Origin of the sequence: Rubinisphaera italica (genome assembly GCF_007859715.1) — a bacterium.
GTDB classification, from domain to species: Bacteria; Planctomycetota; Planctomycetia; order Planctomycetales; family Planctomycetaceae; genus Rubinisphaera; species Rubinisphaera italica.
Genome location: NZ_SJPG01000001.1, coordinates 1,741,085 through 1,798,755, shown reverse-complemented (window position 1 = coordinate 1,798,755; position 57,671 = coordinate 1,741,085). Strand labels below are relative to the sequence as shown.

At 49.1% G+C, this 57,671-nt stretch carries 47 protein-coding genes (2 of these 47 running past the window's edge); 22 read left to right on the top strand and 25 right to left on the bottom strand.

The features are described from left to right. The 4 genes from Pan54_RS06635 to Pan54_RS06620 form a co-directional block, all read left to right on the top strand. Window positions 1-610 carry the 3' portion of a hypothetical protein gene (locus Pan54_RS06635; protein ID WP_146502757.1) on the top strand. 740 nt of this gene lie to the left of the window's left edge, so the window shows 610 of its 1,350 coding nt (coding positions 741-1,350); its start codon lies beyond the left edge, outside the window; it ends in the stop codon at window positions 608-610. 116 nt (window positions 611-726) lie between these two features. Continuing rightward, window positions 727-918, top strand: coding sequence for a hypothetical protein (locus Pan54_RS06630; protein ID WP_146502756.1), 192 nt, complete (start codon window positions 727-729; stop codon window positions 916-918). 107 nt (window positions 919-1,025) lie between these two features. Further along, window positions 1,026-3,023, top strand: coding sequence for a sulfatase (locus tag Pan54_RS06625; RefSeq protein WP_146502755.1), 1,998 nt, complete (start codon window positions 1,026-1,028; stop codon window positions 3,021-3,023). 284 nt (window positions 3,024-3,307) lie between these two features. Continuing rightward, a complete protein-coding gene (locus Pan54_RS06620) occupies window positions 3,308-4,279 on the top strand; it encodes a sugar phosphate isomerase/epimerase family protein (protein ID WP_146502754.1) in 972 nt (323 codons plus the stop codon). A 413-nt stretch (window positions 4,280-4,692) separates the two neighbouring features. On the opposite strand, the gene Pan54_RS06615 is transcribed toward Pan54_RS06620, so the two are convergent. From Pan54_RS06615 to Pan54_RS06570, 10 genes are all read right to left on the bottom strand, one after another. Further along, on the bottom strand, window positions 4,693-5,208 hold the full coding sequence (locus Pan54_RS06615) for a hypothetical protein (protein ID WP_146502753.1): 516 nt from the start codon (window positions 5,206-5,208) through the stop codon (window positions 4,693-4,695). A gap of 13 nt (window positions 5,209-5,221) precedes the next feature. Continuing rightward, complete coding sequence (locus tag Pan54_RS06610) at window positions 5,222-5,710, bottom strand: cupin domain-containing protein (RefSeq protein WP_146502752.1); 489 nt, start codon at window positions 5,708-5,710, stop codon at window positions 5,222-5,224. 36 nt (window positions 5,711-5,746) lie between these two features. After that, entirely contained in the window at window positions 5,747-6,058 is a 312-nt protein-coding gene (locus Pan54_RS06605; protein ID WP_146502751.1) for a cupin domain-containing protein, read from the bottom strand. Further along, window positions 6,055-6,870 (bottom strand): glycerophosphodiester phosphodiesterase, encoded by an 816-nt coding sequence (locus Pan54_RS06600; RefSeq protein WP_146502750.1) that lies wholly within the window; start codon window positions 6,868-6,870, stop codon window positions 6,055-6,057. The genes Pan54_RS06605 and Pan54_RS06600 overlap by 4 nt, the downstream gene beginning before the upstream one ends. A 420-nt stretch (window positions 6,871-7,290) precedes the next feature. After that, on the bottom strand, window positions 7,291-7,845 hold the full coding sequence (locus Pan54_RS06595; RefSeq protein WP_146502749.1) for a DUF1559 family PulG-like putative transporter: 555 nt from the start codon (window positions 7,843-7,845) through the stop codon (window positions 7,291-7,293). A gap of 89 nt (window positions 7,846-7,934) precedes the next feature. Beyond that, on the bottom strand, window positions 7,935-8,207 hold the full coding sequence (locus tag Pan54_RS06590; protein ID WP_146502748.1) for a hypothetical protein: 273 nt from the start codon (window positions 8,205-8,207) through the stop codon (window positions 7,935-7,937). Between the two features lie 475 nt (window positions 8,208-8,682). After that, complete coding sequence (locus Pan54_RS06585) at window positions 8,683-9,117, bottom strand: arsenate reductase ArsC (protein ID WP_146502747.1); 435 nt, start codon at window positions 9,115-9,117, stop codon at window positions 8,683-8,685. A gap of 3 nt (window positions 9,118-9,120) precedes the next feature. Next, window positions 9,121-10,917, bottom strand: a complete 1,797-nt coding sequence (gene arsA, locus Pan54_RS06580) for an arsenical pump-driving ATPase (protein WP_146502746.1) — start codon at window positions 10,915-10,917, stop codon at window positions 9,121-9,123. A 9-nt stretch (window positions 10,918-10,926) separates the two neighbouring features. Beyond that, window positions 10,927-11,301: an arsenite efflux transporter metallochaperone ArsD gene (gene arsD / locus Pan54_RS06575; protein WP_146502745.1), complete on the bottom strand. Its 375-nt coding sequence runs from the start codon at window positions 11,299-11,301 to the stop codon at window positions 10,927-10,929. Window positions 11,302-11,373: 72 nt separating this feature from the next. Continuing rightward, the gene (locus tag Pan54_RS06570) at window positions 11,374-11,703 is read right to left on the bottom strand and encodes an ArsR/SmtB family transcription factor (RefSeq protein WP_146502744.1); all 330 of its coding nucleotides are present in this window, start codon (window positions 11,701-11,703) and stop codon (window positions 11,374-11,376) included. Window positions 11,704-12,032: 329 nt separating this feature from the next. On the opposite strand from Pan54_RS06570, the gene Pan54_RS06565 reads away from it, so the two are divergent. The 6 genes from Pan54_RS06565 to Pan54_RS06540 all read left to right on the top strand — a co-directional run bounded on the left by Pan54_RS06565 (window position 12,033) and on the right by Pan54_RS06540 (window position 19,459). After that, entirely contained in the window at window positions 12,033-12,374 is a 342-nt protein-coding gene (locus Pan54_RS06565; protein ID WP_146502743.1) for a hypothetical protein, read from the top strand. Window positions 12,375-12,602: 228 nt separating this feature from the next. Further along, window positions 12,603-13,148 (top strand): sigma-70 family RNA polymerase sigma factor, encoded by a 546-nt coding sequence (locus Pan54_RS06560; protein ID WP_146502742.1) that lies wholly within the window; start codon window positions 12,603-12,605, stop codon window positions 13,146-13,148. Then, window positions 13,145-14,497, top strand: coding sequence for a FecR family protein (locus Pan54_RS06555; RefSeq protein WP_146502741.1), 1,353 nt, complete (start codon window positions 13,145-13,147; stop codon window positions 14,495-14,497). The genes Pan54_RS06560 and Pan54_RS06555 overlap by 4 nt, the downstream gene beginning before the upstream one ends. Beyond that, entirely contained in the window at window positions 14,494-17,577 is a 3,084-nt protein-coding gene (locus Pan54_RS06550; RefSeq protein ID WP_146502740.1) for a WD40 repeat domain-containing protein, read from the top strand. Before Pan54_RS06555 ends, Pan54_RS06550 begins: the two co-directional genes overlap by 4 nt. Further along, window positions 17,570-18,589: a DUF1559 domain-containing protein gene (locus Pan54_RS06545; RefSeq protein WP_165441619.1), complete on the top strand. Its 1,020-nt coding sequence runs from the start codon at window positions 17,570-17,572 to the stop codon at window positions 18,587-18,589. The genes Pan54_RS06550 and Pan54_RS06545 overlap by 8 nt, the downstream gene beginning before the upstream one ends. 36 nt (window positions 18,590-18,625) lie before the next feature. Then, on the top strand, window positions 18,626-19,459 hold the full coding sequence (locus Pan54_RS06540) for a DUF1583 domain-containing protein (protein ID WP_146502738.1): 834 nt from the start codon (window positions 18,626-18,628) through the stop codon (window positions 19,457-19,459). A gap of 233 nt (window positions 19,460-19,692) precedes the next feature. Here Pan54_RS06540 and Pan54_RS06535 read toward each other — a convergent pair whose 3' ends face one another. The 10 genes from Pan54_RS06535 to Pan54_RS06490 all read right to left on the bottom strand — a co-directional run bounded on the left by Pan54_RS06535 (window position 19,693) and on the right by Pan54_RS06490 (window position 33,888). Further along, window positions 19,693-19,995, bottom strand: a complete 303-nt coding sequence (locus Pan54_RS06535) for a c-type cytochrome domain-containing protein (protein ID WP_165441618.1) — start codon at window positions 19,993-19,995, stop codon at window positions 19,693-19,695. A 273-nt stretch (window positions 19,996-20,268) separates the two neighbouring features. Next, on the bottom strand, window positions 20,269-20,907 hold the full coding sequence (locus Pan54_RS06530; RefSeq protein WP_146502736.1) for a hypothetical protein: 639 nt from the start codon (window positions 20,905-20,907) through the stop codon (window positions 20,269-20,271). Between the two features lie 34 nt (window positions 20,908-20,941). Further along, on the bottom strand, window positions 20,942-22,273 hold the full coding sequence (locus Pan54_RS06525) for a Gfo/Idh/MocA family protein (RefSeq protein ID WP_146502735.1): 1,332 nt from the start codon (window positions 22,271-22,273) through the stop codon (window positions 20,942-20,944). 258 nt (window positions 22,274-22,531) lie between these two features. After that, window positions 22,532-22,786: an integrase core domain-containing protein gene (locus tag Pan54_RS06520; protein WP_146502734.1), complete on the bottom strand. Its 255-nt coding sequence runs from the start codon at window positions 22,784-22,786 to the stop codon at window positions 22,532-22,534. Beyond that, window positions 22,779-25,403 (bottom strand): carboxypeptidase-like regulatory domain-containing protein, encoded by a 2,625-nt coding sequence (locus Pan54_RS06515; protein ID WP_146502733.1) that lies wholly within the window; start codon window positions 25,401-25,403, stop codon window positions 22,779-22,781. The genes Pan54_RS06520 and Pan54_RS06515 overlap by 8 nt, the downstream gene beginning before the upstream one ends. A 497-nt stretch (window positions 25,404-25,900) precedes the next feature. Beyond that, on the bottom strand, window positions 25,901-28,615 hold the full coding sequence (locus Pan54_RS06510) for an FAD-dependent oxidoreductase (protein WP_146502732.1): 2,715 nt from the start codon (window positions 28,613-28,615) through the stop codon (window positions 25,901-25,903). Window positions 28,616-28,621: 6 nt separating this feature from the next. Beyond that, entirely contained in the window at window positions 28,622-28,840 is a 219-nt protein-coding gene (locus tag Pan54_RS06505) for a hypothetical protein (protein ID WP_146502731.1), read from the bottom strand. Further along, on the bottom strand, window positions 28,837-29,136 hold the full coding sequence (locus Pan54_RS06500) for an integrase core domain-containing protein (protein ID WP_146502730.1): 300 nt from the start codon (window positions 29,134-29,136) through the stop codon (window positions 28,837-28,839). Before Pan54_RS06500 ends, Pan54_RS06505 begins: the two co-directional genes overlap by 4 nt. A 277-nt stretch (window positions 29,137-29,413) precedes the next feature. Beyond that, window positions 29,414-30,868, bottom strand: a complete 1,455-nt coding sequence (locus tag Pan54_RS06495) for a DUF1501 domain-containing protein (RefSeq protein ID WP_146502729.1) — start codon at window positions 30,866-30,868, stop codon at window positions 29,414-29,416. A gap of 32 nt (window positions 30,869-30,900) precedes the next feature. After that, window positions 30,901-33,888 (bottom strand): PSD1 and planctomycete cytochrome C domain-containing protein, encoded by a 2,988-nt coding sequence (locus Pan54_RS06490; protein ID WP_165441617.1) that lies wholly within the window; start codon window positions 33,886-33,888, stop codon window positions 30,901-30,903. Window positions 33,889-34,486: 598 nt separating this feature from the next. Between Pan54_RS06490 and Pan54_RS26730 the strand changes: the two genes are divergently transcribed. The 3 genes from Pan54_RS26730 (at window position 34,487) to Pan54_RS06475 (ending at window position 38,908) form a co-directional block, all read left to right on the top strand. Further along, window positions 34,487-34,627 carry a hypothetical protein gene (locus tag Pan54_RS26730; protein ID WP_146506335.1) on the top strand — a complete coding sequence of 47 codons (141 nt, stop codon included), beginning with the start codon at window positions 34,487-34,489 and terminating at the stop codon, window positions 34,625-34,627. A gap of 316 nt (window positions 34,628-34,943) precedes the next feature. Next, window positions 34,944-37,409, top strand: a complete 2,466-nt coding sequence (locus tag Pan54_RS06480) for a PSD1 and planctomycete cytochrome C domain-containing protein (RefSeq protein ID WP_165441616.1) — start codon at window positions 34,944-34,946, stop codon at window positions 37,407-37,409. 2 nt (window positions 37,410-37,411) lie between these two features. Beyond that, the gene (locus Pan54_RS06475) at window positions 37,412-38,908 is read left to right on the top strand and encodes a DUF1501 domain-containing protein (RefSeq protein WP_146502726.1); all 1,497 of its coding nucleotides are present in this window, start codon (window positions 37,412-37,414) and stop codon (window positions 38,906-38,908) included. A gap of 214 nt (window positions 38,909-39,122) precedes the next feature. Here Pan54_RS06475 and Pan54_RS06470 read toward each other — a convergent pair whose 3' ends face one another. The 3 genes from Pan54_RS06470 to Pan54_RS06460 form a co-directional block, all read right to left on the bottom strand. Further along, window positions 39,123-39,968 carry a glycerophosphodiester phosphodiesterase gene (locus Pan54_RS06470; protein WP_146502725.1) on the bottom strand — a complete coding sequence of 282 codons (846 nt, stop codon included), beginning with the start codon at window positions 39,966-39,968 and terminating at the stop codon, window positions 39,123-39,125. A 95-nt stretch (window positions 39,969-40,063) separates the two neighbouring features. Further along, complete coding sequence (locus Pan54_RS06465; RefSeq protein ID WP_146502724.1) at window positions 40,064-41,194, bottom strand: FN3 domain-containing metallophosphoesterase family protein; 1,131 nt, start codon at window positions 41,192-41,194, stop codon at window positions 40,064-40,066. 75 nt (window positions 41,195-41,269) lie between these two features. Continuing rightward, complete coding sequence (locus Pan54_RS06460) at window positions 41,270-42,115, bottom strand: c-type cytochrome (RefSeq protein WP_146502723.1); 846 nt, start codon at window positions 42,113-42,115, stop codon at window positions 41,270-41,272. A 223-nt stretch (window positions 42,116-42,338) separates the two neighbouring features. Between Pan54_RS06460 and Pan54_RS06455 the strand changes: the two genes are divergently transcribed. Both Pan54_RS06455 and Pan54_RS06450 read left to right on the top strand, forming a co-directional pair. Beyond that, window positions 42,339-42,836 carry a hypothetical protein gene (locus tag Pan54_RS06455; protein ID WP_146502722.1) on the top strand — a complete coding sequence of 166 codons (498 nt, stop codon included), beginning with the start codon at window positions 42,339-42,341 and terminating at the stop codon, window positions 42,834-42,836. Between the two features lie 163 nt (window positions 42,837-42,999). Continuing rightward, complete coding sequence (locus Pan54_RS06450; RefSeq protein WP_146502721.1) at window positions 43,000-43,353, top strand: hypothetical protein; 354 nt, start codon at window positions 43,000-43,002, stop codon at window positions 43,351-43,353. Window positions 43,354-43,616: 263 nt separating this feature from the next. Here the strand turns inward: Pan54_RS06450 and Pan54_RS06440 are convergent, their stop codons facing one another. Next, complete coding sequence (locus Pan54_RS06440) at window positions 43,617-45,533, bottom strand: TolC family protein (RefSeq protein WP_207310062.1); 1,917 nt, start codon at window positions 45,531-45,533, stop codon at window positions 43,617-43,619. A gap of 310 nt (window positions 45,534-45,843) precedes the next feature. Here Pan54_RS06440 and Pan54_RS06435 point away from each other — a divergent pair, with 310 nt between their 5' ends. The 3 genes from Pan54_RS06435 to Pan54_RS06425 all read left to right on the top strand — a co-directional run bounded on the left by Pan54_RS06435 (window position 45,844) and on the right by Pan54_RS06425 (window position 51,060). Beyond that, the gene (locus Pan54_RS06435) at window positions 45,844-47,178 is read left to right on the top strand and encodes an efflux RND transporter periplasmic adaptor subunit (protein WP_146502719.1); all 1,335 of its coding nucleotides are present in this window, start codon (window positions 45,844-45,846) and stop codon (window positions 47,176-47,178) included. A gap of 64 nt (window positions 47,179-47,242) precedes the next feature. Beyond that, window positions 47,243-50,389, top strand: coding sequence for an efflux RND transporter permease subunit (locus Pan54_RS06430; RefSeq protein ID WP_146502718.1), 3,147 nt, complete (start codon window positions 47,243-47,245; stop codon window positions 50,387-50,389). Window positions 50,390-50,880: 491 nt separating this feature from the next. Beyond that, a complete protein-coding gene (locus tag Pan54_RS06425; RefSeq protein WP_146502717.1) occupies window positions 50,881-51,060 on the top strand; it encodes a hypothetical protein in 180 nt (59 codons plus the stop codon). Window positions 51,061-51,303: 243 nt separating this feature from the next. Here the strand turns inward: Pan54_RS06425 and Pan54_RS06420 are convergent, their stop codons facing one another. Then, on the bottom strand, window positions 51,304-51,555 hold the full coding sequence (locus Pan54_RS06420) for a hypothetical protein (RefSeq protein WP_146502716.1): 252 nt from the start codon (window positions 51,553-51,555) through the stop codon (window positions 51,304-51,306). Between the two features lie 115 nt (window positions 51,556-51,670). Here Pan54_RS06420 and Pan54_RS06415 point away from each other — a divergent pair, with 115 nt between their 5' ends. From Pan54_RS06415 to Pan54_RS06400, 4 genes are all read left to right on the top strand, one after another. After that, window positions 51,671-53,497 (top strand): exo-alpha-sialidase, encoded by a 1,827-nt coding sequence (locus tag Pan54_RS06415; protein WP_146502715.1) that lies wholly within the window; start codon window positions 51,671-51,673, stop codon window positions 53,495-53,497. Window positions 53,498-53,574: 77 nt separating this feature from the next. After that, window positions 53,575-54,483 (top strand): metallophosphoesterase family protein, encoded by a 909-nt coding sequence (locus Pan54_RS06410; RefSeq protein WP_146502714.1) that lies wholly within the window; start codon window positions 53,575-53,577, stop codon window positions 54,481-54,483. 199 nt (window positions 54,484-54,682) lie between these two features. Further along, entirely contained in the window at window positions 54,683-56,275 is a 1,593-nt protein-coding gene (locus tag Pan54_RS06405) for an arylsulfatase (protein WP_146502713.1), read from the top strand. A 379-nt stretch (window positions 56,276-56,654) separates the two neighbouring features. Next, window positions 56,655-57,671, top strand: partial view of a sulfatase gene (locus Pan54_RS06400; RefSeq protein WP_146502712.1) — the 5' portion only. Its footprint extends 405 nt past the window's final position; the window shows 1,017 of its 1,422 coding nt (coding positions 1-1,017); it begins with the start codon at window positions 56,655-56,657; its stop codon lies beyond the right edge, outside the window.

Below are 57,671 nucleotides of genomic sequence, written 5' to 3'. Positions count from 1 at the left end.
GGCCGATCTTTCCATCTTCCGATTTGCTCGCAGCAATTCCTCCGGTTGGGCCCCTGCGGTTGGCATGTTTCTCGGTCACTACATGGCCTGGATTTCAGCAGCCTTATTGCTGGCTGCACTGATAAAAGTGCAACCGGATCTCGCAGTCGGAGCTGATGGGAAAGTCAGTGCAAATCCCGGCTTGTTGGCATTTCAGGCGCTGGGGTGGACTGGGATTATTTGTGTCGTGATCGCCGGCTGGACAACAGCAAACCCCACAATTTATCGAGCGGGCCTGGCCTTTCAGGGAGTGATCCCCAAGAGTTCCCGGACGATGATGACGTTGATCGCAGGCGCGGTCGCCACTTTGGCAGGAGCGTTCCCGAATCTCTCGGCTCAATTACTCGGTTTCGTGGGGACTTACGGAACGGTTCTAGGCCCAATGGGAGCTGTCATTTTTGTCGACTACTACTTTATGAAGAATTTTGGAATGACGGACGAATATTCCTACCACAGCGGGATTCGAATTCATGTTGCCGTGCTGATTGCCTGGTTGCTTCCTGTTTCGGTAGGCCTCTATTTGATTTTCTGGCAGGGATTGTTCGCAGCATATGCCGTCATTCCTGCTTAGATCGCATGCGGTGTGATCTATCTTCTGTTGAGTAAACTCACACAAAGAAAAATGGTATGACCGACAAGTAATATCAGAAATTCAACTGACAATAATCAAATCAAGAAAATCGTATCATGTTTCTCAAACTCATCTCATGGATTGCCCTGGCTGCAACGATCGTGCCGTGCCTGCTTTACTTTAGTGGGATGATCCGACATGAAACGGTAATAATTTCGGCATTAGTGGGAACCGTTGTCTGGTTTGTGATCACTCCATTATGGATGGGACGTGATTTACCAGTGGATGCAAAAGATATCGAGATCTGATCGCATACAAACGCAGGATTGTCATTTCATTCTGAGAAACTGCTCAGTTTTAATCCGTTCCTTTGTTTTGCTATCGCCCCAACCTTATTTAACGAAAACGAATCCCTATGAAATCAGAATATTTCTCCTATTATGAAAGCGAGTTCCTGAACCAATTTGCTGGTTCGAACAAGCATTTCACTTCATTGATTTGCATCGTTCTGTTAGTCTTGATGTCTTCATCTGCCTGGGCTGCATCCAAACCAAATGTTGTTTTCATTCTGGCGGATGATCTCGGCTGGAGTGACACCACGTTGTTTGGCACGACGAACTTCTACAAAACGCCAAACATTCAGCGACTGGCTGAACGCGGCATGACTTTTACTCGTGCTTATTCTTCAAGTCCACTCTGCTCTCCAACACGGGCCAGTATTCTGACAGGACTAAGTCCCGCAAGAACTGGCATCACTGCTCCCAATTGTCATTTGCCACAAATCGTTCTGCAGGCAACAACCAGCCCGACAGGACCTGTTAATCACAAAGCGACATTTCCTAACCCAGTCACGAGACTCGATAAGAAATACTACACACTGGCTGAAATGTTCAAGGACAATGGATACGCCACAGGGCACTTCGGCAAATGGCACCTGGGCTCGGAACCGTACTCGCCGCTGGAACATGGGTTCGATGTTGACGTGCCTCATCATCCCGGCCCTGGCCCGGCGGGCAGTTACGTCGCGCCGTGGAAGTTCAAAGACTTTGATCACGATCCGCTAATACCCGATGAACATCTCGAAGACCGCATGGCGAAGGAAGCCATTGCCTTCATGGAGCAGCATACCGACGAACCGTTCTTTCTAAACTACTGGATGTTCAGCGTCCATGCTCCGTTTGATGCCAAGCAGGATTTGATCGATCAGTACAAAAAGAATGTCGATCCTACCGATTCCCAACGCAGCCCCACTTATGCTGCAATGATCGAAAGCATGGATGATGCGGTGGGGACATTGCTTGATACGTTGGATCGCCTCAAGATTGCCGATCACACAATTATATTTTTTGCATCGGACAACGGCGGCAACATGTACAACGAAGTCGATGGCACTTCTGCGACCAGCAACGCCCCTCTTCGCGGCGGAAAAGCGACAATGTACGAAGGGGGCGTTCGTGGCCCGGCAATTATTGTTTATCCAAAACACATTCAAGCAGATTCCCGAAGTGAGGAAATCATTCAAAGTTGCGACTATTACCCGACCCTGCTGGAAATGCTCTCAATTGCTCCCCAGCAGGGACAGAACTTCGATGGTGTAAGTATTGTTCCCGCTCTGAAAGGAAAGCATCTCGATCGCGAAGCGATCTTCACGTATTTCCCTCACAGTCCACCAATTCCCGAATGGCTACCCGCTGCTGTCAGCGTACATTCAGAAGACTGGAAACTGATACGCATTTTCTTCGACGGCGAGAATGGAAACCATCGATACAAGCTTTACGATCTCAAGGAGGACATTGGCGAGCAGAATAACCTGGCTTTAGTGAAGCCGGAAAAGGTGAAAGAGCTTGACTTGGTGATTGACGAATTCCTGAAAGATACACAAGCCGTCCTGCCTTTGCCGAATCCCAGGTTTGATGCCTCTAAGTATCAACCGAAGCTTGAGGGGAAATCGTCTCTCAAAGGCGGAGCAAGGACTCCTGCAAAAAAGCCAGCCAAGTTTCTTGATAAACCTGTTGCGGGCTGGCAACCCGATGGTGATTGCAGTCTTGCACTAAGAGAGGGAAAGTTGATCGTCACGAGTTCAGGAACAGATCCCTATTTCAGTTATGCACTGCAAGTACCAGTTGAGAAATCTGACTTTGAAATCACGTTGACATTCTCTTCCGACTCTTCCAGAGAAGGCCAATTCTACTGGAGAGAAGCAGGAAAACCGGGTGGGTTTCATCGAGATCGCAGTATTCGTTTTGATGTCAACCACGATGGCCAACCTCATACCTATCATTTGAAATGGAGTACTCAAAGTCCGCTTACTGCCATTCGACTTGACCCCTCAAAATCCAATGGAAAAATAACAATCACAAGCATCAAAGTAACGAAATCCACTGGAGAAGCAATTTACGAATCAGATTTTTAATGAAACGTGACAGTCTCAATTTCATTGATCTTTAATTCTCTATATTAGACTTAATCCCGCTCTGTCGCCGAAGCAATCAATGCGAGCAGTGGATGGATAATCCTGGCCATTTCGGTATTGTCCTTAAATCTTCTTCTGCAGGGTACAACACATTCGTTGGACAGCGCGATTCCTGTCTTTTGAAATGGATCATTTCCAGTCAGATTCCTCCAGCATACTTATCTCCTCGATCGAGATGAAGTAGAATGATTTTCGATTCATTTCTCGCATCATGAGGCTATTCCATGAATTCTCGACGTCAATTTCTGACCCAGTCTGGTTTGCTATCACTAGTTCCGCTGACCAGTGCCGTGGGAGCCTCTTCGGCTCAGGCTGCAGAAACGGAAAAGAGCGACGGTGCCAGGGAAACGCATCCGATTGTGCTCTCGACCTATTCATTGTGGCGGTTTCAGAACCCGGATCTACGGGATATAGACAAGTGCATTGACATTGCCGATGAATACGGCTTCGATGGTGTCGAACTGCTGCTGTATCAGATCGAACAGAATGATTTGCTCAGTCATTCTAAGTTGATGAGCTACAAACGCCACGCACTCCGCCTCGGATTGCCTCTCGTCGGATTGTCGACGCACCAGGGATTTGTTACTCCCGACCGCGACCGCCGCAAGCAGAACATTGACCGCACGATTGCTCAACTTGAAATCGCCTACAAGCTGGGCATTCCCGTCATGCGAGTCAACACCGGCACCTGGGGAACGTCTGGTAGTTTTGATGAGCTGATGAAGAACCGGGGTATCGAGAAACCGCTTGGTGGCTATACCGACGAAGATGCCTTTCCCTGGGTGATTGAAGCTTTTGAAGCCTGCCTCCCCACCGCTGAGAAGTGCGGCATCGTGATGGCTCTGGAAAACCACTGGGGATTGGGACTGACTCCCGAAGGGATCCTCCGCATCGTAAACGCGATCGACTCCCCCTGGCTGCAAATCACAACCGACACCGGCAACTTTCTGGATGATCCGTACGACCGCCTCGAAAAAATCGCTCCGCAAACAGTCTTCGTTCAGGCCAAGACTTACTATGGTGGTGGCCAATGGTATTCGTTAGATCTCGATTACCCTCGGATCGCAAGTATCCTCCAAAAACACAACTACCGTGGATTCATCTCCCTTGAATTCGAAGGCAAAGAAGATTATCGCACCGCCATTCCGAAAAGTTTAGAGTTGTTGAGAGGAGCTTTTCGACGGGTGAGAGTGTGAGTGAAATGAGCAGGTGTCTCAGACATTTATGTCTAATTGACGAAGTCACAAGCTGTTTGTCGTAACGCACTCAGTGCTTCCCGCCGTGCAGTTTTACACGACAAAATTGCATATTCTGTCTCAGTCCTCGCCACGACCGAAGTTTAAATTTTTGGAGAGACTGAATACTCAATCGTCTGAAGTCATTAAGGAATCGGTCTTGGATTTCGATCCGAGATGGTCAGTTATCGTGCATGTTGATCGATACTGAGTAAGAGTATGCTGGTCCTCCTGTAAGTAAGAGTGAGTGTGATTACCCAGCAATTGGGGAATCATAATTTCCCCCCTCAAATGAACTCTTTCATTGATATCAAAGGAATTCTGTCTGCACCGTTTCTGGAACTTGTGGCAGATGTAGTACATTAGTATTGACATCAAGATTTGCTTTGGAGTTTTGTCAGCAGAGCCTGCAACGCATCCCCCATTCCTGGAATATCTTTTAATTTTTCTTCGAGTTGATCCGCAAGATCTGCATTTGTTTGTTCGGGAGCATCTTCGATTTGTTCAATCTTTCCCACAGCCACAAGATGGTTATAATTTTCGATTGCCTGCTGTGTCGCCTTGAGTCGTCGTTTAATGATGGCTCGCGATTCTTTATGGTCGGGACTTTCGACGAACCCTTCAAGAAAGTCTCGTTGCGAGCGGAGCCTTTGAATCACGGAGGCGTTGTGATGCCTGGGGTCGCGGTGATCAAATCGGACACCATGGTCAATTAATACGTTAACGATATTGAAATGGTGGCAGGCAATCGCAATAAAGATGGGGTGTTGTGGCTGTGGCGAATCGTTCAAGTCGAATCCCGCACTCGCCAGGTTCGCGATTTGCCTGGGACTAAGTTGCGGGTTCTGCACTGCGATTTGTAGTTTTTCAAATGCTTCTTTGGAATTCATACTGAACCTGTCCTCATTCATGGTGTGGCACTCTGATTTCGATCCCATAATTTGGAGCAATGGTCAGCAACTTCTCGATCTCGTCTTTTGTCGGGGGCAATGCAGAGTTTGAGCCTTCTGAAAGCGGTACGCCGAATTCGAAGAACATTTTTTCCAGCCCTGCTGGTGCGATAGAGATAAGCATTTTCGCTGGTTGGCTGCTTTCATTCTTAAATGAATGTGGCGTCCCCACAGGCATGTTGGCAAACATCCCAATTCTTGCCACAACACGTTCCTCACCAATCTGGAATGTGATCTCACCTTCCAGGATATAAAAGCTCTCTTCCTCTCGACTGTGGACATGCGGGGGTGGACCGCCCCCCGGTGGCACAATCGCTTCCCACATGGCATATTTACCGTTTGTATCTTCACTCGTCGCCATAAAACGGTAAACATCCCCAACGACGGCAATGGTACGACCTTCATTCGGTTTACGGATTGTAGGTGTGATATTCGTAGTCATTGGTTGTGCCTTTGTATGTAGAGAATTATCCGTGTGCTATTTCAGCAACGTCAATAGCATAACCAATTGTGACTGAGCTTTGATGCTGTGCGGTGTCTTGGCACTCATTTGAATCCACGTCCCCGGCTTCCCTTTGACTAGTTCCTCACCAACAGTCAGTTCGGCTTCACCGTTGATGATCTGAATGATCGCCGGTAGTGAAGCGACATGTTCATTGAGGCCATCGCCAGCGGCAAAAGCGAACATTATAACTTTTGCATTGCCGTCATCAGCCAGCACTATACTCTGCTTGCCGGATTCAGGCGGTTGTAGTTCGTCGGCGAGTTGTCGGATTTGATATTGAGTCATTGTTTGCCTTTTAATCCTTGTCTCAGCTCAAGAGGATAATCAGTGAGGATCGCATTCAATCCCACTTCAATGCAGTGCTGCCAGTTCTCTGGAAAATATCCAGCAACCTTTGCCCCAGCGATGAAGGATCGTTTCCCGGCACCACTAACGGCATCCAATTGCTCTTTGGGGGGTAGATAACGGAAGTAAACCCACGAAGCATTAGTGTCGGCAAGAGCTTTGGGAAATTCATCAGCATTATTGGCGACTGCAGCACAATCAGCATTTTTCGATGCCTGCTTGAGTCGCTCCCTGACAATTGGATCTGAGATTGTCCGACCGATAAACAATAGCCGGTTCAGTACATTGTGCTTCTGCGCCAGTTGAACCACTTCCTGCTCAACGCCCCCCGCTTTCAGATCGACAGCGATCAACACTTCATGCTGACGGTACTCGGCAACCAGTTTCAGGACTTCCTCGACAGTCGGTACTTTCTCATCGGCAAACTTCGGATCAAACCAACTGCCTGCATCCAATTCACAAATTTGTAACAGAGTAAGGTCAGACACTTTTCCGGTTCCGTTAGTGGTTCGGTCCACTGTACTGTCATGGATACACACCAAGTGGTCGTCTATGGTTCGTTCCACGTCAAACTCAAAGCCGAGTCGTAGTTCGAGGCACGCCCTGAAGTTCGCCAACGTGTTTTCTGGTGCGTGACGGAGTAGACCACGGTGAGCGACGATGAGCGGTCGAGTTTGTTCGGTAGCATCGGAGTGATTGCAGACAATGGCGATGTAGAAAGTCAGTAGAAGTAGTGAACGAGAAAAAGTCATGATTGTTTTGCTTTCTTTGTCAGTCGATCACACGCTTCCAACATTGCCTTGAGTTGCTCAGGATCGATAAGTCGGTGATCGTTGCCGACTTCAATCAGCATTTCAGATGTCAGGCTATTGTTAAATGGCTCAGACGCCGAGAATATTTTATATGAAGCGAAAGATGGTTGGCTATCAATAGCCAGCGAAAGTTATTGCTTTATCGATCAAGCCACCTTCCGCTCGAAGGACTTGATCAATCCACCAACGTATTTTCTGACTTCAATCTGATCGATCGAAATGGTCGTTACTTCACTAGGCTCCTCTCGAATGGGCGGCAGGGAGATCTTATGTTCCATACCCACTAACATTCCCCAAAAGTGGAATAAAAAAGCCACTCATACTGGATGAGTGGCTTTGAAGTGAGTCAGTCAGCAACTTTTAGAATTCACCGAGAACATTCCCATCACTTTTGTGACCCAGATTTCGCCAGGTTCCCAGATCGATATTTTCAGAAACGAAACGAACAGCTCCATCACACTGTAAGACCTGCACCCCTCCTTTATGCTCACTGCGAGAGCCTAAAACTGCCGTTCCACCTGTGCTGCTTTCGCATTCCGTGATATTGGTATTAGGACCTACTATGGTTGAATAAGACCAAGCGGGCATACGATCAGCAAAGAACCAGGAATAACCACGTCTTTTATTAAACCCAGCTGAACCTGGACAGACAGGAGGATTTCCTGATGCGTTTTCAGTTCGTACTTGCGAGCCTACTCTACACTCTGCAACCACCATCGTATTGGAGGTTCCATCAGTAATGTCACGCATTTTAGTTTTGCTATTCAGGAAGAGTACTGAATCACCATTGTTCTGGAATTGTGATCCTCCTGCTGCAAAGCTTCCACTTTTGGCTGTGCAGGTCACATAACTGGTCGGTGCGTATGTCGATTCGATCACGATCGCCTCAAGAGTTTGCAGATTCCGGAACAACATCACATAAAGATTCCGGTCTATTCGTGCCGTCTTCGATTTGACTGAAAAAAAGTTACTGGCCCGTAGCGAGAAAATGTGCCGATGGCAATTTAGCAGTCTTCGCCATCAGAATTCTGCCCCATTGACTGTCCTTCCAAGTACAGTTTTTTACCAAGCGGTACGCCATAGACGCCTCCAATGAAGAAACCAACAGCGCTAAAAATGAAAATTTCCAGCCACGCCATGCCCCCGGGTAAGTCAGGATTCGACAAGGCGTAAGGACCAGCCATTAGCCGGATAACCAGCCAGCCCAAAAGGCTACCGCTGACACAACCACCAAATGCACCAATGATGAATCCCAAAATAATGAAGATCCATTGCATAGTAAAAATCCAATTAATGGCGTGTTACAACAAATGTGTTCTTGTGCCAACCATACAATGACAATAGCAACTCAAGTTTCATTTGCCAGTTCAATGACTGAACGGTCATGACTGGTAGTTCAATCGTTTGGTGCCTTCAGGGAATCGGTCCCGACTTTCAGTTCCCTGCTCTTTCGAAACCCGCGAATCTCCATACGACTTCATATTTTTATTCTTGATCGCAACCAGATCCTCGCACCTCTGGCTACTCAGAACAGGATTTGTGTTCAGACGTTGCCTGAAATGGTCCGCTGCCTTGCATGTTGATCGATATGAAAGGGGCACCACCACAGGCTCGGGTCACTATATTTCCATGCCAGATAATGACTTATGGATTTACGCGATCATTGTGGTTCGTTCGGGGTGTAGAATGGAAGGTGAGGTCTGTGTCTATTTCGGCCAAACGATTTGACTGCGACCTGTTAACCTTCCGGGTTCAGACGGAGATCACATTGAGTAAATCGTTGGCAACGAATTCTCGAATTTCATCCCGGACACGCCGGTAATGATCCAGTGCTTCTTCTTCGCTTGCTGCCGTATTTGCCAGCTTTGGCGGATCATCAAAGCCGACGTGCACAACACGGGCTTTTCCCAGAAACCCAGGACAATGCTCATCGGCGTGTCCGCAAACCGTGATGACTACATCCAGCGGCACATCTTCCAACGTGCTTGCCAACTTGGAAGACTGCCCTGTGATGTCCAGTCCTGCTTCAGCCATCACTTTGATCGCGTTGGGATTCATGCCATGGGCTTCGATGCCGGCGGAGTAAGCGTCGATCTTGTCGCAATGCAAATACCTGGCCCAGCCTTCGGCCATCTGACTGCGGCAGGAGTTTCCAGTACAAAGAAAGAGAACTTTAGTTTTGGACATGATTCAATTCCTGGTCGATGCAATGGATTCAGCTCTCGGCACATCCGGTGCTGTCAACTTTCGTAATGGGGCGATGCCTACAGGAGGCACGGCAAGTATCGGGATCACAGCGAGACGTTGGGCCTGAACTTCTTTCACTTCCGTAATGAACGACCATTCGCCTGCCTGCCTTTGCTTTAGTACAGGGTCTGTCACCGCAAGCGGCATCAGGCTTTGGTTGATGACCCACGCAAACGGTTCGATGTCTGCCCGTCGCAGATCGGATTGCAATTGTGTGGCTTCATGGACCGGCGTCGCTTCGGGAAGCGTGACAATCAATACTCGTGTGAATTCGGGGTCTCGCAATCGAGGTAAGAGATTCTGGACCGACTCTGGCATTTGCTGCGATTGCCGTGTGACTTCACGGTGATAGGCCAACGCCGAATCGAGTAACAGAATCGTGTGCCCCGTCGGCGCAGTATCGAGAACGACGAATTTTTCAGTTCCCTCCGCGACTGCTCGCGCGAACGCCCGGAACACTGCAATTTCTTCCGTGCAGGGAGAACGCAGGTCTTCTTCGAGTAATGCCCGCCCCGCGTCATCGAGAGATGCCCCGGCGGTTTGCATCACTTCTGCGCTGTAATCCGCCGTTTCCTGAATCGGGTCAATTCGGCTCACGGTCAGATGAGGCATCGAGTCCGCCGCCAGCGTCGCCATCACGTGGGCGGCTGGATCGGTTGTTGAGAGATGCACTTCATGACCCCGGTCGGCCAATGCGACAGCAATGCTCGCGGCGACGGTTGTCTTGCCAACGCCCCCCTTGCCCATCGAAAGAATCACACCGTGACCAGGTGCTTCGAGTTCTGTTAGTAATGAATCGAGAGCGGGTAATGCCGTCGTTGCTGATACTGTACTTTCTGAAGTGGTCGTTGATATCGCATTGGTTGAGCCGATCAGCCTCAGTAACTCGATCCCCAGGACGTTGCCTGCCGTCAATGGGACATCGGTCCGTGGCAACTCGGCGAGTACGTCGGGAATCTCTCTTAAAGCTTTGGCCGAGCGTTCTTCCATAGCCAGTGCCATCGGATCATTGTGATCAGTGGCAATGAACAGGCCGTTGATGATCAGCTGCTGATTCGCAACCCCCATCTGGCGCAGTTCGCGACTGGTTCGAGCCGCTTCATTCAATGCCGACACGTCGGGACGAGCCACAAGAACAAGCGTTGTGCTGTCTCCATCGGACAGTGTCGCGACGGACTGCTGGTAAAGTTTTTGCTGAGCCTGCAGCCCGGCGAGTGGTCCAAGGCACGATGTCCCCGTCGTATTGGTCTCCATAAATCCAGACCACGCCGATGGCAGCGTGAGCAAACGCAATGTGTGGCCTGTCGGAGCGGTGTCGAAGATGACATGGTCATATTCCGCCGTTGCTGAAGCATCACCCAATAAGCGAGAGAACTCATCAAACGCTGCAATCTCAAGCGTGCAGGAACCAGAGAACTGTTCTTCCATGCTGGCTACCGCAGCGTCCGGCAGCACTCCACGATACGGTTCGACCATCCGCTCGCGATACGCACGAGCCGATTCCGCCGGGTCAATGTTCATTGCAAACAGTCTGGACACATCAGTGATCGGCGTCGGCTCACTTCTGATCTGAGTCGCCAGGACATCATGCAGGTTTGACGCCGGATCGGTGGAAACGAGCAGTACGCGGTTCCCCTGATCGGCGAGCTGCACAGCTGTGGCACAGGCCATCGTGGTTTTGCCAACGCCCCCCTTGCCGGTGAAGAATAAAACGCGAGTGGGATGATCGAGATGTTTCATGGCAATACCTCAGCAGCAATCGGAGCTGCCGCAGCAGTCTCCGTTGTTTTCAGAAACCACGGGCAGGATCGACTCACCCAACGATGCACCCGTCCACAATGCGAGATTTTCTCGCGAGGGATACTCATTGCGACTCATGACGCGGCCATCCACCAAGACCAGCGGCAGGCAGTCCACTCCAGCGGATTGGAGCATCTGCTTGACGATGGGATTGTTGGCGTACTCAGCTGGCTGCTGCCCAAGATTGAAGCGCTCGACCGAGTGACCTTTCGACTTCAACCATTCGAGGTCACTGGCGAACCGGGGCAGGACAGGATCAATCTGCGGTCCGCAGATACCTGTCGAGCAGCACATGGCTTTGTCGTAGATTTGAACTGTACTCATGGCACTTTTCCTTTCCTCGTCGCCCAAAGATCGTCCATCGTCGAAGGACGATTATCAGGTGTAAAAAAACAGCTACAGGGCTGCAATCAACTGCTTCAACTCGGAAAGCATCTCCCGATTGATGCAGTAACAAACCTTAGGTCCATCGATCTCTCCCTGAATGAGACCTGATTCCTTCAGAATCTTCAGGTGCTGGGACACCGTTGACTGGGCCAGCGGTAGTTCAGCGACAATTTCACCACACACGCACGCTTCCCGACTGATCAACAACCGCACAATTCGTACACGAGCTGGATGAGCGACCGCCCAGGCCAGCTTGGCCAAAACACCAGCGCTCGCATCGTCCGGCAATTTGACCGGCCGCGAATCACAATCTCGCTGACGTTTTTTGGCAGTGGACATTAAACCTCTTTATCACAAATGACCTTTATCGTCGTTTTACGATTAATATTATACCTTTCCGACGAACGCGTCAACTTTGTTTTTAAACCTGCTCCAACTTTCTGTCAGGCAGCCTCCAGGATTCCAGTTTGTACCTTAGTGAAGCGATGTCGCTAACTAATATATCAGAGGTAAATGGAGCTGGTTGGACTAAACCCTGTTCCAATTGGAAACCGGATTTCCTGTAACATCTTGAACAGGACTTCCGGGGTGGCGGGGGCGCTCCGCTTCAGCGGAAGCTCCCGGAAGTTCAACGATTCGGGGGCTTCACAAACCGGTAGCAGATGATCATGAACCAAACTCGACCGATGCCTGTAGTACTAATCCACAAACTCGCTAACGAAATGATCGAGGTGCTGAATCCCAAATACGATGAACTTGTTCAAGCACTCGTATTTGACCGTCTGTATAAAGCGTTCGCAGCGTTCTTCGAGCTGAATGAGAATCACTTTGTGGCAGAGTTAATCTCGCAGCATGCGAATCATCCAATAGTTGGCCTGCAAGCCGATTCGGTCACAACCGCTTCCCGAGTATGCAGATTCAAGAACACAATCACATACAGATCGCGGAATCCTCGTGCGATCATCAAATTGACTGAAAATAAGCCTCTACCCCATAGTGTTTCTCCGTGAGTGTCCAGGGCTGCCGTCCACGAGTCGGAAGTCCGATCAGGAACCGGCTGAATCCCCTACTCTATTAGGATATTCCGAACCGCTTTAGCGGCTAACAATTACCACGACACGGCTTTATGAATACAAAGTTAGCGAAAATGTTTTTATATTTTTTAAGAGAATCCAGATCGTTTTTCCGTGGGATGTTGTGGTTAGCTGTTATTTATTAAATAAAGTGACAGCATCAAAATGAATAACAACAAAAATCAAATCTCCGATAATGAATCTGAAGAGCATGTCCGGCTGATAGCTCAGGCTCAACTTCGGCTGCACGCTTATATTCTGGCACTTGTTGGTCGACCGAGCGATGCTGAAGACCTCTTGCAGGAAACCAACGTAATTTTGTGGAGAAAACGACATACCTTTCAACCCGGCACTAACTTCTACGCTTGGGCGTTTAAGATTGCACAGTTGCAGGTTCTGGCCAATCGTTCGAAACAACATCGAAGCAAGGTTCAGTTTGATGCAGATTTATTAAATCAAATCGCTGATATCGCGAATGAAGAATCAAAGCATTACGACCAGAGGGCAGACGCTTTACTTACCTGCCTGAAGAAATTACCTGAAGAACAACGACTGTTAATTACCAGACGCTATCAACCTGATGTGGCTGTTCACTCTCTCGCTGCAGAGATGGGGAAAACTGCGAATGCGGTGTCGGAATCTTTACGAAGAATCCGAGAAGCATTGCGATTGTGTATTGAGCGAACCCTTGCGAGCGAGGTCCGTTCATGAGCAGGCTCGAACAACCAGAGGAATGGTCGATTCTCATTAATGCAATGGTGGAAGAATCAATTTCAAATAAGCAGGCAGCACGGTTCACAGAACTCCTGCAGAGCGAACCTGAATTTCGCCGCCAATATGTTTTATTTTGTCAGATGCACACCCAGTTAAACTGGCATCTCTCTTTCAAGTCTGATTCGATTATTCAATCCAAAGAGAAAGTTGTCAGAGCCAATCCAGTACAACAAAGTCGGGCCAGCTGGACGATTGGTTTTGTTGCAATGTCGGTTCTTGCAATAACTCTGGTTTGGCTGGGATGGCAATCTCCTATTAATGAAGAACCAGCACAAATCGTCAGTGCTTCAGGACGGGTGAGTATCATTCGTGGCCAGCAGGATAAGATCTGGATTCTTCCAGACGACCTTGTTCGCAATCCTGTCATGTTGCAACCAGGAGATCGAATTCAGACAGAAAGAGTGAGTACTGCCAAATTGAGATTACCGGATCAGACGGAGCTTCAATTACGGTCACTCTCTGAACTTATTTTGCCTTCTTCCTCCGAATCTGAAATCAACATTTCGCGAGGAAGTTTGTACGCCAAAGTCACACCTCAGCAAACTGGATATCCTTGGATATTTCACACGTCAAATGCTCAAGTCCGAGTCATTGGAACGGAGCTGGAATTGCTCTCATTACCAGAACAAAGCCAGGTCGCTGTTTCCGAGGGGAAAGTCGAGGTCATCCGATACTTCGATAATTCCTCTACAGCTGTTTCTGCAGGAGAATTTCTTCCCGTGTCAAAAGCATCTCCAATGAAAATAGTAAAATATCCTGTGGCCAAGTCAGAGTGGTCAGTTGATTTCAAGAATGGCCTGCCTTCAGGTTGGACCGGACGCTCAGTTGAAGAGGAAAGTGCAGTCGCAGCTGTTTCGGATAGCCAGGATCGAACATCAGCATTTCAAATCAGTTCCCAGAAGTCAGAGTCAGGATTATTCACATGGCATGACGACTCCGTATTGCACCTGACATTCCTGTTAGAACCACCTGGCTGGTTCCATATTTCTCTCTATGTCAAAACCTATGACGAAGTGGACCCGCATTTCACTTACTGCTATGCCAATCCCATTCTCTGGGAGTCGTCTACTGGACAATGGCAGACGATTAGTATTCCGCTCTCGGAGTTTCAATTGCAGATGGAAAAAACGGCTCCCGAGTCACTCGGGCGAATTCCTACTCAGATTGTTTTCCGCGGAGAAAGTGAGTCCAAGATTTTCATGATCAATCACATTGGGGTTGAACGAAGCGGTCAATCGAAGGTCAACGAGTCCAATGAATTTCTTAATGGAAAGAACGCCAGATGACTGCATTAAAACATTTTCGCTCCCATCGATTTCTCCTGACATTGAGCCTGACCATATTGATGTTGCCGGGATGTGATCATGCAGTAAACGAAAATAAAGAGCCGCCCGTTTTATCAAAAGCTGCAGTCAATACACAGGATGTAAGCACGAATCCAACAGTGCCAGGTGAAGGACCAGCTAAGAAGTCAAAACCAGAAACAACTCAGGCAAATTCACCTGTAAGCAATCCAGAATACGTGCCAGTGCAAGTTGCTAAAGATTCGCTATCAGGCTCGATTGGCAGTGGGCACTATAATGGGCAACGTGATGCGGTTGCCTATAACGCTCCTATGATTCAACATCTTTGCGTTTCCGCTGATGGTCGATTTGTCGTCATCAGTCGAACAGTCAATGAAGAGGGACAATTATTGCAGGTTTGGGATATTCCTGGCGGTCGACTGCTGAATGAAAATTATGAAGCTTCAGGGGTGACCGCGCTGACGATCAGTCCCGACAGTCAGCTGCTGGCTTACGGCATCAACGATTCGTCAATTATTATTCGGTCTTTGCCTGAAGGGAAAAAGATTTATTTAAAGCAGCACCGCTTGCCTGCAGGCGGGCTCGATTTCTCGCCTGACAGCAAACAACTCGCTAGTTTAGGGCACGATAATCAACTTCTGCTCTGGGATATTGCTAGCCAGAATGTTCTTGCTCAGGCAACAAATGGCGAGGCATCATTCGCTTCGGAAGTAAAATTCTGCAGTCCTGATCGTCTTTGGGCAAGGGACAGTGAAAATCTCCTTCGCTGGTATCAATTCTCTAATAATACACTGGAGTTCGAAAGTGAATTGAAAATACCACCAAAATTACGAATTCTCGCAACCAGCAAAAACTCAGTTTTGGGGCAACAAAAGGACTTGAGTCTCCACCTGCTGTCAACAGCGACAGGAGAAAGTCTGGCGGTCGCTAAAACTGAGACATCCACTCCGGTTGATTTGCCGAATAAAGCCGATTTGATTATGTCAGGTGCATTCTCGGGGCAATCCACGGAATTTGTAACGGCGGCAAATGATGGAAGCCTGACCTTAAGATCGATGGATATTTCCAAAATGAGTCAGTTTAAAAAACTGGAGCATGGGTATGTCATCAAGCTCGGATCTGATTCCAATGGCCGTTATTGGATCGCAGGGACAACCGAAGGGGGATTGTTTGTGCTTGATCGTGAGCATCCTGACGAAAGAAGATGGCTTATAGAAATACCCTCTCAGCCCCCACTTGTCGCCCCCCGTTTCAGTCAGGATCGAAAGACAATTCTTAGAATGGAGGATGGGGATCATATTAGAAGTACGCAGCTGGCAACTGGACTGCCAGATCATCGATATAAAATCTCAAATTTCAAAGAATCAGCCGACGCGGCTAATGTCACAACGTTATTGGCTGGTTCTGAACAGAATGTGTATTGCGGGACCAGTTCCGGATCGATTGAAATGCTGGACGATAATTCGTCTATGCCACCTACCAGGTTCTCTGTTTCCGACTCGGCCATTACCGCGATGGCGGAGACGCCCGATCGTCAGACATTGCTGGTCGGGGACGAAAATGGACAAGCAATCTGGTTTGATCTGACTCACACCGATGAAAAGTTCACTCGTCGAGAGCAGACAGGTCGAATCTGGTCGATCGATTTCTCATCGAACTCTCTACGAGCGGTCACCGCAAGTGAGGATCAATCGGTCATTGTATGGGATGTCGCCAATCGTGAAAAACAGTTCATCCTGAATGAACACAAGCATGCAGTACAAATTGTAGAATTCAGTCCCTACGACCGCTGGCTTGTCAGCGGCGATCGGAGTGGGCACTTTATTCTTTGGGATATGAAAGTGGGAAAATCTGTCTGGAATGGGACTGTAAAAGAGAATATGGTGCAATTTAAAGGCATTCCCATGCATGCTCCAATAGAGACTTCAAATGAGTGTTTTCCCGATTTGGGCATCACATCAGTTGCATTCAGCCCCAACCAAAAAGTCCTGGCAGTAGGGACTGCAACTGGATATCTGCAAACATTCGATCTCACCAACTTCCGCGAATTGTCAGTCGTCTCCCTGGGTCAACCCGTCGCTGATCTGGAATTTGCGGAAGACGGAACTTCGCTCCTGGCAGCCACACTTACTGGTGATGTTGAGAGATATTGGCAAAGCCCGGATCCTCCATTTATGCTGCCCGGACACGAGGGACAGGTTCGTTTTGCGGCACTGGACTCAAGAGGGCTCAAAGCGGTGACCGGGGGACACGATCAACAGCTTTGCGTTTGGGATGTTGATCAGACAAAGTTAATTGCGTCTATTGAAAATGATGGAGAAGGCATTGCTGGTGGGGCATTATCGCCAACTGGGAACCGAGCCGTAACGGTCGGCTTTGGATCTGGAGTGGTATTCTGGGATCTGGATCAGATGCGAAGAATTGAAAAACGTTATGGACACAAGGCACGCACCTGGTGCCTCGCCTTCACTCGTGATGGAAACAGGGTCGCCTCGGGCTCTGACGATAAGACGGTCAAAATCTGGGACTTTGCGACGAGAAAAAACACGCTGACCATTCCTCACGAGAACTCCGTTCGCTTTGTTACTTTTTCGCCAGATGGTCAGCAAATACTGACGAGTACGTTTGATGAACGTGGCTGGAAATATCCGGCTGATCTTCAGCTGTGGGACAGTTCAACCGGAAAGTTGCTGAGGAAATTCAACGGGCATCGAGTGAATGTGACTGGTGCGTGCTTTAATGCCAGCGGAACGGAAATCATTTCCTGCGGAGCGGATGGTCAGACTTGCCGCTGGAATGTTTCCACAGGGAAGTGTTTGCAAGATTTAACGCGTCAAAATGGTGTCTACAATCCTAACCTGATCAATGATGGCCAACTCTTGATCAGTAAACGTTTTGGAAACGGTATCTTTATCGATGAAGCCATGTCACTGAATCGTTTGGCTGAATTCAGTGTACCGACTCAATCAGTAGACGATTTGAATGTCTCCCCTGATGGTCACCGAGTTATTGCCGCCACGAAAGAGGGGCGAGTTTATGTCTGGAGCATCGCAGGTGAATAAGAAACGTCACCGGGCTTTTACAATTATAGAACTGCTGGTCACATTGTCTGTGATTGGTTTGCTGATCGCATTGTTGCTGCCTGCGGTTCAAAAGGTTCGAGAAACAGCACGAAGGATGAGCTGTGCAAACAATCTCAAGCAAATTGGTATTGCGTTGAACAGCTATCATGAAGTGCACAATGTACTGCCCTTCGGTTGTGGATCCGACAACGATGGCATTGTTTCCTCGCTTGGGACATTGAATGACAGACGATATTCAGCTCACTCTCAGTTTCTCCCATATCTGGAACAGGCTAACGTTTATGACCTGATCGATTTTAACGTTGCCCCCTTTCACCCCTATATCAATTCGGGCATAACAGAACCCGACTGCATAGCGAGCGGTGGTCTCAGTGCAGTAAATGGGGCAGCAGCGATTACCGTCATCAGCACATTTATATGTCCTTCCGATATCGATCGTCTCGTGGGAGTGATGTGGGGACATAATAATTATCGCTCCTGCAACGGTGGAGGCTGGCACGGTAGAAATGGGAATGGTATGTTCGGCCAAAACAGTAGCGTTCGCTTCGGCATGGTTTCTGACGGACTTTCTAACACCGTGATGTTCAGCGAACGCTGCAAAGGGACGATGAATCATGATGTCTATGATTCATCGTCCGATATCTACAACATTGCTGGCATCTGGAGTGAAGAGACATTTCAAAAGTTTTGTCAAAGCCTCTCTCCTGAAACGAGTGCCGCCTATCCTCAGAATGTTGATGCCGGACAGAATTGGCTGGAGGGCAACTTTAACTGGACCCGTTATAACCATCTAGTGAATCCGAACAGTGTGAGTTGCAAAAATGGGTTCACCTGGGATGGAGTCGGCATGGCTGCCTCGAGTCGTCACTCCAGTGGAGTCAACGCCCTGCTTGGGGATGGAGGTGTCCGTTTCTTTAACGAAAATATCGATTCGTCGATTTGGCAGGGACTTGGAACAATTCACGGCGAGGAAGTCCTTGCGGATTTTTAATTTCATTGCTTGCAAGATCACAAAAGGCACAATCTCATGTTCACACGACTTCTTCTGGCAAGCGTTCTTGTCATGTCTTCATCGTCGCTGTGGGCCAACAGTTATTCCTGGGATTTCCATAACGGACATTTTGATAATCTTTCCCTGGTCCCGATTGGGCCCGGAGCCGTTAATCTTCTCAGTCCAACGGAAAAAGGATTAAAAATCACCGCACCAGCTGGTTACAACGTCAAAATGGTTGGATTTTCTCCTCGGTTTCTTATCCAGGGAGACTTCAAAATCTCTATCGATTATTCGATAACGAACTGGACTCAGCCCAAAAGTGGTTACGGAAGTGGCCCAACAATTTACGTATCGATGGGGACAACAGACGACCCAGCCGCCTCGATCAATCGGCGTTTGCGTCCCGATGGAAGAGATGTCTATGGTGTATTCGCTGCACGAGTTGACGACGGCAAACGCACTCCGACCGCTAAGCTTTTTGATGTTCCCAGTAAATCTGTAATGGATGGCAGGTTACAAATCCAGCGAATCAACGATGAAATCATTTATTCTGCAGCTGATGATTTACTGACCGAATTTCATGAACTGGCCACACTTCCCGTCAGTGATTCTGATGTGACGCTCGTTCGAATGGGGCTTGAACAGAGCGATGTACAGTCGGCAGCAACAATCCAACTGCACCGGATCGACATTGAAGCCGATGAATTGCCACATCTTCCTTCTGAACAGGCACGTACTTCCCGGCTCTATCGACCGAGATACCTCCCTCCAGCAGAGCCGACCTCCTATCGCTGGCTGTGGCAGTCTCTCATTGCATTGCTCGTTGGTTGTATCTCGGGAATCTGGGCCTGGAGACGATATACTTAGACCGATGATATTTAGACACAAGTTCAAGTCAACGATACGTCTGAACTTACCAGCTTACGGTTGGAAACTTCGTCATTGAGGATTTTGCTTATTGAAAGAAAAAGATAGTTGGCTCATCAATAGCTGGCGAAATTCATGGAATGGCCGGTCAAGCAGCCTTCCGATCAAACGACTTGATCAAGCCCTCAACGTATTTTCTGACCTCAATCAGATCGATGGAAATTGTCGCCATTTTACCAGGTTCCTCCCGAATCGGTGGCAGGTGCTCCCGTTCCATTTGAATTCTTTTTGTGTTGTAAAATTTCGTAAACTCGACTGCGAGATAATCGAAATGCCTTGAGGAGCAGACTTTTCTCAGCCTGATTCGGCACGACGGCAGGTCCGCTGTCACCACCTCGTAGCAAGCCTGCGCGATGTCCCACACACAATCCGCCCTGCACCTTTTCGCTCCGATCGCGTGACACTCGTAGCAGTTCTCGACCAGCACGGGACGTTTCTTCGTCTAGAGAATGTGAGTTGCAGTTACGAGAAGTCATGAGGTTCATCGGCCTTGGCCCGTGAGATCCGACACACCAGTGCCAACATGAAAAGTCCAAATCGTTTCATGTCGATTCCTTCGCTCGAGCATATTCAAAAATTACCTGCAGCGTTCAGCAGAAGCAAACACATCGTTTTTAGGACATTTGATGCCCATGCGACTGCAGAAACCATTTGAAAATGGTCTAACCAGCAAGGTGTGATTCCACAGCAATAGGGAAATTGCAAATCCCACTCAAAGCAACTGTTTCATCGACATCAAAAGGGGCAAGTTACTTCCGTAGATTGTGGTGAAACTTGCCGCGAATGTCTCGCATCGTTTGCCAGATATTGGCTTTAAAATCTTGCGGAGAAACACAGACGAACAGATAGCCGTGCCCAGTTGTTTTGTCTGTCCAAGCCTGGATTATTAGATTCAAAATTTGCGATTTCTGGGTCACAAACGGTTCAGTCCATTTGACCTTTGCCGAATATTCTGTGAGTCCTTGAGGGTAAATATTCTGTGAATCGGACGGTATGACTTTTGTCAGTTTGCAGGTAAACGGGCTGGTGTCGAATTCCTTTTTTCTGCTATTGAAGATGGTACGAGACAGCCCTTGATAATACATGAGTAATTCGCGTTCAATATTTTTTTGTGTTAATTCACTGCCGGGATCGATTTTAAATACGAAGAAGTAGGAGAAAAACGTGTTCGATTTTTCCTGAAACATACCCGGCGAAAACCGGGCTTCTTCGATCCCTTTGAACTGCATTTCTTTGGCAAATGAAGGGGGCAGCGGAATTTGCTCGCCCTTCCAACCAGCCGGAACGGTGATGTTCTTTGCCAACTCCAAATCATCAGCCAACACGGTATTCATACCAGACAGAATTGCAAGAATAACTGTAAAACGGCGAATATCCAAAGCCTGCATACAAGGTATTTTCTATCTTGAGGAATACGGAAGTCTAAATCGAGGCGATTTCGAAGCCGGTGCGGTAGTCCCGTGTCAAGTATTTGTTGGCATCCGAGTTGTTCGTGATTTTGAGAGCTATGCCATCGAATTCGAGGGTTTCGCCCGGAAAGTGCGCGGCAACATTCCCTAATTGCACGGCTTCGGTCAGATGTCCTCCGTATTCAAACCCATCGCTGGGCTGTTTTCCGGATAGGCAACCATCAACCCAGCCGTGATAATGGTCGAGGCTTTCCACCGGTTCTATTTTAACACCTTCTATGTTTACGAAGGGTTGGCTGTAATGAGGCAGAATCATATTGCCGTTTTGACCGACGAAAATCGAGCCTCCGCCAGGCAGAGACTGGCCGGGTAAAAGCTTGGCGATTCCGTTACTTGGCCTCCGTCCACCATCGTACCAGGTAATTGGCAGGCTGCGACTGGCCGTATACTGAGTGCCGGGAATGATGTATTTGATGGTTTCCTGGGCGGGCCAGACTTCATCATTCATGCCGGTGTGCTCTGAGCGTACACTCAGTGGATCGCCAGTAATATTGAGAGCCGAATACACTGGATCAAGTAAATGACAGCCGAAATCGCCGATGGCTCCGGAGCCGAAGTCCTGCCAGTCTCTCCACGTGAAGGGATGGTACACTCGGTTTCCGCCGTAAGGACGCATAGGGGCAACGCTGATCCAGAGGTTCCAATCGAGCGATTTCGGAATCGCTTCACCTTTCGCAGGCTTGTCGAGCAAACCGCTGCGCCCATGCCCGGTGGTGCCGACCCAGGAATGCACAGCCGTTACCTTCCCGATGATTCCATCTTGAATCGCTTTGACTGCGGTGCGATAAGCCGAGTGCGAATGGATTTGGTTGCCCATCCGCGTGATAACACCCGATTTTTTTGCTTGCAATCGCATTTGGCGGGCTTCCCAAACCGTACGTGTCAGCGGCTTCTGGCAGTATACGTGTTTACCACGTTGCATAGCATCAAGGCTAATGATGGCGTGAGTATGGTCGGGGGTTGAAACCGAGACGGCATCGATTTTATCACCCAGCTCATCCAACATTTTTTTGTAGTCCTGATAGACAGGAGCTTCAGGGGCCAATGGCTTAATTTTTGCGGTCCGCGACAAATCGACATCGCAAAAGGCGACACATTTCACTTTGTCGTGGCTGGCAATGAGCTTAATGTCGGAAAACCCTTTGCCGTCGGTGCCGATGCCCGCAAACTGCAATTGCGAGTTCAAATTTTGTCCGCGGACAATTGCCGGTGCCGCGAAAGCGGACGCGGCTGCGACGGATGTTTTCAAAAACGCTCGACGGCTGGCAACTGAATTGCATGTCATGATTGCGGGTTTCCTGCTAAGTATGTTAGTTGGAAGTGTTTTGGGTCAGAGCCAGTTTATGGTTTTATATTGAATTGACATCATAACATAAAGCGGTCCGTGACGTGTCAATTGAGTCAACGTGATGAAGTGTGAGCAAATTCGTAAGGTGGATTCATTTTGAAATGCACGGGTTGATGGAAAAGAGTGAAATTCATTGAATGCACAGCCAAGCTGCCTTCCGCTCAAACGACTTGATCAAGCTACCCACGTATCTCCTCATTTCAATCTGGTCGTGGAAATGATCGCCACTTTATTGGGCTCCTCTCGAATCGGCGGCAGGTGGTCCCGTTCCATGTGGATTCTTTTTGTGTTGTAATAATTCGTAAACTCGTTCGTCAGATAATCCAGATGCATCTTACCGAACACAATAAATTTGTTGAGGCATTCCAGTTTGATCGACTCGATAAATCGCTCACACCGATCATTCAGATTCGGGGATGCTTTCGGTATCCTCTTGCTGCCATTACTCATTTGTGTCTGGAAGTTCCGGAATTTCCAATATCAATGGCTCCGTAGAGATGAGTTTGGGAATCACATACGAATCGGTGAAGTGGTGGTCGGTCAGCCATTTTCGGTTAGAGGCTTTGTATAATCGAGGGGGATAGCCAGTTGGGTAAGTCCAGGTAAACAGACCTTCTCGATTTGTCCTCACACCACCGACGCCGACATCGTTCCACGAAATCGGATGTCCATATACGCTCCAGTCATTGGCTGGTGAGCCATCGGCGTATTGCAGACGACCACTTAGAGATTTCCTGGGGACGTAAACTTCCGGAGGCAATGTGACGAGTTGATCGGTCACCGGAACCTCGGCTTCGATTCCCAAATGGCCGCTGCGGCCATCAAACCATGAGGTACCCGCATAACCTTCTGGTCTACTGCTCACTCGGATATTGATCGGCCCCGGCAAGACATGGGCAGTCCACCAGCCGTTCTTGTCAGTGGTCGTCGGTTTGCTTTGACGCCAGCTTCCATCATTTATCGCAGATCCCCAGAGGACGCGTAATTTCATATCGGGGATCCCCTCTTTGGTGTCCGACTTAATGAACTGCTGACGCACAACGACAGCGGGCACCAATTGTGGATTGTCAATTATTATGCGATCTTCACCGGGTGTTAATGACGGGATATAGGGGATCTTCATTTTCATAAGTGAATCAGCCGTGAGTGAAGAGACCATCAAAACTCGACCCGCAGCAATGTTGTCAACAGAAAAACGACCATCCTCGACGATGTCTACCACTGCTCGGCCCGACATGGGTGGCTGAGCACCACGCGTTTCCGTGAGAATTTGCAATTGCAGGTTCTCCATTTTAGAACTCTCATACCCTATAATCTGACCGCTCAGGCTGGCGGTCGGGTGCAGCGTGAGTTTGAGCGGTTCCTCCCCTTTTACCCATTGCGATGCGAAAATAGATTTCAGATATTGAGTTCCAAACCCTTCGGCTGTTACTCCGACACCTCGAATTGCAGCCGAACTCCAACCTCGGAAGGTTACCTCGCCATCATTATTCGTCACCGCGGTTTGCCGATTTTGAACCTCCTCGGGGAGTTCTCGCGTGACACTCCGTGGAATCTGAATGGCTTCCAGGGTGACTTTGGCTCCGACAATGGGTTCATCCTCGGGATCGACAACTTGAACCTTCCCTTGCTCCTCGGAAATTCGAATCTTGAGATGATCTTGCAGATACGACCACGTGCAATTCATTGATAATGTTCCTGTCGCTCCGTCTTTGCGAACCGCCCAGAAACTACCATCAAACACGAAGTGAGACTTGAGGGCAAGAATCGAGAATACGCCTGCGTCATCAGTACGGGCTTCGAATGCCAGGGGAGGACCAGTTGCGAATGGTTTGCTCGACTTCCTGAATTTATCGAATTCCTGAGGAGTGACAAACATGCCGACCCAACATTCGGGCACTGGGTTTCCCTTAGCATCGACGACCGTTCCACTTAACGGAATCAATTCAGTCTCATTATCCGGTTTGAGGTTATCAGCGAGCGTTGTCGATTCATTCGATGTTTCATCAAGAGGCGTTAATATTTGCTTTTGTTCTTCCGAAATGGGGACTCCGTTGACGGAGATGCGGACCGCCGATTTTGGTCCCGGAAAGACACTCAAGTTTTTGAACCGTACGACATCGTAAAGACTCCGCTGCAGTTTGAGCAGCTTAGGCATCGGTTGCTCTTTGTCAAAGTAAAAAGCGACAATCTGGGCGGATTGAAATTCCTCTCGGACAGAACTTCGAAGTGATTCCGGAAAAAATGAACTGGAGACTGATCCGCCGACGACCGTAGGTGTCATTACGATTGGCTCCCCCTTATCACGTTCGATTTTCAATTGCCAGGCGTAGTGCCAGGCGTCGTCAATAACCACATACAGGCGTCGATCCTCTAGGGATTGCAGGACCTGCATGCCTTGAGAATTATCGAGTGAAACATCTACCCAGTTCTCCTGCGAAACGGAAACTTCCACATACGCATGATTGTAAGGAATATCAGACATGATTGTCGTCAAAGGAAGTTGCACAAACTCATCGTCAATTGGCACAGAGAAATTGCCATAGCCACCAACCCCACTGGTGCTCATCGAAGCTCGTGTTCCTTTGGGACCAACGACCTGCAGTGAAACGCCTCGTGTCGATTTTAGCATTTGATTCTCAACGCGGGCAGGAACCAACGAGAGTGGGTCAAATCCTTGTGGAGGATCAATCAATTCCCCGTCGGCTTTCCAGAAAATGTCCACGTTCTTCCCATCGATTTTTTCGGTGGCAGAAAGGGAGTTCAACTCGACCCAGCGACGCGAATCCAATTGCACACGTAATCCGCTGCCGCTTGGAGGTATGTCGATGTAGGATTTGTACTTTTCTATTGGCCAGGGAACTTCAGATGGAGCTGGTTTCAGAGCCCTTGGAATGGGCTCTTTTGTCTCTCCATTAGGCTCTTCCGCTTTCTTTACTGTTATTGAGTCCGTCGCATCGAAGTCCTTACCCTTCTTCTCTGATTCCTGCTTACCTGTCACAGCGACTTCGGCTGCTAAAACATTTCCAGCGTGGGGTGCATAGAAAGCGGAAGTGGTCAGAGTCAAAAACCAAAGTATGAAAAAACTGGTTAGCGAGTATTGGCAGGAAGGACGATCATAGGCTTTCAAATGAAATCGTCGCAGAAGATTTCCTCTGTCTGACGCGTTCAAGAGATTGAAAATATTGAAAGAGAGAAGAATGATGTTAGACAATAATCGGGCGATTAGACATTTAAACTCATTAGAACTCACAGACATCTGTGCAGTCTCCTGTCGGAATAAGCCAAAATCAGCTGGTTACCGGTAGCTATACGGACTTTTAATTCTGTCCGACCGATAACTCCTGTGCATTATGTCGTATCCATCAATATTAGGGCGTAGAACGACCACTTACCACCTATAGAACACTTCTGTCGATTGATTCTGCAGACCAGTTATCAACTCTATTATTTAAACTATTCCGTGATCGGCTTTAATGATTTGAAGCACTGACTCACAGTGTTTTTCCGTGACGATTCAAGAACTCCGTCCACGAGTCTGATGCCCTCCTGAGGTGAAAGGGATCAATTAACGGGCTGAATCAGAATCCAGTTGAGGCAGGTATTGCCTGGATGTTTTTCGTGGCCAATGTCGATGGTTAATCGATGATCTCGAACAATGACTGATGCTGTTACCTCTTGAAATAATCCGGAAGTGGTTGTGACATCAGTCAGAATAGGATTTCCTTCCAGAGAAACGTTCTGATGAACCTGGTCGTGCCCTGAATCTCCCACACAAATTGTGACTCGACACTCTCCATTGGGAAGTTCATACTCCCAGCGATCGAGCGTGCGGGTGAAAACAAAAGAGTCTCGATACGACTCCGGCACTGCATTTCGAAATCTTGTCTGAGATCGAAGGTCTTTCCCCCAGCCATATCCATTTTTGGAGTTGAATGGAGCCCCCACATCCGTCAGGAAATCTGATTGGTTGCTCTCACGGTCTCCGAAGTTGATCATGATCGAATTTTTGGTGAGCGTCTCATTGAGAAGACCATCTGTTTCTGGAGTTGACTTTGGCCGGTTAATTTCCCAGACGATGGGCTCGTTGCTGGTGAAAGGTAAAGCATCGTCTTCATTCACGATATTGTCGTGGTCGGTATCGTGGGCATCCCAATGAGGCCAGCTTTTCCACAAAGAAAGATTTTTGATCTGGTTCCAGGCTTCGCTCGCAAATTCGCCACGTGTCATATTCTGTTTCGGTATCGAGATGCGATGTTGCGTAGAGCGATAAATCTGCTCGATTCCCTTCTGGATCCAAACCGATTTTGCAGGATCATCGGGGCGGAAATCGACTTCAGTTGCTTCAGTTGAGAGCAACTTAGCGGCATGTAGACGATTGATCGCAGTGAACGCTGGATGATCGGCTGGTAAATCTCGAAACGGCCAGAGTAGGAGAGGAATCCCCCCGTCGAGAGACGAGCACAGCCCCGCTCGTATTTCTTCAAACCGTGATCGTTGCTGGATGAGCTGATGTGGTTCGATCTCATGCTGCAGGCTGACAGCGGCAGCTGCTCCTGCCGCCTGGCCGATGTGAATTCGCTGATCGTGAAGGCGAATCGCAGCACTGACGATGCTGCTAAAGCCGACGTTTCCCTGGGCTCCCAGAAGACCGTTATATCGTATGGGAATCAAACTTCGCAGCGGAAACACCGATCGATCGCTGACAAAACGGGTATGCCGTCCCGGCTTTTCAAAATCAATCCAGGGGCCATCTTCCCCTTCTTTTTTCAAGTAGGTTCTTCCGGTGCGGTGGAAGTCATAGTGGAACTGCCAGGGGAACAACCCATCGGGATACAATACTTCAGAGAATCGTTCTTTGGCTGCTGTCTTTTCGAATCCATCCCGATTGCGACCATCCTGTTCCCGCATCATATACATCGCTTTGAGACGTAATCCCTCACGAATGTACGGCTTGGGGGGCAGGTTATCTGGAGTGCCAAATTCGGGGCTCAGACGGAAGTTTCTAAAGGTGTGAGTTTGGTCGGCGGCGTGCTCGTGCACATAATTTTGCATGTGAAACAGAACACCCAGCGAATGCTGCTTGGCATCATCAAAAATGACTTGTCGCTCCTCCCGGGTCATCTCAACAATATTCTCTTGGGAGGCCCCGGCTTCTATTTTTTCGAGGGCAGCGACTACCCGAGCAGGTAGTCGTTCCAATGGATAATCCTGTCCGTTCATGTAGTTGAGCAGAATGGCGGTCGGCGTTCCGAGTTCTTCGTTGCCAACCACAATCCGACGAACCGAATAGACACTCAGCATCCGCTTGTTTCCGTCATTCTTAGCAGGCCAGTGCAGAATGCCTCCGTAGCTTCGGATGGGACGATCCCACTCCAGTCCTTTTCCAAAGCCATTCATGCTGAGTCTGGTAGCCCGAGGATAATTGCGGTCATCGAAATTCTCTGGTCGCTCAATAGGTGAAGGCTTGTGTGTGTCTTCAACAATCATCGCCCACGTGATCGGATTCATTTCATTATGTGAAATCTCATTTTCAGGGGGAGCACTTGGTTCGCCATAACGAGATTGAGGATCAGGACCACATTCATATTCAGCACCGGCCAGTTGAATGACCTCTCCCCAGTCGGAAGCATCAATGGTCAACCGAGCGTTTACCTGCACATCAGGAGATTCCATCTTCCCGGTTTGCAGGTCAACAGGTGCGAAAGTGACTTGACGGACCCGGGGATGGTTTGAATCTTTTCCCGTAACTTCGACAGCAACAGGAGCATGATTCCAGATGACCTGGATTTGTTTGCTGTCAACATAAGGTTGAATCAGTTCTCGAAATGCCTGCTCCGCATCAGCCGGATGGAAAGTCGAGGGACCGTGATAAGGAAGTCCTGGCATGCCAGCACCATACTTCTTTTCATTGACCGCCTCAATCCGATCCATCACCTCTTTGAAGAGTCCGCTGCGGTGAAAGGAGCGTTTCATGGGATGCCAGTCGACTCCCCAGCCGACTTTGCCGACTCCCTTGTCTTCATCGACACAGGCCAGTGATTGCTCGGTATATTGTCCCCCGTACCATTCCCCATCGTGCACAATGATGATGGAGTTCACTCCCATTCGAGCAGCCTGAATCGCAGCCGCCCAGCCCGACTCGGTTGCTCCGACGATCAGTAATTCACATTCATGTTTCTGGAAAGCAGCGGGAGAATTGGCGGATGCTGTTGGCTCTGCGAATGCCAGTGTGCATACGATAAAAACAATACTGAGATAAGTTCGAGCGTTATTCACGTTGTTTTATTCCAATGAGTCAGGCGGCGAGAGTGCAGGAGCAGCAGTTTCAGAACGGTTAGCAGGAACCTCTGGGACAACAAATGTCATCTGTGTTCCAGAATTTGATACATAGAAAATAGCAAAGTTGATAAGAAATATCAGCTCATGGTTGAAGGCTTCCTCACTGAGAATTCCATTTTGATGTAATCGCACACGGAACCGAACTATAATCTTCTTGATCATGCCACCTTCCGCTCGAACGACTTGATCAATCCACCATCGTATTTCTTGACCTCAATCTGATCGATGGAAATAGTCGCCACTTCACCAGGCTCTTCGCGAATCGGCGGCAGGTTGTCCCGTTCCCTATGCGACCGCTTTGTATTATTATGACTCGTAAACTCGTCCGTCAGATAATCGAGATGCTTCTTCCCAAACACAATAAACTTATTGAGGCATTCCAGCTTGATCGTCTCGATAATCCACTCACAACGGCCATTCAGGTTCGGCGAGGCTATCTGTAACGGATTCGTTTTCATGCCCGCGGCATTTACGATTACCCTGAAATTCTTTGTGTATTTCGTATCTGGATCTTGGATCAGGATCGCAGTAAGCTTCTCGCTGTCTCTGGCTTTCGGAGCCAACCCCGTGCAGTCGATTAAATGAGTTGATGGTGTCGATAGTCGTATCGCTTTGATACAGGAATCGTCTCAACAAGTGTCAAATTTGGAAAGTCATTTCCCGATCTGGCATGATGAGAACTCGTGCGGAAAAGTCCAGAATGTTCTGACAGACTGCACCGCAATCTCGTATGAATCATGTCAGGATTGGCTTGACCACTTCCCCGAAAACGTCGGTCAGGCGAAAATTGCGGCCTTGGAACTTGTAAGTCAAGCGTTCATGATTGATTCCCAGTAAATGCAGAATCGTCGCTTGAAGGTCATGCACCGAGACTGGGTTTTCGACAACATTGAAGCCGAAATCATCAGAGGATCCGTAACTCACCCCCGGTTGAATACCTCCACCTGCCATCCAAATAGTGAAGGCATAGGGATGATGATCGCGTCCCCAAGTGCTGGTGTTTTCAATCTTGCCCTGTAGAAATGGAGTTCGACCAAATTCTCCCCCCCAGATAACCAATGTGTCATCAAGCAGTCCCCGTTCCTTCAGATCTCTCACCAGAGCTGCACTGGGGGCATCTGTATCAATACATTGAACCTTGAGTTGAGTATTTAGGTTACGATGCTGGTCCCAGCCTGCATGCATCAACTGAATAAACGGTACATCCCGCTCAGCGAGTCGCCTTGCCATCAAACAGTTGTAAGCAAAACTTCCTGCCCGGTGCACGTCGGGACCGTATCGATCGAGAATATGCTTGGGTTCATTGGAAAAGTCGGTCAATTCAGGGACGCTCATTTGCATTTGATACGCCATTTCATACTGACTGATGCGGGTTTGCGTTTCCGGATCCCCCATCTCGGCGAAGTTGATCTCATTGAGTTTCGCAAGATCATCCAGAATTCCTCTGCGTATCTCCCGACTCATCCCTTGAGGATTGGAGAGATAAAGAACAGGGTCGCCTTGGCCACGAAACTTTACTCCTTGAAATCTGGAAGGTAAAAATCCGCTTCCCCAATAGAAGTCATAGAAGATCTGGCCGCAACTGGCCTCCTTATCCCGGGAAGTCATCACCACAAATGAAGGCAGGTTTTTCGAACCTTGTCCCAGCCCGTACGTCATCCAGGCTCCCATGCTGGGACGACCAGGCATTTCTGATCCAGTCAGAAAAAAGGTGATTGCCGGGGCATGGTTGACTGCATCGGTATGCATCGATTTGATGAAGCACAAATCGTCCGCGATCCCCGCAATTTTCGGAGTAAAGTCGCTCACCCAGGCACCACATTCTCCATGTTGAGCAAAATTTGTAATTTCCGAAAGAACCGGACGTTCTTTTTGTCCGCCCGTCATGGTACTAAAGCGTTTACCTCCGCTGATTTCGTCGGGTATCTGCTCTCCGTGGTGCTTTTTTAACGTCGGTTTGTAATCAAAAAGATCAACGTGTGATGGAGCTCCATTCTGAAACAGATAAATCACTCGTTTTGCTTTCGGTGCAAAATGAGGGAGATCCTGCAGACCAGCGTACCCGGACGGATTGGAACGGTCCGCCTGAGAGTTCGATGTTAACAGGGAACCGAGAGCCACAGTTCCCAGCCCCAGAGCTGACTGCCCGAAAAGTTGTCGACGTGTTTGCTGTTGATGATAATTGATCATCCTGAATTACTTTCATCGGAATGTGATACGAATCAGCGACACAAAGTTTCATCAAGATTGAGAATCAGGCTGCAGATTCCCACCCAGGAGGCATGTTCGACTGGATCAAGATTTTCATCCCGTGAGGATTCACCAACTTGGAGTATCGCGGTGGCGGAAGCAGGATTCTGTCGATACTGGTCTTTGAGTTTCTGTAGGCGCGTTAGCAATATATCGGTTTCCAGCGATTTAGGAGCATGGGATGTTGCCAGCCGCATAGCCAATTCGATCCGTTGTTCATCATTGTCTTCAGCAAGCATCAAACGTTGTGCAAATGCACGGGCCGCTTCCACATAAGTGGTGTCGTTCAAAGTTACCAAAGCGTGCAAAGGAGTATTCGTCCGATAATCCCTGACGGAGCAACTCTGTCGGGGGCTGTTATCGAACAGCATTGTCGGGCCGACAATCCGCCGCCAGAACGAATAGAGCGTGCGTCGATACAGTTTTTCTCCGGTATCCTGATTATATTTTTTCTTGCCGAAGGTGGCTTCCGCCCAAATCCCCTCTGGCTGATAAGGATAAACCGGCGGACCACCTTCACGATTAACAAGCAGCCCACTGATGAACAGGGCCTGATCTCGTAACATCCAGGATGGCATCCGTAGACGGGAGCCCCGCGCCAGCAACTGGTTTTCAGGATCACGATCGTACATGTCAGGGGTAACTTCCGCCGATTGCCGATAGGTCGCAGAAGTGACCATCATTCGAATGAGATGTTTCAGATCCCAGCCCGATTCCATGAATTCTGCTGACAGCCAGTCGAGCAATTCCGGGTGAGTCGGCTTCTCTCCCTGAGATCCGAAATCTTCCGGAGTTTTGACCAACCCCACACCGAAGAACATTTGCCAGTACCGATTGACTGTTACGCGTGCTGTCAACGGATGCTTCCGGTCGACAAGCCATCTGGCCAATGTAAGTCGATTCTGTTCATTGTTTTGATAATTTTCATCAAACAACAACTGTTGAGGAAGACCAGGAAAGACCTTCTCAATTGGCTTGTCGTAAATCCCCTTATCGAGGGTGAATGTTTCCCGACGACTGGACATGTCCTGCATGGTCATTACGACTGGAATCTGCTTGCGAACGGATTCCAGTTTCTGCTTTTCCTGCTCCAGTTGCTTCGTCAATTGTTGATAGACTTCATCCTGTTGCTGATATCGTTCTTCAATGAGTTTGTTCTGATTTACAGTCCGTTGTGTTGCTGGAGTCAATAACGCGTTTCGCAGTTCCAGTGTCTCATGCTTGAGCGAGACATCGGGTTGTGACGAAGCCGAGAACTGAAAGTGTCCCAGGTTATGATGTTGATGTACCGAGTCGTGATGAAGTGTCACGACAAGCCGATCCCCTTCTCTGAATGCATAAGATTTTTTAAAACGAAACAACCCGGCATGATCGCGATCAACAAATTTCCCCTGCAGGACCGCCCAACCTGATTGGGGATTTCCATCAAAAGTATTGGCGATCTTCAGTCCTCCCTGCTCATAACTGGCAATGGCGGAGGCAATTTCAAGTGGTTGTGATGTCCCATTCTGATGGATGATCTCAAAGTTGATTTCTGTCAAAACAAAATTACCACTATTCGATCGAGCCAGGCCATTTTCCGTCATCGTCGTGTGGCGTAATGCGTCGAGTCGCACTACCTGCACTTCAGGCAGTTCGGTCGTTAACGAGAGCCGATAGGTATCATTCGATGGATTAACTCCACTGGCCAGAATGGACTGATCTCCCTGAACTGTCAGCTTCTGATGTTCGGCACTGACTTTGACGGGTTGCATCACCTGCCAGGGAGACTTCATCTTCTGAAGTCGTTCCAACTCATCATGTTGCCACTGTTCATAGGCAGGGAACTGCAGCTGCCAATACTCTTTTCTCTGTTGTTCGAGCTGACGAATCTGCTGTTGAGAGTTAACAATCTGATTTTGCTGAACCTGAGAGGGAACCTGTAGATTCGGAGCCATCTGTGGATCTCCGCCCCCTCCTGTCACTGGAGTCTGATTGAAGTAATCGAAGAGTTGATAATACTCCTGCTGGCTGATTGGATCATATTTGTGGTCGTGGCAGCGGCAGCAGGTGAGGGTCAGGCCCAACCAGACGGTCCCCATTGTCTCGGTCTGATCGAATATGTATTCGATCCGGTTTTCCTCGGCGATCCGCCCTCCTTCGCCATTGATCATATGATTGCGACAAAACCCTGTCGCGAGTTTCTGCTCCGGCGTCGCTTCCGGCAGCAAATCACCCGCCAGTTGTTCGACAGTGAATTCATCATAAGGCTTGTTCTGATTGAACGACTTGACGACCCAGTCCCGCCAGGGCCACATCGTCCTTTCTCGATCTCCCTGATATCCATTGCTGTCGGCATAGCGGGCAACATCAAGCCAGTTCCAGGCCATTCGCTCGCCAAATTCGGATGAGGCAAGGAATTGATCGACCATGTTTTCGTAGGCTTCTGGCGCTTCATCCGCCAGAAATTGATCCAGTTCCTCAACCGTTGGAGGTAAACCGGTTATGTCGAGCTTCACCCGTCGCAGTAAACGCGCCTTATCTGCCTCCAGATTCGGAGGCATTTTTTCGGTCTGGAGACGTTGCCAGACGAAATGATCGATTTCGTTACGTGGCCAATCACTGGACGCTTTGGGCACTGCAGGCCTCAGGACCGATTCAAATGCCCAGTGCCCCTGCCACTTTGTCCCCTGGTTGATCCAGCGCTTGATCAAGTTAGTTTGCTCTAATGTCAGCGTACGATTTGAATCGACTGGGGGCATAACGTTTGAATCATCCGCGCTAGAGATCCGACGGAATAATTCACTCTCGTCCGCTTTTCCTGGCGTCAAAATATGATCAGCTAGCAAGTCCTGCTCTGTATCGAGCCGTAGATCTGCCTCGCGTGCATTTTCATCGGGACCATGACAGTGATAACAATTCTCTGAGAGGATCGGACGAATGTCACGATTAAAACTGACCGGTGTTTCCGCATAAGACATTACAGAATTCTGTAATAGTTGGACCATCACGAAAAGCCCCACAGTGCAGTACACGGGAGATTTGAAATAGGATGCATGGTGAGCGCCAGATCTTGGCATGATCATTCTCGCAGGGACCCATAAAAACATTTTGATTAATCGACACTTCTACCTCAAACGGAAGAGCGGATCAAGAGATGATGTCTTTGTTTGGCTACACAGTCGTTTGTGATAACGATGTGATATTTTCTATCCGAGGATCCGAAACTCCTCTCAGTATCAAGTCGATTGAGGACTCAATATTCCCATTGACAATTGAACAAATAGAATTCTGCACATAGGCATGGTCGAAACTAATCGGAATCAAGAATGAAAATTTGCTGGTTGTGGAAATTGGGACGCTAACTCCTTGTGCTGGTGATCGCAGGGGTAATTGTCTATCAGATGCGTTTCGCTCCACTGACTATGCAATGGGTATCTCCTGCTCGTCGAACAATCTTATGCGAGGTGATGGGAACCGGTACTCTGGAAGCCCGAGTTTCCACGATGATCAGCCCCAAGTTCCTAGACGAATCAACGAAGTTCTCGACGATCAGGGGGACAACAGCAGCGGGTCGCCATCGCAAAGACACTGGTGAATCGGCCCAGCGTAATTCTCGCAGACGAACCTACCGCTTCACTAGACAGTCATCGTGGTCGGCAAGTTATGGAGATCTTCGCACAGGTCGCCCATGACCAACAGGCTGGGGTCATTTTATGACTCACGATCAACGCTCACTCGACATGTTCGATACGAAGTCTGAGATGGAAGATGGAAAGCGATTCAGGCCGAACTCTGCGGGCAGCCAGCAGCCACAATACTTCTTAACTGCAATAATTAGACAACAAGCCCCGGATATCTTACAAATAGTATTGTGGGTCCGTATTTGCACAGCTTCGCTTGGCATTGGATTCCTAAGCAGACCTGACACTTTTTCAGTTCGTAATATTTAAGTCAATCAACCCATGAATGGGAAGCGTCGTCGGCAATAATGACAGATCGGTCAATACTGAGAGCAATTTGGATAGTTCTACTTTTGTTGTGTCCTACTGTTGCGTGGGGAGCCAGCGGTCAGGTGGAGCGGGTCAATTATTCACGTGATATTCGCCCTATTCTGGCTGGCAAATGTTTTGTCTGTCATGGGCCAGATGAAGGCTCGCGGGAGGCTGGATTACGTCTGGATCTGGCGACCGCTGCTCTTGAGCCGGCAGATAGTGGCATGGCCGCGATCATTCCCGGCGATTCCGAACATAGCGAATTAATTGCCCGGGTGAACTCAACGGATGAGTATGAACAAATGCCTCCATCTGAGACTGGAAAATCTCTATCAGAAGAGGAAAAGTCTCTGCTGAAAGCCTGGATCGATCAGGGAGCAGAATACACAGCTCACTGGTCATTTCGCTCGGTCGGCTCCGTTGAATTGCCAGATGCGTACGAGTCTGCACAGCCGCAGCATCCGATCGATGTCTTCGTGAAAACGCGACTGGAACGGGACGATCTAACGATGTCACCACCGGCTGACCGGGCCGTGCTCATTCGTCGGTTGTATCTCGATTTAGTGGGACTACCTCCCACTTACGCGGAAGTTCAGGATTTTGTTGCGGATGAGTCTCCTGGAGCTGTAGAACGCCTGGTTGATGAACTGCTCGCCTCACCTCATTTTGGTGAACGCTGGGGACGGCACTGGCTCGATCTGGCCCGCTATGCCGATAGTAACGGTTACCTTGGAGATGAACTGCGTCCTCAGGCGTACCGCTATCGCGATTGGGTCATCGACGCCATCAATCGCGACCTCCCCTACGATCGCTTCACAATTGAGCAGATTGCTGGTGACTTACTCGAAAACTCGACGATTTCCCAGAAAATTGCGACCGGGTTCCATGCCAATGCCATGGTCAATACGGAAGCCGGAGTCGATCGCGAAGCCGATCGTGTGATTCAGACAGTTGATCGCCTGAGCACAGTTGGCACGGCATGGTTGGGACTGACGATTGGCTGTGCGGAATGCCACACCCACAAATACGATCCGATTACTCACGCCGAGTTTTATCAGATGTACGCATTCTTTAATGGTCTCGAAGCAGACCGCCAGGTGATCAAGACATTACCCGCTCCCGTGGAAGATCCTCAGAAAAAAGCGGATCGACTGGCCAAAATGGAGGAACTGGCCACTCGGCTGAAAAGTACCCTCACAGAGAACACTTCCGGGGAAGAACAGATTCTTGAGCAAGCACTGAAAATACTTGCGATTCACCGTTCGGATCGAACGGAAACTCAAAAAGAAAGTCTGGATCACTGGCGTGACGATCTTGACAAACAGTCGCGGGAGTGGACTAATGAGTATGAAAAACTCGCTCAGAAGCAACCCAAACCGGTTGATGTGGTTGCATTGTCGATTCGGGAACGTTCTCAGCCGCGGGACACTTTCATTCATCATCGCGGAGATTTCCGTCAACCTGGTCCTCAAGTCGAACCGGGAACGCCCGCATTTTTGCCTCCCCTGCAACCTCGCGGTGAACGAGCCGACCGACTCGATCTGGCGCGATGGCTCGTCCGTGCTGATAACCCGCTGACTGCCCGTACTGCGGTGAATCATATCTGGCAACACCTGTTTGGACAGGGGCTGGTCGATACCGAAGACAATTTCGGTACGACTGGCAGCGAACCGTCCCATCCAGAATTACTCGACTGGCTCGCGACCAGTCTAATCGAAGAGGGCTGGAGTCGCAAAAAGCTGATTCGCCTGATTGTGACCTCTCAGACCTACCAACAGAGTTCTGCGTTCCGTACAGATTTGCATGAGGTCGATGCTCAGAATCGGTTACTTGGTCGGCAATCGCGGTTTCGTGTGGAAGCTGAAATTGTCCGCGATCTTGCTCTTTCCGTGGCTGATCTGCTCTATCCAAAAATCGGCGGTCCGAGCATCAAACCGCCTTTGAATTCCCGGATCACTCAAGTGAGTCGCAATCAGGAATGGAAAGTCAGTGCCGGTGCCGATAAATACCGTCGCGGTATGTATATTCAATTTCGCCGGGCAACTCCTTATCCAATGCTCACTACCTTCGATGCTCCTGCAACTACCAGTTCATGCCCAGAGAGAGAACGTTCGAATTCTCCGCTGCAGGCGTTAGCGATGCTGAACGATTCTGTGTTCTGGGAATGTGCTCAACAATTGGGTTTGCGGACGGCCGCACTGGGAGATGTGGCTTTACAGGAATGGTTGACGTATGCGGTTCGCACGGCTTTGTCACGCGACCCGAGCTCGGAGGAATTGGCCCGACTCGAAACGCTGACAGCCGAATTTGAATCACTGACACTAGAGCTTTCCGACGACCAAATCGACCAACTTCTGAAACTTGAATCTGACGGCAAGTCAGTGTCACAAGATGCCCCTTCGCCAACATCCACAAATGCTGCCAATCTCTCCCCGCGGCAACAGGTGGTGCGAATTCTGATCTGTCGCAGCCTGATCAACCTCGAACAATTTATCACACGGGAATAAGCATGTTCACACCCTCATTGGAAAACTCGGCCCGTTTGGCGCGAAGAGATTTCTTGCGCAATTCGCTATGGGGCATGGGGACAGCCACGTTAGCTCAACTACTTGCCCAAGATGGGGTTTCCCGAGCTGGAGAAGTTCCGACTGTCTCAGCTCAGGATCCTTTGCAAGTCCGCACGCCGCATTTTCCTCCCCGCGCTAAAAACTGCATTTACATTTATCTGGAAGGAGGCCCCAGCCAAATGGATCTTTACGATCCAAAACCGCAACTGAATAAACTGGATGGTCAGCCTTTGCCGGATTCATTTCTGGAAAACGTGCAGTTCGCGTTTCTGCAGAAAGAGTCTGCCCGGATTAAAGGAACCCCGCGCAAGTTTACTCAACATGGCGAGTCCGGAATGAACTTTTCGGACCTGCTTCCTCATCTGGCCACGTGTGCGGACGACCTGTGTATGGTCCGTTCCGTGCATAGCGATCAATTCAATCATGTTCCCGCCCAGTTATTGATGAACTGCGGCTCTGCCATTGCGGGAAGACCAAGTCTGGGGTCGTGGATGTCTTATGGATTGGGGAGCGAAGCGAACAATCTGCCCGCGTTTGTCTCACTGGTAACCACAGGACGCGGCATTCCCGGCGGTTCGGCCAGTTGGTCCAGTGGATTTCTTCCTTCCACTTATTCAGGAGTTCTGTTTGGAAATCAGGGGAGCACGGTCAGCAATCTCGAAACGCCGACCGGCATTTCCTCTGCTCTGCAGCGGGCGACAGTCAGGGGAATTAACGATCTCAATCAGATACGATTGCAGGACGTCGGCGATCCAGAACTGGCCAGTCGGATGCACAGCTACGAACTCGCTTTCCGACTGCAGTCATCTGCTCCCGAACTAGTCGATCTCTCAGGCGAATCCAAAGCAACACTCGATCGCTATGGTTTCGGACGGAAGGAACCAGAGATCTCCAGCAATCGTGGCGGGAAAGGATTGTTCGAAGCGTTTTCCTATAACTGTCTGCTTGCCCGCCGACTTGTTGAGCGAGGCGTGCGGATGGTGAATATCATCCATTCCTCTTGGGATCATCACTCCCGTCTCGATGCAGAATTGACTCACAATTCCCTCATGGTCGATCAGCCGATCGCAGCTCTCATTCAAGATCTCAAAGTTCATGGACTGCTGGATGATACCCTCGTGATCATCGGATCCGAATTCGGTAGAACTCCACTGGGAGAAAATCGTCCCGGCTTCAAAAAGGTAACCGGTCGCGATCATCATCCCTTTGCCTTCACTGTTCTCATGGCAGGCGGTGGCGTTAAACCGGGCACCACATACGGGGCAAGCGATGAGATCGGCTGGCATACGCTTGAGAATCCCGTTCACGTTCACGATTTGCACGCCACCATTCTGCATCTATTCGGGCTCGATCACACTCAGCTGACCTACCGGGTCCAGGGACGCGATTTCCGGCTCACCGATGTGCATGGCCACGTCGTGCATGATATTTTAGCTTGATCGAAACGGGTCGTTGAATCCGATCGTCCAGCATAGCCCGATCTCCGTAACTCCGCCTTGCCATCAAAATAGATTCACCGAGGAAATTCTATTCTCTGGAGCATTTTCAAAAATGAACTGCAGCGCAAGGCAGGAGCAAACTCCGTGTATTAAGCCATTTGATGTCCATGCGACTGCAGAAACCATTTGAAAATGATCTAATCGCCTTGTAGAACTACCTGTCCATTTTAAGTTTCAACAACATTCGGGGATGATCGGTGTAGAGTCTTTCTACCCCCATATCAAGCAGGCTCTCCATTGTTGATCGCTCATTGACCGTCCACGCTCCGAAATCTAAACCTGCTGTTTTAACCTTCTGAACTTTCTCAGTTGTGATCCCGCTTTGATGGAGTATGAGGGACTCGAAGCCTTGCTGCTTGGCGATACGTATATCCTCGTCAAAGTTCGTGTCGGCTCCCCGATCCCAAAAGACAGGGATTTCTGGGGCGAGCCTCTTTACCTCGATCATGTATTGCAGATTGCCGTCATTGAAGCCCACCCAAGACTCAGCGTTCAAACTTTTCACCAATGCCATTGCTTGAGCGACGCAGTCCATCTTGGGCTGTATTGAAACCCGAGTTCGGTTCTGCTTCATCACTAGTTTCAGCACGTCTTCCAGTAGCGGAATCTTCTGCATTGGACATTCATCAATCGTTTTATGCATCCGCTTGCGAAAGTCCGTGGCGACATCAACGCTCAGTAACTCGTTGTAGGTGGAATCAGGGATCATGAGGTTTTTATCGCCGACCCGTTTCGTTGTGCGGTCATGGATTACGACCAACTTGCCATCTTTTGTGGTAAAGATATCAAGTTCAATCCAGTCAGCTCCGATTTCGATGCCGCTCTCTAAAGCGGGTAGAGTGTTCTCAGGATACTCGCTGGAATTGCCTCGAGGGGCTGTCACACCGTTGTTTAGAAATGAGGATGATTCAAGTGAAGAGACTGGACCATCATCAGCAATGATCTGTGAATCAAAGCAGGCGATTACCATCAAGAGAGAAAAGACTCGAACTAAAACCATCACTTCTTTGCTTTCGTTGCTGTGAAACCAGATTCAATATCAGCATAAACAGATGAAATCATCTGGAATGTATTGAGGTAGAGATAATGAACATCCTACCGGCGTTCGTATATTTGACGATCCAGTACCGTGCTATTCAGACTCTTGATTTCGACACTCATTGCCCCGCCTCGTTTAACGGTCAACAGAATGTAACTATCTTCATCGGCGAGAATCTTTGAGTTTGGATCGGGGTACTGGTTGCCTTTTCCACTGAGTGATGTGTTGTAATAAGGGACCCCGTCCACCTCTGCTCGCTCGGCAAAATATCCAAACCCTGTGATGCAGCAGGTGCCTCGTAGAAACTGTTCGTGCCATTGCTTTTGGGCTTGGTTGCGTACGCTTGCGTTTCTCTCATTATAGAGCGTCACCACGTAGCCATGAGGTTGTTTCATCAGTTTCCTGTACCAATGAAACTGCTCTGAGTTCTCGTCAAAAGCATGACAGGTTTGCCACGTCGTCCCGAAGTCGGAGATGTGATTGAAGTCGAGTGCTACCAACCGCAGATCAAACTCAGTCAGGTCGAAGTGCCATTTCCATTCATCGTCAGGCAATTCGAAAAATCTTTTGAATGCTAAGGCATCCACATCGTAAGCAGATTCGGCTGGGGGTTTGCTTCCACGTGGTCGTATTTCTCGGTCGTGATTACCCAATGCAGGCATGAAGGGTGTTGAGCGGAATAGCTTAGGGTATTCTTCGATCAATTCTTCATAAGGCTTGATGCAGTCCTTCTCCCCTTCTCCACACTTATCCCACAGACGGGCAATGTTATCGCCAGCAGTCAGAAGCAAATGCACGTCATCATTTACGATGGCAGACAAGTCTGGCTTGCCTTGCCAATCGGCGACGACAGCTACACGCAGGATATCAGTGGGATACGCCTTGAACGTGGCATCGGCAGATCGCTGTTCTCCAGTACTGACTGAATAATGGTAGCTTGTGTCACGGTGCTTTAATGGAATTTCAACGTGATGTATCGTCGTCTCATCATCAATTCGTACCGTCTCACCGTATTCGACAGATAGACCGAAATGAACTACGGAATCGCCCGGTTCATCGCTCATCCAATTGACCACGATCTTGCTGGGATCGTTCGTTTTATGCGTCAGCCAGATACGGTCGATTTCCGCTGCCGCAATGAATTGTGATGAGAACAAGATTGGAAGCAGCATCAGGATAATTTTCATTGGAAATCTCATAAATGATTCTTAGCTGTTGCAGAAATTAAATTGGATAGCCAGTCAATAAGAAATATAGCAGTTTCATGGCGATTTAGTTTCTGCATTGTATTCGCCCATTCGATCTGGTTTGGGAAGATGATCTTGGAGGATAAACTTCGGTCGATCATGAGAGTTTACGAATGCGGCAATGTCTAATGCATCTTGTTCTACCAGGTTGGGATCCCCCAGCGGCATGGCAACCATTAGCCACGCTGCCAGCTTGTCGTCACGGGAAAGCCCCGCTCCGTTGTTGTAGGACTTCTGTCCCCATGTCGGCGGTCCTTCCTCAGTTCCCTGTCCCTGCTCGCCATGACAGTCCGCACATTTTTCAGCGTACAGTTTTTTACCACGATTTGAATTGGATATCTGAGGATCGAGTTTAATAGCGGGGACGTGGTGCGGTCCCAATGGCTTCTCTGGATTCATGCGAATGCGACTTCCGCTGGAAAGCCAAGTGATATAAGTCGTAACTGCCACAGAAACTTTGCTTCCATTTGGGGGGCGGACACCATTCATGCTCCGCATGAAGCAATTAAGGACTCGATCTTCAAGAGTAATCGCTCGATTCTCACGAGGCGACCACGCAGGGTACGCTGAGGCGATGTCCAGAAATGTCGCCGCCTTCGGGTCAGTTCCAGCATCCAGATGGCAAGAACTACAAGTGAGAGCATTGTTTACAAACGGCTTCGAAAGAGGATGTGCATTAGTGTTTTCAACGATCTCTCTTCCCAAGGCGACAACTTTTCCCAATTCACCATCAGGAAGAGGGGTTTGGCGACTCCAGAACAAACTTGCTTGGTTTTCATCTGAATATAAAAGTACGGAAGTGGTGGTAGCCGTTAAAATAAAAATCAGCGCTAATTGAATTATACGTATTTGACTTCTCATTGCATTTTCTTTCATCTGAAATCCTTGAGCCGACAATATTATTCTCCAAACTCCATTTCATGCGTTAGATTGGAAACGTACTGTGATATTAACTGAGATTCAAACAATGCGAAATCAGCAGAACGGGATTAGAAGTATTTGTGTGATTGGTAAATAGACTGATCACGCCTGACCCTGACACAATAAATTGACGTGAACCCTGTTATTCAAAGCGAGTTCATCCATGTACGAAAAGCGAATGCGGATTTATCTGGACGATCATTTGTCGATGATTGTTGGGGAAATGGAACTCATCGAACGCTGTCATCACAGCAATCTTCATTCAGAACTTGGTTCCTTCTTAAAACAATTCCTGTCCGATCTCCGATCGCAAAAGGAGATTGTTGAGAAGGTTTTCCAATGCTTGGACTATGAAGTGAGCATCCAAGGGCAGCTGAAACAGGGAGCGGCATGGCTCGCCGAGAAAATTGGACGACTCAAACTCAATGATTCACTTATGGAATATTCGGACCTGAGTCGGGTTGTAGAACTTGAAGCAATGATGGCTGTGGCACAAGAACGGATCGCTTTATGGGTAACGCTCAACTCACTGGGCATTGCTGATGTCCGCTTAAAGGATTTCGATTTCTCGTTGATCCTTTCCCAGTCCGAGTTGCAACTTGAGGAGTTGAAAGTTCATCACCATTCAGCGATCAAGAAGGCTTTTACTGGTAAACACTAAAGAGTGAAAACTACTCAATTGAGGATCGTTATTCTGACTCCAAATAATCGTGTCGCAAAATTGAATTTGAAAATGATTTTCAAATAGGTAGGAATCGGGAAGTCGTTATCCTGCAATAAAACAAATGCGATCTGACTTCAAGCCAGAAAAGAATGTGTCTGCCATGAAAGTAAACTGGACTGCACAGGAATTGGCGGAATTATGCAGAAGAGAATGTACTACATTAGTCTTCTGGAAATCACTTGGCATCGCTCTTTTATGGTCATTGTTAAATCTTGGGATCGTTTTTGTTGGTGGTCATATCATCAGATGGACTTTCAGAGTACATGAACTCTTCTCTTTTTTGTTCATACCAATTCCGATCATTTTGATCGTCGGATCGATTGCAGGATGGATTCACAATTCAGTGAGAATCAGAAAAATGGTTTATATCGTTTCTGGTCTTGCTTATCTTGCCGCAATACCCTTAATCCTTCTAGCAGTAATCATGGCAATGGGCTTTGCTTCAGTCCGCTAAGCAAAGAAATTGTCATAGCCAACTTGAATGATGTGGTTCGAGTTGTCCATCAAGAACCGCTGACTGGAATCGCCGCCGAATGATTTGATGTGATCATGAATCCAATGAATCGACTGTCAGTAATAGTTTCAACGACTTCACCTTGATCCAATCGACCTCCAACTTGAAAGGACCAGCCTCTTTGTCCCCAAGCAGGAAACCCAGAACAGAAACATTAGCTGGATTGAGTTCCTCCTTTGGAAAAGCTCTACCTCGCCATCCGTCTATGTGTTGTACGGTGCGTGGATAGGCCAGCCGAGTGCCCACTGCAGTTGAAACTGAGCTTCGTTATATTCGATCACAGCTTCCAGATAAGCTCGTCGGGCATCTTCCAAGGCTCGGACAGATTGCAGAACTTCCAACGGTAAGCCCTGTCCATCTCGAATTCGACTCAGGTTACGTTCGTAAGAATTCTGGGCGGACTCAATCGCTTTTTGTGTAATGCGAATTCGACCTGCTCGATGCAGAACTTGAGAATGGGCTTCTGAAACTTCCCGTGCAACCTGATCGAGGACGCGGACTTTACTGAATTTGGCTTGCTGATAACGAGATTCCTGCTCTCTGCGAGCGGCTCCTTCTCCAAAACCAAGATTTCGTACTTCCCACGAAAGCAGTGCGTCGAAATCTAATCGATTATCGATATTTTTAATGCTATTCCCCGGTCCCCCTCCGAAACCAGAAGTGCTGAATCCGAGTAGAATACTGGGGACAAAGGGAGCATATTTTTGACGTTTGTATTGCTCATTGGCTGCAGCAACGAGGGCCTGAGCTTCCTTGAGTTCAGGTCGATTCGAAAGCCCAGTGCTAATCAGGCAGCATTTCTCAGTCTCCAGAGAGACGAGATCAATCGGCAGGACCGTGACATCCATGGGCACAATCTGCTGGCAGGCATCGAGACTCAGTGCTTCTGCTAACCGAGCCGAGGCGACGTCCACCTTTTCCTGAGCCATCGCGACACGATTCTCAATCAACTGCAATTCCGTCTGCAGACGATCCGCATCCGCCTGTAATCCCTGGCCTGTGGCCGCAAAATCTTCTGTCAGTTTGGACAGACCGAGCGTTCGCTCCCGCGACTCCAGAACAATTCTTAAATCCTGCTCGGCTTCCAGAAGATTCAAATATGACAGTGAAACCCGCAGTAACTGTTCATTGACAACTCCATTGGCGGCATGACCTCGAGCCCAGGCCGTTTTTTCGGCAATTTCAGGTTGGAATAATGCATCTGCCATATGAAACTGAGCGACGATTCCCGGGCGGGGAGTTGTCCCTGCCCCAGTGGCTCCTGAACCTAAGCCAAACTGAAACGAGTTTCGATTCACATCGACAATCGCACCATTGCTGGCTTGATAATTACCATCATGATTGTCAAAGCTGAAACCTGGCTGAATTGAGGGCAGCCAGAGCACATTCGCTCGATCCAGTTGTGCGTAAGCTTCCTGAACTCGCCACTGGGCAAAACCGACTGCCGGATGCTGTCCGCTGACCATCGACAAAGCCGTGGGCAGATTCATTTGCATGTAGTTAGCAGATGATGTTTTCGAATGGCCGGTCAACTCCAGCTGACTCCCTTCTGTCACCTCAAGTGGGAGTGGAGCAGTAGCAGGAATTGTCTGAGCTGCAGTTTTGACGTGTGCTTTTTTACCAACGAGTTGAATCTGTTGTCGAAATTCGGATTCAGATTTTTCGTCCTCAGGCAGCTGAGCTTTCTCGATTCGTTCTAATCTGTAGATTTGACCGTTAATGGTAAGTGTTGCATCTTCAGTGATTGACGACTCAGGTTCTGCAGGATCCCGATGCCCGACAGGTTGAATTTCCATGACATTCGATTGAGTATGGTCAAGATTAATACTCGATTGGCCCCAGTTCGACTTAATGGATTTCGCAGGTCGAAGAGGATCGGCAGGAATTTTTTGTTCGACAGGAGTCTGGGCAAGTTGAGGTAACACAGCTTTCCCAACTGTCAAATATCGTGCATTCCCTGGAGCTTCTGCCTGATCGGCGAAATACGAAGTCTGAGCCGTTTGAGGAGCAGTAGGTCGATTTTCAATTTGATTGGACATCCACTGCTGCGAGCCTGCACAACCGGACAATCCAAAGAGGATTCCATTAATCAGCCAATAGGAGTAGGAGCGACTGCGCATGTACGACCATCCTTGGTGACGTTACGATATCATCGTTGTGCCCTTAATAGAATAAGAGCATTCTCCTGATTGTCATCGGCATGTCGGCTGAAACAGATATGCCGAAATTAATGATTGGACCGTTTTGAAGTTCTGATCATGTTGCTCGAAGCGATCAAAAGGATCGTTCCATTCAGGTAAAGTTTATCGATTGTGTCACTTGGGGCTCTTTAAATCCTCTTTCAGACAGGCCTTGCTTTTGTATTTAAGATGATCATTAAGTTATATTTCATGCTTCTCTATTTTGCCTGATCGGAAAGTGTCTCCTGGAATGTTTGAACTACATCGTCGATTATTTCACTGTGTCCTGATGCTGCAATTCTGCCTGCTTGCGGGATATGGTTGCACGGCCAGTCCGTCAGTTAGTCTGGATGAAGAACCTGCGAAGGCCATTTCCGTAAAAACTGTTGCGGTTATTCAGGAGGATGTTCCCCAAACTACCTTTCAACCTGCGACAGTGCATGCTTACTATCGTGCAGAAATTCGTGCGAAAATCAGTGGCTATGTCAAAGAGTTGAAAGTTGATATCGGAGATGTCGTTCAGGCTGGAAAGACGCTGGCTATCATTGATGTTCCAGAGATGGAAAAACAGCGGCTGATTCATCAGGCTCGCATCACACGAAACGAATCCGAAGAGGACCGGGCTTCCGCCGGTGTTCAACTGGCTCAGGCGAATGTCCAGTCGGCTGAAGCGAAACTGGAACAGGCAAAATCGGAAATGTCTCGGGCCGACGCGGCTCTGGCAGCGATCGAAGCGGAATTCAGTCGAACACAGGATCTTGTCGAAAGGCAATCCCTTGAAAGTCGCATGCTCGATGAAGTTCGTAAAAAGCGAGACTCGGAACGGGCCAATAAACAGGCGATGCAATCTGCCATAATTTCCGCAGAAGCGGACATTAATGTTGCCCGGGCGAAAACAACATCTGCTCAAGCCGATCTCAAAGCGGCACAGGCAGAGACCGAAATTGCCAGAAAGCAACTTGAAGAGTTAGATGTTCTGCTGGCCTATTCCAATTTGAAAGCTCCTTTTGCGGGTGTGGTCACACAGCGGACAGTTGATCCCGGCGATCTTGTTCGCGAAGGGAATGAAGTGGGTCAGGGGAAACCTCTGTTTGTGATCAGTCAGGTCGAAAAACTGAGAGTTCAGATTCCAATTCCCGAAGGCGACGCCGCTTTTGCCAGTCGAGGAGATACGGTCACATTGACATTTCCAAGCTTCTCCGGCGAAAAACCGATTGAACTGTCTCTCACAAGAGTCTCTGGCGATCTCGACCCCAGCACACGCACCATGTTGGTTGAAGCAGAGTTAGAGAATCAGGAGGGAAAATACCTGCCAGGGATGTTTGGCCAGGCTTCGATTTCTCTCAACACGAAAGTAGCCGCCAATATGCTGCCTGCCCGGGCGATTCGTTTTGATGAATCCGGCCAGGCTTATGTCTATGTGGTTGATGATAATCAACAGGTCACTGTGACAAACATTACTACGGGAATCGACAATGGCAACTTTATTGAAGTCCAGTCAGGTTTGGATGCTGGTCAGGTCGTGATCGATGCTCATCTCAAGCGATTCAAAACAGGGCAGAAAGTGGAGTTGATAGCAAATTGATGGAGAGATCCACAAACACAATCACTCGCTCTCATTGTCCTTCGCTCAATTAGAAATCACTGTTATGGGTCTGATCAACTTCTCTCTGAAGAATCGTTTTGCAGTTCTGGCTGGCTCGATTGCGCTCTGTCTACTCGGAGCTGCAGTGATTCCGGGAATTACGATCGATATTCTTCCCGATTTTAAGCAGCCGGTTGTGGTCAGCTTTTTTTCGTATCCTGGTTTGCCAACGCTCGATATGGAGAAGTCAGTCAGCTCACGTGTCGAACGTGCATTGACTCTAGCGGGGAAAATTGAACATCAGGAATCACGAACGATTCCCGGTGCTGCTGTCATCAAAGTGTTTTTCCAGCCGGGGGCCGACTCGAGTTCTGCGATGAACGATATCGTCAATCTCGAAGCCAGTGATATGTTTCACTTGCCTCCGGGGATTGAATGGCCGTTTACCCTGCGTAGTGAACCTGCAAATCTTCCCGTTGTTCTGGCAGCGATTTCCGGCGAAGGATTGAGCGAATCGGAATTGTACAGTATCGGCTATTATGCGGTGCGAAACAAAATGGGTGGCCTGAAAGGTGTGCAGATTCCGCATCCGTTTGGCGGTAAGTTTCGCCAGATGATGGTGTATGTCGATCCCGCCAAGCTGCAGGCTCACAACGTCAGTGCGAGAGATGTTGTTGAAGCGATGCAGAAATCGAATCTGGTACTTGCCGCGGGATCTGCTCGGATTGGAGGGACCGATTATCAGGTTCATCCTCGCAACACGTTGCCAACCGTCGAAGAGATTGAAGCGATTCCGATCACTATTCGCGGCGAGCGCCCCGTTTTTATCCGGGATGTTGGTCGTGTCGTTGACGATGCCGCTCTGCAATACAATATCGTTCGCGTGAATGGAAAACGTTCTGTCTATTGTCCTCTGCTGCGTGAACCGGGCGAAAATACGATTGAAGTTGTGAATCGAATCTACGACGGAATTGCTTCTGAGATCCCCAAGATGAAAGAACGAGGTGACATTCCTGAGGCGACCGATGTGACACTCGTCTCGGACCAGTCGCATTATATCCGCAATGCGATGTCGAATCTCTACAGCCAAATTGGACTGGGAGCATTACTGGTCGCCATAGTTGTGTTCTTGTTCCTGCGACGTTTTCTGCCCACGCTCGTTATTGTTTCGATTATTGTTCTTGCGATTCTAATCGGTGGACTCGGATTCGCCTTTACCGGCCAGACGATTAACGTCATGACACTTGGGGGAATCGCACTGGCAATTGGAACTGTGGTCGATGCAGGAATTGTTGTTGTTGAAAATGTGATTCGTCATCAAAGAATGGGAAAAACTCCGTTGCAGGCTGCTCGTGAAGGAACCGAAGAGGTTTCAGGTGCCATTCTTGCAGGAACTGTCACCACACTGGCGGTCTTTCTTCCCGCGGTTTTCCTTTCGGGTATGATCAAATATCTTTTCGAGCCACTCTCATTGGCTGCAACGTTCACCATAGGCGCCTCCTACTTCCTCGCCCTGACAGTCGTCCCGGCTTTCTGTGCTACATTTGTCCGGGAAAAAGTGCAGAGTTCGAAAGCGACTGAGGATTCAACAGAGGAATCTAAAGAAACAAAACCGGTTGGACTTTACGGACGTTCGCTGAACATTGCTTTGAAAGTTCCCGCATTCAGCGTTCTGGTCATTGTGCTTGTTGTCGGTTCTTCATTCCTGCTCTTGCCGCAAATCGGCTCGGAACTCTTTCCAGATGTTGATGCCGGTACTTTTGAAATTCGATTGAAGACTCTTCCAGGAACAGACCTGCTGAAAACCGAGGAACTGGTTGAGCGAATTGAAGAGACAATTCAGGAAATCATTCCCGAGAATGAGATTGAAACAATCATTAGCAATATCGGACTTCCTGTAGGCAAAGGAGCTGGCTTCTCGACAGTCCTCAGTTCAAATTCCGGCCCAGATACCGCTTACATGATTGTGAACCTCAAGCAGTCAGGTCGTCAGACCAGCACGCAAACCTATGTGAATCAACTCCGCGAGAAGCTGGCTGAAGAGTATCCCATGGAAGAATTTCTGTTTGTCTCGGGCGGCATCGTCAATATGGCATTGAATGAAGGAGTGCCAACACCAATCAGTGTGCAGGTATCCGCAGGAACATTGACACAATGCCGAGATGCGGCTGAGCGAATTGTAAATGTCGTGCAGAAGATTCCCGGCACCCGAGATGTCCAGATTGCACAATCGCTAGACTATCCTCAATTCGATGTGCAGGTTGATCGCACCCGGGCCAAATATCTGGGTGTCGATCAGGAACAGGTTGCACAAACCGTCTTGACGGCTCTCGGTTCCAGTGTTGGATACTCACCGACCATCTGGATTGATCCTAAATCGGGTGTCGACTTCTTTATGGGCGTGCAGTATGAAGATAACGAATTTCAATCACTCGATGAAATTCGCAATATCCCGCTTTCTCTGGAAACGCCCTCTGGACCGATTACGATCCCACTCTCGAATATCGCCACTGTCAAACGGGTCAACATCCCGGGGGAAATTGCTCATTACAATATTTCCCGCGTCAACGATGTGCACGTGAATGTTTCTGGACGCGATATTGGTTCGGTCGCGAAAGAAGTTGAACAAGCTTTGGCGGGAATGACATTTGAGAACGGTGTATCTACCACGATTCGTGGCCCCGTAGAAACGATGCAATCGGGGATGAGGCTACTCGGTATCGGACTGATCGTTGCAGGAGTCCTGGTCTATCTTGTCCTGATGGCTCAGTTCCGTTCGTTTGTCGATCCCCTGATCATCATGCTTGCTGTACCACTCGGACTGGGAGGCGTGCTAGTCATTTTGTTCCTGACTGACACATACATCAACATTCAGTCGCTGATGGGTACATTGATGATGATTGGAGTCGTCGTAAATAATTCAATTCTGCTAGTTGAATTTGCCAATAGACGCCGAAGTGAAGGACTCAGTCCCCGCGATGCCGCCCTCTCTGCGGCTCAAATCCGCCTGCGTCCTATTCTGATGACCTCGTTGACTCTCGTCGCATCCATGCTGCCACTCTCGTTTCAACTGGCCCCCGGCAATGAAGCGATGATTCCTCTAGCGCGAGCACTACTCGGTGGAATGATCGTCTCCACAGTATTGACATTAGTTCTTGTCCCATGTGTCTATTCATTGATTCATCGTCGCTCAAAATTGAAAACAAGCTAAACGGAATCGATCTGTTGTTTGATTCTTCGAGATTGTGCCCTGCTGTTTGTCACAACAATCTGGACTTTTCTGGACAAGTTCTCGTCACTGTGTCCGTAGTTGGAGTGGTATCACATTCACTCCTCAATTTTCATTTTGCTTGGGAATCTGTTATTTTCAATTCACTGCCATTTGCTGAGCCCGATCAATCAGCTCTTCCTCTCACTTCAACTCTCATTTCACAGGCTTCTCAAAAGTCTGACAATTTTGTTCTCGATTTATTTTAAGCCGTGCTTTCGTGCGGCAACTCTCGCCTCCCCTGCAGCGTTTTTATAACATTTGGTGTCCTAGCGACTGCAGAAACCATTTGAAATGGTCTATATTATGCGATCATCATTATACGATCATCGAAAGATGCTGCCCAACTCCGTGATGCAACCTCTGCTACAACATGGGAAATGGTATCCAGCAGATTGATCAATCTCATTAACAACGTAATTAAGGAGAGAAGCATGGTCTGTAATCACCTGAAGGAACTGTACCAACTGTGTGAGAAGAACCACTTAAAACTCGGCAGTACCGACCTGATCCGCGTCATCTGCAAACAATGCGAGCAGGAAGAAACCTGCCCGTCCGTCCTCATGGACGAATACGATCAACAGCATCCAGAGGAGCAAACTGAAAACAAATGATCAACCGCAGTTCCAGTATCGCAGGTTCCGAAAAGTCATTGACATGGCCATCGCGGATGAGCTGTTGAATGCAGATCGCCAGAACACGTAAGGTGCAAAAACTGTGCAGGAAGTTACATGCGAATACAGGCTCATCGATTAGGAACTGCAACGTGTTCGTTTTAAGACACGCAAACAATCGAATACCACCATCCGGTCACTCGGAATGACTTTATAGAATATTGGTAATAGTCCATGCCATATTCACCTCAGGCAGGAGGTAAATCGAGATGCTTTTTTAACAAACATGATAAACTTATTGAGGCACTCCAGCTTGATCGTTTCAATAAACCGCTCGTAGCGACCATTCAGACTCGGCGAAGCTATTGGTAACGGATTCGTATTCATGCCCGCCTCTTCGACATTTTCACGAAACTTTTTTTGTATTGCATGACTCGATTGTGGATGAGGATCCTGGTCTCCTCGGTTAACTTCTTGGTTTGCCTGCACATCCATGCTGAATTCGATGTGTAGGTCGATTCCGTCACGATCGCCTCACGAGTTTGCAGATTCAGAAACACTATCACCTGCATTCATTGACTAATGTCAATCATTGAAAAGAAACCATCTGATGTACAAGCATTTTCAATACCGGGACGCTTTCGTAGCGGTTGCTCTCATCGCCATCAGTGCGATTCCCCTATTCGCTCAAGACCACGGAACAATACCTGCAGATCATGCCTGGGTATTCGATTCCATTGTTTCTGAAGATCTATTGCAGAGAGGTGGTCAGGTTCGGCAAGCCGCTGGCGTTCAGGGCAAGTCGACTGTCTTGTATGGCCGTACCCTGCTCGAAGTACAAAACTCTGACACACTGATTCACAGTACAAAGCCATTCACGCTGTTGGTGTGGTTCAACCCTTATCATCTCGATCGAGGTCAGCAAATGATCGTGGCAAAGAATCGCTACTCGCTGGGCGAACGTGAATGGGGCTTGATGTTGGACCGTGATCAAAAGTTGCGACTCTATGTCCATCAAAGTGGCTGGAAGACTCTGCAGACAGACGCCGCCTTGAAGCCGGGGCTTTGGCATCAGGCTGGACTCGTGTTTCAGACCGACAAGGTTGAACTATGGCTGAATGGAACACGCGTCGGAGAGGTCAATCTTACACAGCCGATTCCTCAGACTGAAGCTCCGCTTACATTTGGCGGCGTCAACGACAATGGACGGATTTGGCAAAACTTCTGGGGGGCTCTGGATGAAGCACGGCTTTTCCGGCGTGCCTTAACGGCACCTGAAATGGGCTCTCTCTATAGCCCGGTCGACGCAACGCATTCGATTCCTGATTTCGCCAAGCCCGTTTCGCTCTGGAATGATGCCCAACCGTTGCCCGTCGCCGCCGACATTCAGGTTCTCAATGATGTTTCGTTTCGCGTGATCAAGAAATGGGATCACCAGGCAGATGGCTACACCTTCTTGCACGGTGTCGGACTCGGCTGGCACAAAGACAAGCTCTACGCCTCATTCGGGCACAACAAGGGATCAGAAAATACGGTCACCGAAGAAGCCCAATACCGGGTCAGTGACGATCAGGGCCGAACCTGGAGCGAGCTGCGTGTGATTGATCAAGGCGGAGATGAGAATCTTGCGGTGAGCCATGGCGTCTTTCTTTCGCACGCTGGGAAGCTGTGGGCCTTCCATGGTGCCTACTACGACAAAATGAAAAATATTCATACGCGGGCTTACTCACTCGATGAAAACACCGGCGAATGGATTAAGCATGGCATTGTCGTCGAGAATGGATTCTGGCCAATGAACCAGCCGGTGCGGATGGACAATGGCAACTGGGTCATGCCTGGAATTTCCGCGGGGCCATATACCAATGACAGTCTGTTTCCAGCCGCGGTCGCGATCAGTCATGGTGATGATTTCACCAACTGGGACTATGTTGAGATCCCGGCAGATGAAGGCATCAGTCGCATGTGGGGCGAATCTGCATTATTTATTGATGGGGCACGAATCTTCAATATCGCCCGCTACGGAGGCGGCGCTTCGGCGTTGCTCGCTACGAGCGGAGACGCTGGGCGGACGTGGACTCCTTCAAAAATCAGCAACCTGCCGATGGCGACCTCGAAGCCTGCAGCTGGCACGCTCAGCAATGGGCAACACTTTCTGATCTGTACTACCGCCAAAAACAACGGAGGGAAACGTACGCCTTTGACGATCGCCGTGACGGCTCCCGGTGAAAATATTTTTCGCAAAGTGTTCGTGATTCGCCGATCTCGACATCCCGACAATCCTGGAGAGTCGGCAGACAGTCTCAGTCTTTCTTATCCCTGCGCGATCGAGCATGCAGGCCATCTCTATGTAGGGTACTCGAATAATGGAGGCCGACGCGGTAACCTCAACAGTGCCGAAATGGCGATTATCCCGCTGGCTGCCATACAGATCAGATAGTTCATTTCATCAGCAAATACTCGCGTCTCAAACTGCTGTTATCAAAACCACTCGCAAACAAGAAACGGAGAAACAACATGCCGGTCCATCTTGTTCAACACAGCCGCCGTCAGTTTCTCAAGACGGTCGGAGCTGGGATTGTTGTCTGTTCTTCTCCGTCGTTCGCCAACGCGCGACCAGCCGTGGATGGCGATCTCGTGTACCTCCTGAACGACACACACATTGGCGAGAAGCAGCCTTCCGACTCTCCCGTCCCCAGCCATTTACGACAAGTCGTAACCGAGTTGGTTGATCGTAAGACACAACCGAGTTGTGTCCTGATCAACGGCGACTTAGCGTTGAAAGATGGACAACCGGGTGATTATCAGCATTTCGCGAAGCTACTGCGTCCGCTACATGAAGCTCAGATTGAAACACATCTCACGCTCGGAAATCACGACAATCGGGAGGCATTCTATTCCATTCTGGAAGATGAACGCCCAGCCGATCCCCCGGTTGAGTCACGTCATATTTCGGTGGTACAGACTCCCAAGGCTAACTTCTTTTTGCTCGATTCCTTGAAGGAAACCATGATCACCCAAGGAGCCATCGGCGGCGACCAGTTATCCTGGCTTGCCCAGGCATTGGATGCCCATGCGACAAAACCAGCTCTGATAGTTGCCCATCACAATCCACGTCTGGGAGGCGATCCGTTACACTTTCCGGGAGGACTGATCGACTCTCAGCCGCTTTGGAATATTCTGTCTGCACGCTCCCATGTGAAGGCTTATATTCACGGACATATTCACGATCGAAGCATCTTTAAGCATCAGGGCATTCACATCCTTAACACTCCAGCGACCTCTTATGTTGGGAACCCCGCAACCTCCACAACCGGCTGGACAACCGCCCGGCTTTCCAACGAGGGCGTAACCTTGACAACACATACCACCGATCCCCAGCATTCCTGGAACGGGGAAACTAAGATACTGCAATGGCGAGGCTGAGGCCTATGACTCTCAGCCCCGTGAATGTGCCAAATACCTGGTCGAAATAACGTAAAATGTCATCAAAGGCTTCAGCTAAACAAGCGCGGAGACAGTCTCCACAACGACCGCTGGTGTTACACTGAGAGGAGTGACGTACCTCGGTGAATAATCTACCATTCAGAAAGAAAAATAATCTTTGCAAAAACTGGAAAACAATATGCAGAGTGTGGTACTGGTTTTGATTTCACTCAGCCAACTGATTGGCTTGGCTTTCTGCTCAAACATCATGGCTGCCGAGGGAGCCCGACCTAATATTGTGCTGGTGATGGCTGATGATCTGGGTTGGTCTGACATTGGTTGTTATGGAGGCGAGATTCGCACACCCAATATCGATTCGTTGGCAAAAGATGGGCTGCGTTTCACCCAGTTCTACAACAACTCGGTCTGTGGCCCAACACGTGCCTCGTTATTAACTGGATTATACTGCCAACAGACAGGTCATCGGGGCGATCACTGGAATCAACCCAAGGACTACACAAAGTGCGTGTTAGTATCCGAACTTCTGCAACAGGCTGGATATCGCACGATGATGACTGGCAAGTGGCAGGGGCGAGACTCGGCACTCGATCGTGGATTTGATCGATTTTTTGGTCCGATGTGCCAAGGGAAGATTAGTTATTTTCATGAAGTCGAAAAAAACCCGTTTTATCTCGACCGTCAGCGATTTGCCCTGCCTAATGATTTTTATCTCACTGAAGCGATCAACGATCATGCTCTGCAGTTTTTGAAAGAAGCGGTCGTGAAAGAGGAACCTTTCTTCCTCTACGTGGCTCATATCGCACCCCATTGGCCACTTCACGCTCACGAACAAGACATCGCAGCATATCGTCAACAATACCAAGAACAGGGCTGGGATGAATGGCGATTGCGCCGTTTCGACTTACAACGAAAAAAACAAATCGTGCCACTTCAGTGGAAACTCTCACCACGACCTGCCAGCGTGTGGGATTGGAAGACCGATCCGAATCAGGTCTGGCAGTCGGAACGTATGGCCGCATACGCTGCTCAAGTTCAAGGCATTGACCAGGGGATTGGTCAACTCCTCAAGGTGCTCAAGGAAACGGGGCAAGAGGATAATACCCTGTTCCTATTTCTCTCCGACAACGGCGCTGCCCCAGACGGAGGAGTCGGACCTTCCAAAAATGGTTTCGGATTTGCGCCGAACCAGCCAAACAATCGCTGGCGAAAAGATAACGTGTCGATTCGGCCAGGCAGTAGCCCACAAAATCCGCCTGGTCCCCATGATACGTTTGCCGCATACGGGCTGGCATGGGCCAACCTCAGCAATACCCCTCTGCGTGGCACGAAGCTCACGGGTTACGAGGGAGGCATTCGCACGCCCTTAATCGCCAAATGGCCGAAAGTGATCGGAGGTGGGCTGCAGACCACACAAGTGGGACATGTGATTGACATCATGGCAACGTGTCTGAACATCGCTGATGTCGAATACCCAACAGAGTTTCAATCTCGCAAGCCATTGCCGCTGGAGGGCAAGAGTTTGTTGCCGGTTTTCCAGGGAGAAAATCGTCAGGGACACAAAGCTCTGTGCTGGAGCGTTCCAAATAATCATGCCATCCGTATGGGGAAATGGAAAGCGATTCGTTCCCGAAAAGATGGTGAGTGGCAGCTCTATGATCTTGAAGCCGACGGCACGGAGACGGTCGATCTTGCGAAGAGTGAGCCGCAACGTGTCCAAGACCTGGTTCGACATTTTGAGGAATGGCAAAAGCGTGTGGGAGACAAACAATGAAGACTCGCTCCCCCGATGACTGCAGGATTCTAACGAAGGAGAGATGTGGGATCGATCTCGATTGATATTGTAGAAACACCAGCTCGAGTGCAGTTGAGTATCTGACAAATTATACCGTGTTCCAAATGAAAACCGGAGAAATTCAACAATTTGCAAGAACACTGGTTCGTGCCAGAGATATAACGGAAAACAATCAAACCCGGGTGGCGGGGGCGCTCTCGAAGAGAAGCCCCCGAATCGTTGATCTTTCGGGGGCTTCCGCTGAAGCGGAGCGCCCCCGCCACCCCGGAAGACCTTTTCAAGATGTATAAGGAAATCCGGTTTCCAATTGAAACAGGGTTTAGAATGCTGGCTTACTCGTTTCTTCCTGGAGATCACTATGATTCGTTACATTCTGATATTGGTCGTATGTCTTACCCCAACGGCAGCCTTTGCCGCTGAGACTGAGCAGCCTAATGTCCTCTTCATCGTCATGGATGATCTCAATGACTGGGTCGGCTGCCTGGGAGGTCATCCTCAGTCACTGACACCAAATCTGAATCGGCTGGCCGAGACAGGCATACTTTTTTCAAACGCCCATTGCGCGGCTCCCGCCTGCAACCCGTCTCGGACAGCTATCTTCACGGGGCGTTCGCCACATCGTAGCGGCTTGTATGACAACCGTCAGAAGATGCGAGAAGTCCTTCCTGATGCCGAGATCATGCCCCGAACTTTCTCTCGTCATGGGTACCATTCTGCCGGATCCGGCAAGCTGTTACACTACTTCATAGATGCACCGTCCTGGGACGATTATTTTCCCGAAGCGAAATTGGAGAACCCCTTTCCACGTACCCTCTACCCGGAAAATCGCCCGTTAAACCTCCCTCGGGGCGGACCGTGGCAATATGTGGAGACCGACTGGGGAGCGCTCGATGCGACCGACGAAGAATATGGGGGCGATTCTCTTGTCGCAGAATGGATCTCCAGGCAACTCGCAGTCCAGCGAAAAAAGCCGTTCTTCCTGTCCTGCGGCATCTATCGACCACATGAGCCCTGGTTCGTGCCCAAGAAGTATTTTGAACCCTTTCCGTTGGGTTCGATACAGTCTCCCAAAGGTTACAAGCTAGACGATTTAGAAGACCTGCCTCCTGAGGGCAAACGTCGAGGTCCAAACCGTTATTTTGCTCACATACAGAAAAATGGCCAGTGGAATCAGGCAATCCAGGGTTACCTGGCGTCGATTCACTTCGCGGACGCCATGCTTGGAAAGGTAATCCAGGCTCTCGATGAGAGCCCACATGCCAGCAACACGATTGTCGTGCTGTGGTCGGATCACGGATGGCATCTGGGCGAAAAACAACACTGGCAAAAGTTCACGGGCTGGCGCGTGTGCACACGGGTCCCTCTCATCATCCGT

Bases quoted from the DNA above. Each gene is read 5' to 3' on its own strand.
- arsD (WP_146502745.1), bottom strand. From the start codon at position 11,301: ATGAGTACAGTTCAAATCTACGACAAAGCCATGTGCTGCTCGACAGGT.
- Pan54_RS06465 (WP_146502724.1), bottom strand. From the start codon at position 41,194: ATGAAAATTATCCTGATGCTGCTTCCAATCTTGTTCTCATCACAATTC.
- Pan54_RS06505 (WP_146502731.1), bottom strand. From the start codon at position 28,840: ATGATCAAGAAGATTATAGTTCGGTTCCGTGTGCGATTACATCAAAAT.
- Pan54_RS06440 (WP_207310062.1), bottom strand. From the start codon at position 45,533: ATGCGCAGTCGCTCCTACTCCTATTGGCTGATTAATGGAATCCTCTTT.
- Pan54_RS06610 (WP_146502752.1), bottom strand. From the start codon at position 5,710: ATGACTACGAATATCACACCTACAATCCGTAAACCGAATGAAGGTCGT.
- Pan54_RS06620 (WP_146502754.1), top strand. From the start codon at position 3,308: ATGAATTCTCGACGTCAATTTCTGACCCAGTCTGGTTTGCTATCACTA.
- Pan54_RS06495 (WP_146502729.1), bottom strand. From the start codon at position 30,868: ATGATCAATTATCATCAACAGCAAACACGTCGACAACTTTTCGGGCAG.
- Pan54_RS06470 (WP_146502725.1), bottom strand. From the start codon at position 39,968: ATGGTTTTAGTTCGAGTCTTTTCTCTCTTGATGGTAATCGCCTGCTTT.
- Pan54_RS06625 (WP_146502755.1), top strand. From the start codon at position 1,026: ATGAAATCAGAATATTTCTCCTATTATGAAAGCGAGTTCCTGAACCAA.
- Pan54_RS06600 (WP_146502750.1), bottom strand. From the start codon at position 6,870: ATGACTTTTTCTCGTTCACTACTTCTACTGACTTTCTACATCGCCATT.
- Pan54_RS06500 (WP_146502730.1), bottom strand. From the start codon at position 29,136: ATGAAAACGAATCCGTTACAGATAGCCTCGCCGAACCTGAATGGCCGT.
- Pan54_RS06420 (WP_146502716.1), bottom strand. From the start codon at position 51,555: ATGGATGTGCAGGCAAACCAAGAAGTTAACCGAGGAGACCAGGATCCT.
- Pan54_RS06490 (WP_165441617.1), bottom strand. From the start codon at position 33,888: ATGTCTTATGCGGAAACACCGGTCAGTTTTAATCGTGACATTCGTCCG.
- Pan54_RS06530 (WP_146502736.1), bottom strand. From the start codon at position 20,907: ATGCAGGCTTTGGATATTCGCCGTTTTACAGTTATTCTTGCAATTCTG.
- Pan54_RS06630 (WP_146502756.1), top strand. From the start codon at position 727: ATGTTTCTCAAACTCATCTCATGGATTGCCCTGGCTGCAACGATCGTG.
- Pan54_RS06415 (WP_146502715.1), top strand. From the start codon at position 51,671: ATGTACAAGCATTTTCAATACCGGGACGCTTTCGTAGCGGTTGCTCTC.
- Pan54_RS06595 (WP_146502749.1), bottom strand. From the start codon at position 7,845: ATGTTGTTCCGGAATCTGCAAACTCTTGAGGCGATCGTGATCGAATCG.
- Pan54_RS06565 (WP_146502743.1), top strand. From the start codon at position 12,033: ATGAACCAAACTCGACCGATGCCTGTAGTACTAATCCACAAACTCGCT.
- Pan54_RS06560 (WP_146502742.1), top strand. From the start codon at position 12,603: ATGAATAACAACAAAAATCAAATCTCCGATAATGAATCTGAAGAGCAT.
- Pan54_RS06535 (WP_165441618.1), bottom strand. From the start codon at position 19,995: ATGACTTCTCGTAACTGCAACTCACATTCTCTAGACGAAGAAACGTCC.
- Pan54_RS06615 (WP_146502753.1), bottom strand. From the start codon at position 5,208: ATGAATTCCAAAGAAGCATTTGAAAAACTACAAATCGCAGTGCAGAAC.
- arsA (WP_146502746.1), bottom strand. From the start codon at position 10,917: ATGAAACATCTCGATCATCCCACTCGCGTTTTATTCTTCACCGGCAAG.
- Pan54_RS06425 (WP_146502717.1), top strand. From the start codon at position 50,881: ATGGTCTGTAATCACCTGAAGGAACTGTACCAACTGTGTGAGAAGAAC.
- Pan54_RS06410 (WP_146502714.1), top strand. From the start codon at position 53,575: ATGCCGGTCCATCTTGTTCAACACAGCCGCCGTCAGTTTCTCAAGACG.
- Pan54_RS06520 (WP_146502734.1), bottom strand. From the start codon at position 22,786: ATGAGTAATGGCAGCAAGAGGATACCGAAAGCATCCCCGAATCTGAAT.
- Pan54_RS06435 (WP_146502719.1), top strand. From the start codon at position 45,844: ATGTTTGAACTACATCGTCGATTATTTCACTGTGTCCTGATGCTGCAA.
- Pan54_RS06550 (WP_146502740.1), top strand. From the start codon at position 14,494: ATGACTGCATTAAAACATTTTCGCTCCCATCGATTTCTCCTGACATTG.
- Pan54_RS06605 (WP_146502751.1), bottom strand. From the start codon at position 6,058: ATGACTCAATATCAAATCCGACAACTCGCCGACGAACTACAACCGCCT.
- Pan54_RS06590 (WP_146502748.1), bottom strand. From the start codon at position 8,207: ATGCAATGGATCTTCATTATTTTGGGATTCATCATTGGTGCATTTGGT.
- Pan54_RS06450 (WP_146502721.1), top strand. From the start codon at position 43,000: ATGAAAGTAAACTGGACTGCACAGGAATTGGCGGAATTATGCAGAAGA.
- Pan54_RS06525 (WP_146502735.1), bottom strand. From the start codon at position 22,273: ATGACATGCAATTCAGTTGCCAGCCGTCGAGCGTTTTTGAAAACATCC.
- Pan54_RS06475 (WP_146502726.1), top strand. From the start codon at position 37,412: ATGTTCACACCCTCATTGGAAAACTCGGCCCGTTTGGCGCGAAGAGAT.
- Pan54_RS06540 (WP_146502738.1), top strand. From the start codon at position 18,626: ATGTTCACACGACTTCTTCTGGCAAGCGTTCTTGTCATGTCTTCATCG.
- Pan54_RS06455 (WP_146502722.1), top strand. From the start codon at position 42,339: ATGTACGAAAAGCGAATGCGGATTTATCTGGACGATCATTTGTCGATG.
- Pan54_RS06460 (WP_146502723.1), bottom strand. From the start codon at position 42,115: ATGAGAAGTCAAATACGTATAATTCAATTAGCGCTGATTTTTATTTTA.
- Pan54_RS06570 (WP_146502744.1), bottom strand. From the start codon at position 11,703: ATGTCCACTGCCAAAAAACGTCAGCGAGATTGTGATTCGCGGCCGGTC.
- Pan54_RS06555 (WP_146502741.1), top strand. From the start codon at position 13,145: ATGAGCAGGCTCGAACAACCAGAGGAATGGTCGATTCTCATTAATGCA.
- Pan54_RS06585 (WP_146502747.1), bottom strand. From the start codon at position 9,117: ATGTCCAAAACTAAAGTTCTCTTTCTTTGTACTGGAAACTCCTGCCGC.
- Pan54_RS06430 (WP_146502718.1), top strand. From the start codon at position 47,243: ATGGGTCTGATCAACTTCTCTCTGAAGAATCGTTTTGCAGTTCTGGCT.
- Pan54_RS06405 (WP_146502713.1), top strand. From the start codon at position 54,683: ATGCAGAGTGTGGTACTGGTTTTGATTTCACTCAGCCAACTGATTGGC.